The sequence below is a fragment of the Aminivibrio pyruvatiphilus genome (genome assembly GCF_004366815.1).
In the GTDB taxonomy this organism is placed as follows: domain Bacteria; phylum Synergistota; class Synergistia; order Synergistales; family Aminobacteriaceae; genus Aminivibrio; species Aminivibrio pyruvatiphilus.
In genome coordinates, this window is sequence record NZ_SORI01000004.1 from 113,727 (window position 1) to 171,397 (window position 57,671).

Consider the following 57,671-nt stretch of genomic DNA (forward strand, 5'->3'; position numbering starts at 1 on the left):
TTTCCAGGTATGGCAATCCTGAAAAGCTGTGATATAATGTTCGCCGTTGCATGCGGAGAAGTGGCCGAGTGGTCGAAGGCGGGCGCTTGGAGAGCGTCTGAACCGCGAGGTTCCGTGGGTTCGAATCCCTCCTTCTCCGCCATTAATCATGCCTTAATACTGGAAACAGAAGAGAAAAACGGTATACACGCTGTGCGCCAAAAGCGTACAGCCCCCAAGGTGTTACAAGCTGGTGTTCCATTCATCGAGCGGCGGGGGAATATTTATTATTTCCGCTGGGTCATACCTCAAACGGAGCGATTCCTATGGAACAAATCGGAAATCCGGCTCTCCCTCAAAACCCCCTATCTCAAACTCGCGCGAAAAAGAGGAGAATACCTTCGCGCCGGACTGATTTTTCTGCCCATGGATCTCACTCCTGAAGAAAGAGCTCAAAGAGCCAAATGGCTTCATGAGGAAGCCCTGCTTCTTACCGACAAGTACAACCCTTCCTGGGACGACTCCGTCGAATCGGTTGCCCTGGCCCGTGACCACTCCCTTCATCTGACTCCCGACGAAGAGACGGAAAAGGAAGCGATCAACGAGGTGTACGGTGACACAAAGCAGCACAATAACTTTTGGGAGCTTTTCGAGGGAAAAAGAAGAATCATCCCCGTCACCTCCGAAAAATCACCTGAAACGGAATTCTCCCAGCGAGAGATCGACTTAATGGTGGAGCTTCTCATCGCTAATGACTGGGCTTTTCTTGAAAAAAAACTCCTGGCATCCGACCACCGTACAGTCGAAGGGTACAATCTCGGAATATCCATGGAGGTTGAGGACCTGACCCTTTATCTCCTCGTCCGGAAGAAAAATTTCCGGAATATCCTCAAGGTCAGAGCTTTTACCGACCTTTTCAACGTCCGGAAACTTATCCCCCACACAAACAGGCATTTCCCGCCGATCGCCCAAAAATTCGTATCCGGCGCACTGGCGAATTGCGACCGTGCTCTGATGGAACTCAACGGGGTTCTTCCGCCGGAATCCGTACAAATTGCCTACAGATCCGAACATCCGGTAGTGCCGCCGGCAGTTTCGGTGAATAATACTACACCCCGTCCCACTGCAGGACCGGACTATGAAGACCCGGAAATCGCAACGCTCGTACAGGAAATTATTGCCGAGAAGACTACATCAAAGGCCCGGAAGGAAGTTCGCTGGACCGAAAAGACCCGAGGAGAGTTTGAGTCGAAATTCAAATTCATTCTTCGCTATTTCGGCCAAGGCAGAAAAGTTTCCGAAATAACCAAGGAAAATCTCACCGAACTCATGGATATTTTCAATACTCGGCTGTCTGCCCGGCAGGTACAAAAGATGGAGGATCTCGATCCCCACGAACTTCTCCGCGGGAAAATACCAGTGGGAAAGATTGCCAACGCCACGGTGGAAAAATGGACCACCGCGCTGAATATGATCCTGAAGAGGGGCCACGATTTCTATCCCGGTGCTTTGAAAGTCCCCTATTCCATAGTAAAGAAAGAAGTGGTGCTTCCGGACAAGGAACAGAAAATTGTCCGTCTCACCTACTCTCCTGATGACCTGCAGAAACTTTTCGGCCAAAATTTCGTTGCAGATTCGCTCAAGGGGGGAAAAGCCATCGGGACGCCGGCCTACTTTCTCTTCGGGGCCTTGACGGGCGCCCGGGCGGAAGAACTCGGGCAGGTATGCCGGGACGATATCATAACTGTCGATGATATCCTTTGCCTGCAGATCGACGGAGATGCCGAATTGGGAACAAGGGTGAAGAACAAAGCTTCCAAAAGAACGATTCCGGTACCGGAATCCCTGGTTCGGATCATGCAGTTCCTGATGGCAAATAAGAAAAAAAAGGACAATATCTGGGGATTCGCGAAGAGCCAAGGAAAAAAAGCCTCCTTTTCACGGAACGCCGCCAGGTGGTGGAATACCTATGTCAGAAAAAAACTGGGCGAAGGTGCGGTCCAAACATTCCAGAACGGGCAAACGGGCGTCAAGGTGTTTCATTCCTTCCGCCACACCATCGCCAGCGTCGGAAAATCAATCGGGATAGAAAAGGTCTACACGTCTGAAATTCTCGGACACGATCCCAGTGATGGCATGAAAAACACCACCACTCACTATGAGTCCAAGTTTGCGCCTTCTGAACTGGCACCCAAACTGAAAGCGATTAACGACGCGCTGGAAGTGGACTGGGAGGCAGTGGCCGACAAAATCCTCGCTGAAATGGTCAAGCGGCGCAACATCTCCTGAAAAACTAATCAAAGCCGGAAACCCAAACGGAGGGAAAGAGATCTCACTCTTTCCCTCCGTTTTTTTTCTTTAGTACGAATCTGTAAAGAGAAAATACCGTTCCTTCAGACCCATGTGTTTCGAATTGAGAGCCATGATTTCCGGGATGACAGCCACCGATTATCCCAAACAAACCGATATCCCTTTCTCTGGGAGCAACTGTCTCAGATAACGGTCGGTGAATCGACCCTTCTTTTTTCCCCCCTTCAACTATTTCTGCTTAACCTTCTTTTTCCCATGGACCTGTCTCCGGAAAGGCGGCTCAATTCCGCCGGAGAGATGGCTCCGTCAGAACCGGAACTCTGGCTCTCGGAGATCGTTTTCATTTCTTTGTTGATTTTTTGTTTAGCCCTATGCAAACCGCTATGTTAAATGCGAATACCAAAATTTCTCTTTGGAGGCGGTAAGCGTGGGAAGCAAAAAAGTGCGTATAGTAATCACCGGAGACAGCAAGATGAAGGCCCTGGAAGAAGCAAGGAAATGGGTTCTGCAGCTTGAAAAGGAAATACTGGAGCAACGGCGCAACTGCCGGACGCGGGGTCTGATCCTTCTCGGAACCGTTCTTCTCGGCGCTATTTCCGACGAGGATGTGAAGTTCCAGATTTACGAACAGTTCATTGAAATCGACGCCCTGCAGAAAAGCAAAAATTCAACGGTGGAGTCGAAAAAGGCGGCAAAGGAAAAGGCAGGAAAAACTGTCATTGCTCTGGCGAAAGCGCTTTCGGAAAAACTGAAAAAAGAGGCGGCGCCTGCCGGCCAGGATGCCTCTCAGGGCGGCACGGTTCCCCCGTCAGAGACAAATCAATCATAATCATGTGGAAACCCTACGTGAGGTTTTCGTCCTTCTGTTCCGGGGTGCGGGCGGTACATTCGGCATCCGCTCATGCTTCCTACCTCACGAGGGAAAAGGAATGTCTTCTTTGGGGTATGGAAAGCAGAGATAGAGAAATATCCGACCGCAGGGAAGCCGCCAATCGATGGAAAGAAATAGCAGAAATGGAAACGGGGCTCTCCCCTCTCGACACTCCTGCGGGGAGAGCCCGCCATGATGCCTGCGTCCAGGTGCGCCTGTTTCTGCCCCTGCCAAATCTGGTCTTCGACGGCATGGCGAAGGCAGAAATCAGGGATGCACTCACCACTCTCGTCCGGGAACTCGAACTGGATTCCACGGACGTGATGTGGTCCCTCCATAAAGGAGTATCCGGTGGTTCCGAAAAGAATCAACGGGAGCAGAATCTTCATCTCCATGTTTCCTATAGACCGCGAAATTGCGAAGGAGAAAAACACAGGATTTCCATCCGCAGGGAAGTGGTTTCCCTGCGGGAGGCCTTGGGCGGATGGCTCCAGGAGAGAGGGTACCCAATCGACTGGAAGTCCGTCTCGAAGCCCGGAAAACGGCGGCATATTTCCCCGGAGAAAATCGCCATGGCCGAACGGGGAGAACCGCTCCACTCTCCGGAAGAGCAACTTCAGGCGGACCTGACCCTGGGAAAACGGCTTGTGTCGAAGCTGACCCGGGAAGAAGCACGACGAATTCTTCTCGAACTCCTTCGTTCGAAAGAAGCCGCCTTTTCCCGACTCGAAGAAGAAATAGCGTTACAGGGCTGGTCGATTTCCAGAATACGAAGGGGAAAACGGGATACCTGGATTCTGAATGACGAGTTTAGAAAAGAGCTCGCTCTTCGCAGGATCCTGAACTACAGAGAAGAAGACGTCCATCGTCTTCTTTTGGCTCTTCAATCAAGAGACACGGAGAAAAATCCTTCAAAAGAGCCCTCCGGAATACTTCCGCAGCAGTCAGAAGATACGGCTGAACCGGATAAGAACGGATCGGAAGAGACCACTCCAGAAATCTCACGAAATTAAACCGGCGGCCTTTTCCAGCGGTGCTTGCCGAAAAAAAGGGAACGCTCGTTTCATACCCTAGAAATAATCCCGCGAAAATTTCGTAGTATTCCAGTTCTTCCCCTATCTTCCCGAACCGCAAAGCGAAATGAAAAGCCTTGCAGGGAGTGCTCCCTGTGTTCCGATCACCTTTTTCCGGTGCAGCTCGTGTGTTCCTTGAAGTCCGCTGGTCCTTTCCTGCGATTCGCTTTTTGTCTTCTGCCCCTGCAAGGCTCAAGGGTGCGTTGGCTGGCGCCAACACTCCCTTTCGGCAGGGGGCCTTCGCCCCCTTGCATCCCCCGAAAGCAAAGGCGGAAAGGGGGGTCAGTCTTTCTCTTCCGGGGTCGCTCCATTGTCCAGAGCCCATTCCAGAAGCCAGCGGATCGCCTGCGCCCGGGACTGGAACCTTTGTTCGAAACGAAAATCGTCGAGTCTTTCCAGTAATTCCTGGTCAATAACGAAAGTCAATAAAGGACTTGTACGCTGTCCCATTGCATGTACCTTCCTCTCATTTCCGTAAGGATTTTTCCCCATTTTCTGGAAGTCACAAAGGCAAGAGTGTTGCTAACGCTCTGTTGCATATTAAAAGTTTATCATAGAAGAAATAACGACACTATTTACACATAAAGCCCTATAAGCTATAATGGTTCCGTAAGCAGGAGAACAAGCTTGAAAGGAGTGAAGTTTTGTGTCCAACATGGTGATTCTCAAGTCATGGATTGAGGGCACCCGTCCCCTCCTGTGGAACGCGTTTTCGGTCAGCATGCTGACGGGGGAGAAAAAGCGAAAAACCGGTTCTGCCGGCAATAATCCGGATGAGTGGAAGCAGACAGTTCTGGCCACTCCGGAACGCCGGCTTTTCGTAAAGGGCAGCTATCTTTTCAGCTGCCTGCGCGATGCAGCACGGTTTACGCGGGAAGGAAAAGGGACACTGCAGAGAAGCGTGGCGGCCACGCTGCAGATTTTGGACGAAGAAATTCTGGTGGACCGCTTTATTCCCGAGGAAATGTTTGTTACTCCCGAAGCGTTTCATAATGCCAAGGATAAGGATGTCTATATTGATGTTTGCGGAGTCCGGAATCCCACAACCCGTGGGAAAAACGTCCGCTACAGGGTTGCCTGTTCCAGCGGGTGGAAATGCAGTTTTTCCCTTGTCTTCGATAATACCCTGGTGTCCAAAATCGCCATGCGCTCCATCATCCACGACGCTGGAAATCTTGTAGGACTGGGAGACAGCCGGTCCATAGGATCAGGACGGTTTCGGGTTGAAAAAATCGAAGAATCTGTGTACATTTCCGATGCCGAAAAGACGTCCGCCTAGAACGATATGGCTGGAGCTACGGAAAATTGTATGGATTCGCTGCAACGGAAAATGCTCTCACTGCGGAAAGGAACTTTCCCTCTTTCGCTGCCATATCGATCATATTCACTCGGGGAAAAACGGAACAAACAAAATCCGCAACCTGAGAGTACTTTGCCCCAAATGCCATACCCTGCGCCTTGACAAACGGCATCGGGGGTTAGTCGGAAAAGGTCTCCGGCTTGGAATCATCGACGAGAACTGGAGATCGAAAACCTGGGAATAATCGAAGCTGAAGCGAGCTTCTCATTCTACCGGGTCTCGCTTTTGAGATTCCGGAACTCGGCAGAACTCGCCCCGACATCCCATGGACTCGGCGACAAATGGCTAGGCCGGGCGCGCATCGTCTCGGATTGGCATGGTTGACCCGGAACTGGATTTTCAGTTCCGGGTTTTATGTTTGAAAATTAAAGAAGTGCTTCTAAAAAACAGTCTCGTCTTCCCTCTTCACTGCCGCTCATTGATTAAGGAACCTCTAAAAGTCTCGGGCACATTGCCCTTCAACCCTGTAAAATAGCGCTATGGGAACTGTTTCTTACTCCAGACCATACGGGGAGATGAGGCCCGATGAACCGCCAGAAAACGCTTGCGAACGCCTCCAGCTTAGAAAAATACAAGAAACCCACGAAGCGGGAAAAGTTCCTCGCCGAAATGGAACGGGTCGTTCCCTGGAAGGAACTCATCGAATCCTTCTACCCAAAGGCGGGAAAAGGCCGTCCTCCGGTAGGTCTGGAACGGATGCTCCGGATTCATTTCCTGCAGAGCTGCTTTCACTCAGTGAGGATCGCTGCCGAAGAAGCCCTCTACGACATGGAATCTCTGAGACGCTTCGTCGGGATCGACCTCGGAAACGAGCCTGTCCCCGACGAGACTACCATCTGCAAATTCCGCCATCTTCTCGAGACCCACGACCTCGGGGAACGGATCTTTCAGGAAGTCAACGCCCACTTCGAGGAGAAGGGACTGAAGCTCTCGGAGGGGACCATCATGAACGCCACCATCATCAACGCCCCTTCCTCAACGAAGAACCAGGACAAGAAGCGGGATCCCGACATGCACTCCACGAAGAAGGGAAACCAGTACTACTTCGGCATGAAGATCCATGTCGGAGTGGACAGGGAAAGCAGAACTGTCCACAGCCTCGTCACCACCCCCGCCAACGTCCACGGCTCAAAGATGGTGGACGACATCCTTCACGGTGAAGAAAACGCCGTCTTCGGTGACTCGGCCTACATGGGCAAGACGGACGAAATCGCGAAAAAGGCGCCCCAAGCACTGGACCTGACCCAGACCAGAGGAACGAAAAACAGGAAACTCACCGAAGAAGAGAAAGAAAGGAATCGCCTGCTCTCGAAAACCAGAAGCCGGGGAGAGCACATCTTCCTCATCGCGAAAAGGATCTTCGGCTTTTCGAAGGTCAGGTACAAGGGCCTGGCGAAGAACACCAACTTCGCCTTCGTGTTCTTTGCCCTGTCGAACCTGTAGTACATGGTTCGAAGGGGCCTGCTGGGGTCGACAGGGGCGTAGTGTATCCAAAAACAGGCAAAATACCATAAAAAACCAGAAATAGCGATAAAAGATGCAAAAGGCTGACCATATCGCTTGAATATCGGGCAAAAAGAACACAGGAAACGGATTCGGCCGTCAAGGATCAACTGTTGGACGCTGGATCAGTTCTTGTTCAGAGGTTCCTTAAGATTTTCATCCTGATGGCTTCCATGGCTCGTGATCTGGCGCAGGAATAATACTGGGAGGGAAACGAAGATTTCTCGGTATTGCATCTACTCATAATAGCATCGTTTTTTGGCAATCAACTTGTCTATAAAAATCAAAAATAGTTACGATTAAAAAACTTGACTTTTCGTGTTGGTTTGAATAATAATTATTTAGGAAAAAATAATTTGGGCAGAAGATTCATTGAATAAAACTAATACAAGTCATACGAAAAGCTATTTTTCATACCTTAATAGTATCAATAAACTAAAGGGGGTATTAGAAAATGAAAAAAATAGCAATTTGTCTTTTGTTAGTATTTATCATAGGTCTATCTGCTCCAAAGTTGGCTTTTTCTACTGATTCAAGCCCCGTCACAACCAATAATTCAGTACGAACTATTACTCTTGAAGATGTAATTAAGTTTATAAGAATAGCTAAGGAAACAGCTAAATTAGTCGAAGAATATGGCCCACCAATCTATAATAAAGGCAAAGCAATCACTGGAAGTGTTTATGAAAAGACAAAAGAAGTTGCTGGAAGTGCTTATGATAAGACAAAAGAAATTGCGGGATATACATATGACAAGACGAAAGAATTTGCTGGAGATGCCTATGATATAACAAAAGAAATGGCAGGTTACACATATAATAAGACGAAAGAATTAGTTGGAGCTACTTATAATATAACAAAAGATGTTGCAGGGTATACATATGATAAAACAGCGGAATATACAGAGAAGGCATATGATAAAACAGCGGACGCTTGTAAATCAGTTGTTGATTGGTTATTTGGTGATTAAATAAAAGCTGAATATTACGTTCCGTGGGCCGCTTTTCTCCATTTGCGGACCCATCTGTGTCGTTTTCCTTGAACCTTGAACCTCAAAAAAATCCAAATTTCACTATACTTTAAATCACTCATCTCAAACGGTTTCTATTATGACACCGAGGGCTTTCGATTTGCCGAGTGAAGCGCAGATGGATTCAGGTTTTTCGCCATTGCGAAAACGTTGAACGGCCAGAATTCTCTGCTGCTCATCCTTATTTTTAACGGGTTCCACCTCGGTAATATTAGGATACTCATGAAGATGAGGCGAAATCAAAACTATCGCAAGAAAAACTTTTGTAAACGATGTCCTGGCACAAAAATCAGTCTACGATGTCTTGGCATTCAACAGCTAACCAATTAGTAGAAAGAACTAACACCAATTTACGTAGATAGATACACTTCAATAGCCTCAACAATTTAAAGGAGGTGTGTAAAAATGAAAAAAGTGGCAATTTGTATTGTGTTTGTTTTTCTTTTGCTTATTCCAGTTTCCTCAGAATCATTTGATTTTGGTAACAAAAATGATACCGAAAGCACTGGTTCATTAACGAATACTTTAAAAGATGAGGCTTTAAAAGCATTGATGCAAATTCTTGTAAATAAGGCATTTGAAAATGCTCCAGCAATCTACGAAAAAAGCAAGGAAATAGCAGTAGACGCATATGATAAAACGGTCGAATATGGAGCAAAAGCATATGACGAGACTGCGGAATATGTTGAAAGTGCATATGATAAGACAGCGAATGCTTGTAAGTCTGTTGTTGATTGGCTATTTAGCGATTAAATAAAACTTTCGGTAGGTTTTAATATTTTGGTAGTGTCAAGATTCTTTCGCACATTTTTTTCTCAGACCCAAGATTTACAGTCCCCCGGAAGGGGGACTTTTCTCTCCATCATACGATCAGAGGGAGATGTATGAGAAACCTCTGAACAAGAACTGGACCAGCGTCCAACAGTTGAACAATGAAGAAATTCCGGCCTAACACCCCCAGGTTCCTTTGGGAAACCATGAACTATTGCGGGAAAGTGGGTGTCCCTTTACAACGGGGAAATGGATGTTCCTCGACATTTGTAAAAATTGACTACCTCCTGAGATAAATTCCGTCTTTCTACGTTAATTCGATCTTACAGGAGTTCGCCGTTGTCGGCTCCGTGAAGGTGCGCCAGTACCTCAGTTTGAACCGTGTTTTCCACCTCGGCAAACTGAAATGATTGCTTCGGCAATTTTGTCCGCATCTTGTTCGGTATTTTCTTTTCCAAAAGAAATCCTGATTGTACCCTTTGCATATGAAGCCGGAATGGCAACGGCTTTTATCACATGAGAGATTTCGTTTTCAGAGGCGTTACAGGCTGAGCCGGTAGAAATGCATACTCCCTTCAAATCTAGGCGATGAAGCAACCGCTCACCATCTTCGTTCTTAATCGAGATACTGATATGTCCAGGCAGCCTTTTTGAGGAGCCATTCAGCAAATAATCAATACCTGATGAAGCGAGCCGACGCAAAAAAATGGATGCGATTTTTTCCAGGTGGCTTGTATTCTCATCCATCATGGACACATTGTTTTTCAGTGCAACCGCCATTCCAACAATAGCGGCTATGTTTTCTGTCCCTGCGCGCAGTTTTCTCTCCTGTGCGCCTCCTGAAGAGTAGGATTGAATCTCTATTCCATCCCTGATATAGAGGAAACCGACTCCCTTGGGACCATTGAACTTGTGAGCCGAAGCAGATAACAAATCGACTCCCAGATTGCAGACATTAACCGGAATATGACCAACAGCTTGTACAGCGTCGGTATGGAATAGAGCTCCGTAATCGTGAGCAATCCTCGCTAAAGGAGCAATATCTTGCAAAGAACCGATTTCATTGTTCGCTAATATTAAAGAAACCAGAGCTGTTTTATCGGAGATCGACCTCTTGAGAATATCCATAGATACCGATCCGGTCCGGTCGACGGGGAGATAAACAATTTCCATCCCTATTTTTTCTAAGAATTCGCACGAATGCAAGATAGCGTGATGCTCCACTGCTGATGTAATAATACGTTTTTTTTCATTTTTCCGTGCGAACGAAACACCTTTTAGCGCCCAGTTGTTGCTTTCCGTCCCACCCGAAGTAAAAAAAACCTCCTCGTCTTTTGCACCGATGCATTCAGCGATAGCTGCACGAGCATCACGAAGGGCCTGACGAGGGACTCGGGAAAAAGAGTATGCGCTCGATGCATTCCCATACTCATCATTAAGAAAAGGTACCATGGCCTGATATGCTTGATTATCGAGGCGGGTCGTCGCAGCATTATCAGCATAAATCAAAGCAGCACACCCTCATTCATCATACTGAATATCCGGTATGTCTCGTTTACCGGAAACATCATATTCTTTGGGATCCACGATGCAAAGCTGCGTTCGGATTATCTGCCGCATAGACTTCGCAGGTTCCAGGCAGTATTTCACGAACTCTTCTTTCGAAATATCGCTTTTCTTTCCCACGTGTGGGAAGAGCAATTTTAGAAAAGCCGTACAAAGCCTTTTAATGGCCGTTAAATCCCTCTTGTCTGCCTTTCTTGGTACCGAAATGCACTGATCTACGACTGCCGAATACACAAGTTCATTTCGTAATGCGTGCAATACCTCGGCAAAATATTCCGTGTTTAGTGCCCAGCCATGAGCGATAATATCCTGATTAAGTCTTGGGATTTTCCAGCCGGGAATAAAACCGTGAAATCGATCAAGAGTTGCTGATTCTTGAAAAATGGGATTGATTTCTGCCACCATGTTTTTGTTTACGTCAAATCGTTCCGCATCGATATTTCCTAACACGATAACGCCTGCATTTGCTACCACTTGAGCATCAAAACCCTTTATTTCTCCGAACTCCATATAATGTTTAAGGGCAGCCTGTATTTGACTGGGCTGATCGAACTTGATCGACTGGCTTTCATCAAACCCGACATAATCAAATCGAGACAAAAGGCCGCTCATTTTTTTTTGATTGTCATATACCAGGGCCGCTCTGGATACCGTACCGCCTGAAACCAGCCAGCCGCGCTTGCTGATCTTTTCGTATACGTAACTTTTCCCAGTACCCTTAGGAGCTAACTCGATCAAATTAATACGGTTTTCTACAAAAGGAAGCAAACGCTGTAGGAAAAAAAGTTTCTTGGACTCGCTCGGGGCTCCTGTAACATCGTCAACATAACCTTTTGGATTGTAATCCACTGCGGATAAAAGAACATCAATCCATTCCTGAATTGAAAACTCTTTGCGAGCTTTCCGATAATAATCCAAATCAACAGTATACGGGCAAAAGGGCTTATAATTGACAAGTCGTATGCATCCCTTGGGTGGCTTCTTCGAATAATCCAAGTTCCACATGAAATCGAGCACACCCCAGTTTTCATTTTCACGCAACAAAACATCTTGCCACTCCTTGACGACGTCGCTCTCAACGACGCCGCTCGCACCAGTTCGAGACCCGCCGAAATCAGGCAGTTCAAAAACAGTCTTTCCGTCCTTTATATCCACCATCACCCGTATGCGCGCTAGAAAACGAACCTTTTCTCCATTTACCATTGCATATTTGAATTGTTCGAAATCCTCACGACCAGGGATATATTTTTTTATATACCGGAGAACGCTATCGAAATCGATAACTCCGGATTCATCAGAAAACTTCATAACAAGCCAGTCTCTCATATACGAAGGAAGGCTTAAATTCGAAAAGAATTCCGTTTTTTTGGGATCTTTTAGCACGATCATTTCAGAGAAGATACTTTTTATCTTATCTTCCAGCAAGAGAGATGCACCTCGATTTCGACAATATCATAAAAACAAAGAACAACCCTGCTCTTTGAATTCTTGTATCTTTATCTTCAAATCCCCTTCCGGACACCCGATATATTCAGCCAGGCAAGAAACGCAAAACATATCTCCTGGCAAATCCCCGACAAGCTTGCAAGACAATGCAACTTCGTCTTTGCCCAATTTTTTTTCGCATTCAGAGCACTTACGTTTTATTTTTGAAGACATAAATTACTCCCCTAACACATCATCCTCAGCGATTCCTCTTGTTCCCACTTCAAAACTACAGTTTTCTTCAAGCATTTTCCCGTCTGCTTCAAAACGTAAAAGATGCTTTCCTTGCTTCATTTCCGAGAAATGAATTTGCCACTCTCGTCCGCTTTCGACAGGACTGCAGTCAGCGCGCTTTTCTCCGGAAAAGGCAGATAGAACAGAAATCTTCTTTGAAAACTTTACCCGCAAAGAAACTGAATCTTTTTCACGATAAACAAACGTTGCCAAAAGAGTTGGCTTAGGGGCAAGGGGGACTTTCCTCCTGAGGACAACGACAGGTACGAGTATTTCTTCTGGGGTAGCGCCGCCATGAACCTCGCCAACACTTTCATGGTCATTGTCACTTTTCCCCGCAGCATTGCCGGACTGTGTAAAGTGCTCATGATTCTTGAACACAATGAAATTCTTTCCGTCCCGCTCAATGTGGGACATTTCTGGAAGGATTTCTTTCGAGAGCGGAGCCTCTGAGGATTCGCAGTAGCGTCCATATCCTTTAACAGCCATATCTGCGTGTGGTGTGAAGCCGGGAAGCTTATGAAAAGCAAGTGCCGCTAACCGACTTGTTCCGTGATCTGCACTAATCAGCACATAATCATGTTCCCTAAGACTATTAAGGGCAATATCTGCCACTTTTTCTATCTGATCCAGCTGATGGGCTACACAGGAAAAATAATTATTATCGTCGGGGACGCCAGAATGCGCCAGCTTATCTAAGGCATCCAGCTTCTTAAAAGGTGCGTCAATTTCTGTCCATTGCTGATTATAGGATGTTTCCGTCGGCGCACGGGCACAAACAGGTCTTGCTTCAACAGAAAAGTCATTGCCTTTATTTCTTAGGCATGAAAGTAATAACGACAACCATTCGACACCCATGGCATCAATCCAGAGAAAAAAGGAATCAAATTTCTCATATTTCTTCAGTACTGAGTAACGTTTCTCAAAACACTCCAAATCAATGGTCCTAACCATTTCGGATGCTTCCAGAGGCAGCACATTCATTAGTTTGTGTTTCCTGTACCAATGAAGATACGTCGATAACTCAGACGACAGACATTTATCGGAGGCGGTCATATAGTCCCAGAATAATGGGTAGCGTTCACGAAGAGGTGATGCAACCGCCTCGAAGTCTATTCCCTTTTTCAAGTATTTGTTGATCGTTTGTATCGCATACGTTTTTTCAGCATGTGTTTTGTAGGAGAGCAAGGATAGTCGTGTTTCCAGTGAGGATACCTTTTCTAATTGAGAAAAAAAGTATTCGTCCTTTTCTTCAATTTTTAAAGCAGAAACGGCTTTTGCCCTCTCTTCGATCCATTCGCTCTTCTCGATGCAGTCGAAAATGGAATACAATATTGAATCAAGGATGCCCTCTGGACTTTTTGCACGTTTTACCGCATATCCGCAGTAGTTTTCGGACGGATTGAACCTATACCAAAGCCAAATCAGCCAGCGTTTATAGGGTGACAGAATTTCCCATCGTGAAAGAAGTGAGATCGGCTCAAAAACAAGCACATTCAAGCTTTTTTTTATGATTTCGGCCAAAGATTTTCCATAATGAAGATCTTGCGACAAGGAAGTCCATTCTTCGGCCGTTCCCCATTCACGTCTCAAAGTGCCGCCATCATCCAGGGAGGCAGTGATATAGTCAAAAACATCAGAAATGATCTTTATATTAATTAAAGATGATGATATTTGCTCCGTATTCCTCCAGAGATTTGTAACGAGCCTGCAGCTTTTTCTCTGGCCGTTTATCATGCCTGACCATTTATAAAACCATGTCTGAACACCCTGCATGATATCGGTTCCACAAAGAGCCTCTCCAAATTCCTGGGAATAAACATTCAAGGAAAAAGGCTCGAGGGAATGATCAGAATGAACTCGGCTTGAGGGAAGGCTCAGCTCCCAAATGCAATCCCTCTGGCGTTCATCATCGTAAGGAATTACTCTATCCCATAAATCCCGGCAACATGGCAAAGGGATGATAACTCTCGTCCTGGATGAGGCAGCCTGCTGGCTATACCAGAGGGACGGGATATTCGCTTTTTGTGGTTGGACCTCACGTGCAATGGTCAGACGTAAATATTCTCCGAGAGAAAGAAGCAAAATATGTTTTTCCCGATGCTCTTCTATCTTTTTGAAAATTTTACTGAAATTTGGGAGCACATCCGGCGCAGAGCAGAAATCGGCCAACTCCAGCGTCACGTCGCAAGCATTTTCAAGAGCGGTCTCCAACTCTTTGTATTGTGACCAATCATCGACAAAAATAAGCCGTACCGGAAATCGGGATTCTACCTTTTTTTCATCCGCGAGCCGCTGAAGAATCTCTTGCAGCGTCACATGCGCTCCCTCCCTGCTTGCTATTCTACAAAGTAATAGCCGAGTTCTGGATGTTCATCCAAAAGAGCCGATAATTTATTTTTAAGCGTGTTCTCGCTCATTGAAGCAATCTTTTCCTGGACATCCTGCAAATACTGCATTTTCAGCTCCTTTTTTCTAAATTCACTCAAAATATTCGTGATCTCGGGAGCTTTTAGAGCCCATCCGTATGCATCGACTCCCAATTGATTTCGAATATCTGCAAGAAGACGATCCCGGTTTATTGAGAAAAGGTCTTTAAATTCTGAACCTACCTTGGCAAAAAAACGATTTTGAACATACTCCGGATTCTGCAGATAGGAGATGGCCGTGTTCTTGAAAAATGAAAGCGTTTTTTTCAGCACTCCCCCGTCGACAGGTTGTATTTCCTGAATCGATTTCAAAATCCTGAAATGCTCAAGATCATTTTCAGGAACAACCCACTGAATCGGCGTGGCATATTTTTTGCACCACTCCGAAATCGATTCAGTTCCGGAAATCTCTTTCCAGATTGACAGTAATTCCTCTTTATTGCGTGATATTTCTATCTTGCCCAACTGTCTGTCGATCGTATCGGAAAAATGAGCTTCGGGGCTATCGTAGGGAACAGGCTTCAAGCTGGAAATAATCTCCTCCAGCTCTTTCTCCTGACATGAGATTCCCCTCTTCCTTAAGTATTCCTCCAGCATTAATTTGGAAGAAGTAACAAATTGCCATGCAGCTTTCGAATGAGTTTTCAAGACCTGAAGAATACCAGGTCTTTGATCTGATGGCGGAAGGAAAATGCCCTTGCTGATTTTGGACAATAAACGCAAAGCTTCTGTCCAATCTTTCTCGAATGTCTCGATCACGATACCAGGGACTATCATTGAACGGAAATAGTTCGATAGCTGCTCACCAATCAGGGAAATACTTCTGCAAGAAGTACCCATCGCCGAATTCACTACGAAAACCAGTTCATATTCCCAACATAGTTCATCGAGTTTTGTTTTTACATCTTCCTCAGACCAGGTATACACGGCACTTTGAAGCACCTGTTTGATGCGTGAGATAAGATCGCCCGAAGAAACGTCCATCTGCTCCATCAAAACGCGCAGCGGAGGTGAAGCTTCGGCTACAAAAAACCTGAAAGCCTCAGAAAGTTTCTTTTTGTCAGCGAAAGCCTCAGTCATATTCTTGCGCAGAGGTCCCATTCCATTAAACAAAGCGACGGTATTTTCCATTATTTCGGTAGAACTTTCAGCCCCGTTTATGAACGCTCCTATGTTTTCGACTATCTCGCAGGCCTTTTTCTTTGCTTCGACACTACCGAAGCTCTCCTCTCGGAGGTATTTCATCACCCAGAAGGGAAGTCCTGTTGTCACGAGTTTTTCGCGCATGTACTTTCGAGCCTGCTCCTCGCTGACCACATCAGCGTCCGTAAGGGCAAAAATACACTGAATATACTCTTTAAAATTCTGCCATGCCTTCGAACCACATGAAAGCGTATTGCCGATCATCTGCCCTTTGCAAATCTTCAAAATCATCGAAGCCATGGTCTGTTCGGTCAAAATATGGGTATTATTTGTCTCATCAATCCAGTAAAACTGTCCATTCACATAGAACCTCAACACCGCCCCAAGAATGCCTGCACAGGCCAAAGAGTTAAAATAACCGAAAGGCTCTTTCTGGAGGTCACTCCACATCTGGTCTAGATGAACCCGCGTACCTTTGGAAAGCGTATCGTTAATATAACGGGACAGCTGGGAAACAGTTCGAGCTACGACATTGCTCCCTTCGTATCTCACAAGCTCATCTATAGATGCTGCTTCATAGACCTTAGCCGTTTGTAAGGGTTGGAGAATATTGTTTAATTGTGAACTGGTAGCTTTGCCGGAAATTCCGCTCAAGGCCGCACTTTCAGTAGCTCCCTTAAAAGCGGTTGAGGTACTAACGATACGCTCAGGTGCGGCCGAAAAAATGCGGAATATGACACCATCTTTCAGCTGTCGTGAAAGATCATCTTTTCCCCATGCAGAGAAGACCCTATCTTTATAAAAAGCGGTAATTTTATTGCTTACAGCAGACTGTACCCACGCGAGCAGCATTTGCTCCGCTTCATTTTCATATTTGTCCGCGCTCCCCTTTTTCCCCTCTTCGGCAGCCAGCTCTTTATGCGTTATTTTTTCATGCCACCGGTTCAGAAAATCATCGGTCAGCGGCTCTTTTAAAACGCATGTAACAAGATGATTGGTTTCATCTTCTGCAGCCATGCTTTTTAGCTTGTCGTGAAGAGTTTGATATTCGCTGGATTCTTTCAGAACAATCACAAGAACTCCGACAGCATATGGTGATTTTTTTAACTCATCCAGCAAATCCGCATGACGACGATTGATAGAGTTCGTCTCCGAAGAGCAGGCGCAGACGGTAACTCTTCTGCTTGTTGCGTCATCGTCAGCCCAAATACGTCCTTCTAGGGCATCTGCAATTTCACCCTTCTTTTTGAAAAGTTCATACCGTGTATATTTCCTTTGAATCTGCTCCAATCGGATGGAGAAAACATCGGCATTTCCACTGTATGGTAGTTCCAGGCGCACGTCTCCGCTGGAGCTTTTGTCGAGACGAAGCAACCCGTTCTCCTGAAAGAGTTCGAGATATTTGTCCAAATCTTCTTTCGTAAGCTGACCGCTAAAACAGAGATACAGGCATTTTTGGGTAGGTGAAACCCTGCCGTTGTTCAACCTGCTGTAAAGATGCGTTGTCCTGGTGGTGGACATGACTGCTATCAAGAGCATAATCGCTTTAAAAACATGTTGGCCTGTCTCATTTCCCGCATAATCTCTCTTCTCTATATAGTGCTGATAACACTTTCGGGCATCCGAACTGAGGTCTTTCACGTCACTATCCCGTGTAAAGAAATAGTCCCAGAGGAAATCGGGAGTCAACCATCTCCAATCATCCGGGCCATATTTATTGATAAAGTGGATGAACCCCACGTTTTCGTCCGCCTCGCTGAGATCTTTCATGAATCGAAAAAGTGTTCTCTGTGAAGCCCCGAAATTCTGCGCCACTATAGCAAGCATTGAAAGCGTCATTGGATGCAACGGGCATAACTGGGAAAGCCGGTCTTGTTTCCTTTCCATCTCCAAATTATCGAATTCATGAACATCGTTTTTTAAGCTTTGCATCAGTTTTGCCTTGATTTCTTTCCACTGTTCCTCCATTCCGGGACGAATCCAGATGGAATTGCCTATAAGATCGTAAGCTGCACTTTCACTGATATGAAACTCAAGTTCGTGATAACGGTGCATTATACGCTGATACGTTTGCTCTCCCATATTCTCTACCCAGCCCGGATCACGGTGCACTATCAGACACATATAAAACGGCTGTTGTTTGCAGTACTCGGATAAACGCTGCAAGACGTTGTCATCTCCGCAGTCTCGAAGAAAACCTGTAAACTCGTCCCAAATGAAAACAATTCCGGTATCCGTTAGTTTGTTCCCGGCGATTATGTCCTTTAGCCATTCCTGGAACTGATCCACGCTGTTGAAGAGCCCCCAGCCCTTCTCCTTGATGATCATAGCCACTCTGTCGGTTGCTTTTAAATCGTTCCCCATGATCTCTGATTTAAGCTCTTCGAGAGAGCCGAATTCCTCAAAGAGACCGAATTCCTGGTCATGGAAAACATGCTCCCAGTTGATAGACCGGTCATTCAACTTGTCCTTCACTGAACGGACCAGGGAACTGCTCCCGTAATAAACCTTCTCCCCAAACTTCTGGCGCAGTTTTTCGCAAATAGCGGCCTCCATCTCCATCATAAGATGAACGCCGTTTTTTATGCCCGTGCATCCACTCTTCCAGACAACAAGAAACTCTCCTCTTTCTCGTATGGAGACAAACTTGTTACGGTAAGGCAAAAGAATTTCTTTTGAAAGAAAGGGCTTAATATCTTCTATAGGGTCTTCAAAGAGGTGTTTGAGCACTATAGCCGCATAGCTTTTTCCGGTACCGTAGGCACCGTGAATCCAGAACGATCGCCGGGCATCCTTCGTCTCTTCTTTAATCGACTGGCAAATCTTGTCCAAAGCGATCTTCATATCCTCATGGACAATATATTCCTGCCAAAGATTTGGATTGCGTTCCTCGGCATCCAGATCGACAACTGATTCATAGTAAGGACTCAGTTCAATGTACGAACTGTACTTCGGCATCTCCATACACCTCTATTCGATAGCGAGATCTATGATATCCAGCGATGATACCTCCGTGGACAGCCTTACGTTGTCAAGGTCTGCCACAAATGAAACCCGGATAAACTTCTCGAAATGAAGAGCCAATTCCTGCAAGATTTCTTTGAAAGCAGCGGGGTTTATAGCGAATATGGAAACGGGATCCATTCCTGCGCTTTCATCGCTTGACCTGGCCTGCTCGAGCTGGGCCAGGGAAAAAGCATGCCGACCGGTCTTTTCGGCCCAAAGATACAGGGCGTACAGAACAGCAAGAGCATCCGGCGTTTCCCACCCCTGCTTAATGAACTTGTAACTGTTTCCGATAGCAATGGGAATACCCTGCTTGAGAACGCTGCCTACCGGGCTGTGGCGCAGGGTTTCCAGCAGAGAGGTGATTGCGTTGTCCCGCGTCGAATGTGAATAGTCGTCCCCGAGCATAGATACCAAGTCACCTTTTTCATAGGTCTCTCCTGCAGGGACCTTGAGCATGTACCACCGAATAATCGTTGAAGCATAGGCCAGATTCGACCAAATCACGGCCCACGTCAGCGGGTTGTAAGCTCCTAAAGTTTTGAGTCTCTCGAAAAGAGGCGTAGGGTTTCCGGATTTCTCTCCCTTATTTGCTGGAGTAATCAATCCGCTTTCTTTTAGCCAGACTTTTAGTGCGTCGTATTGTCGATTCCCAAGGTGTCCCGTCGAAAAACAGTCGCTTCCAAGTTCGAAGTAGTGCTCCAGCCAGATTCTTCGAAACCCAAATGTCTGATATCGGTTCATTCCTTTCAAATTCATCCCGTTGCCCCCCAATGTCGTCGAAAGGGATTTCGCCACAAGACACCCTTTCCCTCCGGTGAATACAATGCAATTCCCGCAGTGTACGCACCGATCCTCCCGAACGAAGATACGGCCGCTATCTAAAATGGTGAATGCCCCTGTAGGGCACTGCACGACGCAAGCCTTGCAGCCGATGCAGTATGCAACCTTGTTCGCAACACCTCTTAAATAGCTTAGAATGTAACGATCCATTTGCTTGTACGGAGCATATTTCACGGTAAACGCATCGGAATTATCTACCGTGAAAGAAAATTCCCTTCGCTGAATTAACTGAACACCTCTGTTACCAGAGACCTCAATTATTGGACCTAAAAGAGGAGCAACATCAAACCAATTTTGTTTTGGAGAGGTAGTGAATTGAAATATCAAATTGTCATTTATAATATTTTCTAATACCCTATTGCCCCCATTGGGTAAATTACGTCCACCCATACGAGTTCGCCAACCATTAGATTCAATATATAATTGCCTTCTATTGGCATTAACACCTTGATTCTCAGCATATCGCTCTACTTTCCCCAATAGCGTTTTAACTTCATTGTGAAATAAGGAATTACTAAGGCTATCACGCCATTTTGAGGACAATGGGCAAACAGTACACCCTACTCGATTAAATCCCAAATAATAAAGATGATTTAATAAGATATTGTTTTTCAATAAATATACAAAGGCTTCGGCCGAATTCCACTTTAAAATTGGACTGCAATTCACTTGGCTAATATTCTTCGCCCCAACGCTGACATCACCGTATTGTGACCGCGCCGCACTTTCTTCCGCACGCACACCGTCAAAGACAACGGCCTTCACATTGTAGTCTCCTGTTATCTCACGAAGTTTCAGAAGCGTGGGCACCGACTTATGAACTGCACAACACCAACGCATGCGCCTTCCAGGAGGCCCGAACTCGTCCCATGTCCTTTCGGGCGTCATATGTGATGCCGCCTCGTAAAACCTTAGATTGCTCCAATGTTTCTTTGCCCTCTCAATTGCATCTATGGTACCTTGTAGTTCCATTCCGGTATTACTGAAAATAACCTGAAAACAGTCGGGAGGGAGAGCCTTGTCCACCAAATCCAGAACTAAAAGTGAATCCTTCCCCCCGCTGAAAGCCACCACAAAGGAATATCCTTGACCGCTGAACTCTTCATATTGTCTGCGTATAAAAAAAACGGCTTTTTGTTCCAGGCCCTTAATGAGCCCCTCGTTTACACTCCATAGAAGGTCCAAATCTATCGCCTTCAAGCAAAGATCCTTTTTAAAAACTTCAATTCGCGGCTTGGTGTAGAACCCCCCGCCTTTTGCCTCAGCGACACATTCTCCATTCAGGATATATCGCCTGATTCCTTCCGCCCACAAAAGAGGGGCGGTTGTATCAGGATAGTTCCAGTATTCTTGCATACCGAAGAAATCAAGCTCTTCTTTGAAAACTGGCCGAATTTCTTTCTCAAGTTTACTCGTTACAGATAATTTAAAAATTCCATACTGACTGGTCCATTCATAGCCGTACATAAAACAACCCCTATCCAAGCGTTTTAAGAATCTGTTCGCACTGAGAGCGGGAACGCCACGGACGATACTGATGCAACACCTGATGGCAGTTCGGACAAACCGTTATAAAATCTTTTCCCGAGAAACGCATTTCAGGTCTCATGTCTTGCGGTAGGACGAGAAGATGAGGATCAAGGAACCGAGCAGTTTCCCTGAGGTGAAAAGCTGTTTGTGGATTCAAACCACATATCGAACAGCTATTGCAAGTTTTGGAAAAGCGAAAACCATGACGATTCTCTAAGAAGCTATGTAAATTGAATAGAATAACCCCCTCAGGAAACTCAACGGTCGAGGGGAAATAAGAAAAACCTATAGATTTAACGAAATCAGAATTTCTTTTAATAGATTGAGCAATTTCTGAGATTAATATTTTATTCTTGCCAATCTCATTATATACCGTATAGAATATTTCGCCTACATGAATTGGTTTCTTCTTTTTCTGCAACCCCCATTCAAAAGTAAGAAGTTGTCTCCGTACACCTGAAGGATTCCTAAAGGTCTCATCCCGCTCAGAAAGCGGAATGAGAGGAAGACTATTCAGTAGTTTGCTCAACTCGATAATCGCTTCATTCTCCACGGAAAAGTTCTTTGTATCCATGGAAAAAAGGACGTCCAATCCCAAAATGACTTCGTCTCGCGTCCAAGGAGGGTTCATTGTTTATACTCCTGCGTTCAGGAGGACTGTTCTCATGTCCTTGGACCAGGCAAATCGGAAATCGTCCAGTGCCTTGTGCATGCTGCCGACAAGTTCGTTTCCCTCCAACACCCCGTTTTGCTTCAAGAATTGGCGCAAATCTTCAGCACTGACACGTTTGCGGGGCTCCCGTCGTTCTTGAAGCAAAGCTGAAACAACATCGGCAAAGGTCGCTATTTCGGATTGCAAAGGAACGAGTGCGGCGTGCAGAGTATCTGTTCTCTGTCCAGAAAGGGCGGGTATAGAACGATATCCGATATCCTGATGGAATCGGAGAACCTCTTGGAGCAAAAGCGCAGTCCATTCAAGGCGAAATGGCAGTTCAGGAAGGCTCGAGTACCATTCCTTCCTAATGTCGCGAAGAATGATAAACTTGTTGCCATCGAAAATCCTTGAAAGGCACCCGGAAATATGCTTTATCCACTGTTCATTTATTTGTAGGAACTCGTCAAGCAAGTAATGATTTCTATCATACTGTAAAAAAGTGCCTTCTCTCCCGATACCCATTACAGTTTGCTTAAAATTCGGTACATTGAAGCCAAGGCGCTTTAAAAACTCGTCGCACTCTTCACCGGAAACGATATTTTTCGCCATACGAGCGAAATGGATTGCAAGGCCTTTCATTGTCTTCGGATAACTCGGTTCTTTATACCAGATATGGGTCCCATTGGAAAAGACAAAAGAATGGCCACGATATTGCTCTTTTGAAAAAAAATGCTTTGCCAGCAAGTATACAGATACTATGTCATCAAAGCCGTTATCGTTCAAGGGAATCATTAACTCCACTCGAACTGCATTGTATAAGAGACGCGCTGAAACATATCCGTCGAAACGCTCGAAAAGCCGCTCAAGAATTCGGTGCAACCCGTCTGCAATCTTGTCCGCGTCTACAATTGCAGAACGATGGACATACTTCTCTCTTCCAATCTCTACGATTAGAATTTCAGAAGCGATTAATTCCGATGCGACCGCCCGTGTGCATTGCAGATTAGAACAAATTTCTTGCAGAGAAGCCCCCTGAACACCATAGCCCTTAATAAAATCCAAAATATGTTCCGAAAGGTGATATGATGCAGTTGTATCGTTCAAGATATCATCCCGATTCCTTGAAAGAGAAACCTCCGAATTGGATGAACATGTACGCATCCCCAACGAAAACTTTGGGCGCACGTAGATTTGCACTTCCTGGATGGGAATGCCTGTATGAAGACAAATGCTCTGCGCGCTGCGGACAACATTACGGACATCGGGATCAGCGTTCACGAAGAAACCATCAGCAAATTCCTTTGAAAAACGGAAAGCGTTTTTGTTTCGGGAAATTAAGGGGCACTCTCCTCGAACAATAGGAGTGTCAGCAAGTTTTCCGATACGTTCCGGGCTTTTTTGGATTGCTGCACTGCATACACAAAGCAGGACATCAGACCAAGATTCGACCGGGAAAGACCTGTTGCTTACCACAGAGCGGACAGGGGCAACCTCACTCAAAATCTCTTCGGAGGCGAGATCCATCACCACAAGACCAGCATTTTTCTGTACGAACGCATCTTTTGGGGCCAAGATAAACTGCACTTCTTTTGAAGAAGGTTCGTTTGGGAAACGCTTTTTAATGCTGTTTAAAATTTCTAGGCGCTCTTTCAAAGGGTAGATATTTTTTCTATTCATGTATTGCAAGATGGAAATATTCCTTATTTGTTCCAGAGTCGTAATTCCATCTATTTTAAAAGCATCGAGAAGGGGACGGTATTTATCTTCCTGCAGCAGAGTCTCTAGAGACTGAGACACCATTTTCTCCCTGCATTCCGCTGTTGAAAGAGAATCTGCTGAAAGAGTTCCCCTTTTAGCACTATCATACCTCGATTCAAGTTCGCTTCCTTCCTCCGAGCAAAACTTTTCATACAGCCGTAAAGCATCAATAATCGCAAACTGCTCTAAAGTGGGCATTGACCTGAATTCGGGGGATGAGATCACTTCTCTAACTTTATTTTTCATCAAAGAAGGCGACAGATGGATAAAATCAAATTCAATCTTCATAAAACGAGGAATTGAATAGAGATGCTTCATCACTTGGTTAGGATCGGACAGTTTTTTACTGAAAAGCCATTTTTTAAAGCGTGATTCATTAGTATTTGCTGAAACGCCAAGTGACATAAGATCCACCTCATTATTCAGAGAAATACAAATTAGATCAAAGACGTGAACATACCACCATCACATAAAAGATGTTTCAAATTAGTACACTCGGACCCTTTGAATAAGAAAAAGAAGAATCGAGAGCATCTCTTTTATAGTATTGAAAACTCGACCTGCATATTTTTAATAAACCTAAAAATCTCCATTTATCAGCCTGCATAGATAGATTCCATAAATATTTTCATCTTTCTATACTGCTCTAACCCTATTTGTTGAAGATAATTTACTGCTGTTTTTCAGTAGAAGCAACCTATCCTTATTTTTTACAGCTTTTCTCTGGGATTACTAGCTCTGTTTTATAAAAAACGAGCGGTTTCCGTTTTTTCGACCCATACTCAAATATCCTATGATTTCCAGATCAGCAGCATACACTTCTGATTTTTGAGAGAAGAAAAATGGTGTTTCACCTTGCCCCTTCCTTGATCGATCTCCTTGAGTCCGCACATTTCCATGGAGCATAAGCCAGCCAAGCAACATGACTACAAAAAACAGGATTATGAGAGTGACACGTTTCAGAATTTTCACATTCGCTTTCTTTCTTGTTTCATCGTCCCGAGCAGTTTCGTCTCCGTTTCCTTCAGAGAAAACATGGTCTGGAGGCGTGGAAACCAACTGGACCCTTTCATCAGAATCTTCTCCACCAGGTCTGAATGCCGGGCGATCATGCTGGGCATGCTCTTGAAAGCTGTTGCTGTCATCCTTATTTTCATCCATTTTCTCTTGCAATCCAGTCTCTGGTGCCGGCCTTTTCGATTCTGCGGCATAATAAAAATGAGCTTCTTCATCGGCAATATTATGCTTTTCTCCTAAAGTCACTTCTATTTCCTTATGTTGACTGCCATAAGGCATGGGAACTATCTCATCGTATTTCTCCTCATCAGAAAAATGTTGATAAGGGTTAACATCGCTTCCAGAAACTGGATAGCCTGCTTTTTTGTTTTCAAAACTTGCTTTGGGCATATCTTGATAATATTCCTCGGTAAAAGAAATTGGGGAGTTCTCTGGATTTTTTTTCTCTTCAGGTCTTCTTAGTATTGGAGTCATCTGAATCATCTTGATGTTTTGGAAAAACTCCACTCCCGCTCCGGCGGCTTTTTCGGCCAGCGCCCTGGCCTGGCCGACCCTGATGGCCCGGAATCTTTCAACTCCCGTTCCGGCGGGGATGAGGTGACCGATGATCACGTTCTCCTTCAGGCCCTCGAGGGGATCGATTTCCCCCTTGACCGCCGCCCCGGCCAGGACCTGGGCCGTCTGCTGGAAGGACGCCGCGCTGAGGAAGCTGTCCGTGGCGAGGGCCGCCTTGGTGATGCCGTGAACAAAGGGCTTCACCTTCGGCCCCTCCCGGAGTTTCCGGACGAAGGTCACCCGCTGGATGATCTTCTTTTCGTCCTTCCGGGGAGCGCCAATGGGACGGACCACCACTTCCAGGAGATCCGGACAGTCGGCGAGGGCGTCGATCACGGCCTGGTTCACTTCGGTGCCGGCTTCAGCCAGGACATGTCCTTTCCTGTCGGTCACTGATTCGAGCAATACCTTGCCGTAGATCTTGGCCGACAGGAGATCCCTGAGAAAACGGTCTCTCGAGAAAATGGAGCCGTCTATCTCTATGGCGGAAACGGAACCGTCGAGAATTCCTTTAATGATGGAAGCATCCACCAGCTGCGGAATGTCCGCAATGGCATCCCCGTCCCGGTCGATGGCCTGGGTCAGGGGCTTGCCCCACTTGTCCTTGAGGCTCTCCTCGAGCTTGTCGGGTATGTTGACCCGCTCCACCGTATGCCACAGGACGATGGACGGGACATTGAGCTCCCTGCACCGGGCGGCGTCCTTCGCCGTGAAGACCCTGTCGGCCTTCGCGATGAGTTCGTCGTCCACGATGATGTTTTCAGCGAGATAAACGCCGTCGGCGAGCTTTTCAAGAATCTCGCCGTCACGGACGAGCAGGGGCGTCGGGTCGTCGGCGGTGATGATGCCGAGCTGCCCGAGGGTCAGGTGGGTCCCGGCGGAAATTTCCTTGCCGTCGGAGGAGGTGAAGGGAGTGATGAGGTCCATGCCCTCCATCTGCTTCCTGAAAGCGGCCTCGCCCACGATGAGGGTGACGGGAACGCCTTCCTCGTCGTCCACCACCACGGAGGAGATCATCATGCCGGGCCTGAGTATGGTCCGGATGGCTTCCTCGTCCAGGGGGACACCGATATACCTGGTCACCGCTTCGTTGAGCTTCTGGGAAGCCACGTCCCGGAGGATCCGGCCCGAGAAGATCCGGACCGCTTCGGTGATGTTGTCCTCGTTTTCCTTTACTATCTGGGCCATCTCGGCGTCGATGTCGTCGGTCCACACGAGGTCGCCGGCCACGAAGGAGGTGTCTCCCTCCTCGGTGATCTTGACCCGGTTCACCGGCGCCACTTTCCGCAGGATGACCTCGATGTGCTTGTTGTTGATGGACACGCCCTGGGATCGGTAGACTTCCTGGATCTCGTCCACGAGGGCCCGCTGAACGGCCTCGATCCCCTCCACCTCGAGCATCTGCTGGGGGTCCACGTTGCCCTCGGTGATCTTGTCGCTCTTCCTGACCTCATCCCCTTCCTTGATCAGAAGGTTCTGGCTGATGGGGATGTTGTAGGTAGTCTTTTCCTCGCTCTCGCCGTTTCCGGAGGTGATGATGACCTTCCGCTTGCCTTCCATGACCCGGACTTCGGAAACCCTGCCGTCCACGCCGGCGAGGTAGGCCACTTTCTTTGGACGGCGGACTTCAAAGAGCTGCTCGATCCGGGGAAGACCCTGGGTGATGTCCTCACCGGTAAGACGGACACCGCCCGTATGGAAGGTCCGCATGGTGAGCTGGGTTCCCGGCTCGCCGATGGACTGGGCGGCAACGACGCCCACCGCCTCGCCCATGGGGACTTCCTTCCTGGTGGCCAGGTCCATGCCGTAGCACACCTGGCACACGCCGTGCCGGAGGCCGCAGGTCAGGGGGCTCCGGACCCACACGGATTCGATTCCCGCCTTTTCTATCTTTTCCGCCGTCTCGACGGAGATGCATTCACCCTTCGACGCTATCACGGTGCCGGTCGCGGGGTCGGCGATGTCGTCCAGGGCGGTGCGGCCGTAGATCCTCTCCGAAAGGGGGATCATGACCTTCCCGTCCTGCTTCAGGGGCTCGATGCAGATGCCGTGGTCCGTGCCGCAGTCATGGTCCGTGATGATGAGATCCTGGGCCACGTCCACGAGCCGCCTGGTGAGGTATCCCGACTTGGCCGTCCGGAGGGCGGTATCGGCAATTACCCTCCTGGTAGTAGCAGCTACAATAAAGTACTCAAACATGTTCATCCCCTCGCGGAAGTTCGCCGTGATGGGATAGTCGATGATCCGTCCCGACGGGTCGGACATGAGGCCCCGGATGCCGGCCATCTGGCCCATCTGGCTCCGGCTTCCCCTGGCGCCGCTGTCGCTCATCATGCGGATGGGGTTGACCCGATCCATGTGGTCCACGATGCTGTCGGCTATGGACCTTGATTTCTCCGACCAGAGGCTTTCCTTCTGGAAAAGATATTCGTCCTGGGTGAGGATGCTCATGTTGTACTCGGACTTGAGCTCCTCATCCTCTTCCATGGCCTGCCTCGTGAGTTCCATCTTCTCCGGCGGGATGATGATGGACTGCACGCCGAAGCTGATGCCGCTCCGGGTGGCCCACCGGTAGCCCAGCATCTTGATGTCGTCGAGCATCTTCACCATGGCCACCCGGTTCACCATGTCGTAGGCCCGGTCGAGGATGGCGCCGAGGTCCTTCTTTCCGAGCTGTCGGTTGACGAACCGCAGTCCCTCGGGAAGGATGCTGTTGAAGATGACCCGGCCGGGGGAGGTGATGATCCAGTTCCCTTCCCCTCCCCACTCGGGGCTGTTTTTCAGCTTGACCCGGCCGTCCACCTTCACCGCGCCGTGGTTGAACGCCACGAGCACGTCGTCAAGGTCGGTGAAATGGGGCAATTCTTCCCCTGCCGTTTCGTCCTTCATGTCCGTCAGGTAGTAGATGCCCAGGACGATGTCCTGGGTGGGCGTCATGACGGGGCGGCCGCTCGCCGGGGAGAGCAGGTTGTTCGCCGAGAGCATGAGCAGCCTCGCCTCCGCCTGGGCCTCGATGGACAGGGGCACATGAACGGCCATCTGGTCTCCGTCGAAGTCGGCGTTGAAGGCGGTGCATACCATGGGGTGCAGGCGGATGGCCTTGCCCTCCATGAGCACGGGTTCGAAGGCCTGGATGCCGAGCCTGTGGAGCGTGGGGGCCCGGTTCAGCATGACGGGGTGGTCCTTGATGATCTCTTCGAGGATGCCCCAGATCTCTTCCCGGCCACGCTCGATGATACGCTTGGCGCTCTTCACGTTGGGGGCGAGGCCCCGCTCCACGAGCTGGCGGATGACGAAGGGCTTGAAAAGCTCGAGGGCCATCTGCTTCGGCAGGCCGCACTGGTAGATCTTGAGCTGGGGGCCGATGACGATGACCGAGCGGCCGGAATAGTCGACCCGCTTTCCGAGGGGGTTCTGCCGGAAGCGCCCCTTCTTGCCCCGGAGCAGGTCGGTGAGGCTCTTGAGGGGCCGGTTTCCGGCGCCCAGCACGGCCTTGCCCATGCGGCCGTTGTCGATGAGGGCGTCAACGGCTTCCTGGAGCATGCGCTTTTCGTTGCGGATGATGATCTCCGGAGCCTTGAGATCCTGAAAAATCATAAGCCGATTGTTCCGGTTGATGACCCTCCGGTACAGGTCGTTGAAGTCCGACGTGGCGAACCGGCCGCCATCGAGCTGCACCATGGGGCGCAGGTCGGGCGGGATGACCGGCAGCACTTCGAGGATCATGGACTTGGCCGCGGATTTGCTCTTCCGGAAGTCCTCCGCCACCTGGAGGCGCTTGATGAGCTTCCGTTTCTTCTGGCCGGTGCTTTCGGAGACTTCTTCCCGGAGGGCCGCGCCGAGCTGGTCGAGATCGATCTGCTCCAGCAGGGCCTGGACGCCCTCGGCTCCGATGCCCGCCCGGAATTTCTTGTCGTAGGCGGCGCAGAGGTCATACTCCCTCTCGAGGATGATGTCGGCGGGAGCGTAGGGGGAGATGCCCTCCTCGATGACAACGTAGCAGGGGTCCTCCACGGTGATGACTTCCTGCTGGGCGGTGAACCTCCCGGGGAATTTCTGGCTGTAGAGCCGGAACTCGCTCTCGGAGAGGACGTCGCCCTTTGCAAAGGGAAGGTGGACGGCGGCGATGACCACGAAGGCCTCCTGGTTTCCGGCCATGGCCCGTTCGATTTCAAAGGTGTCGCCGTGGCGCTTCCGGTGACGCTCAACTTCAGACGCTGATACCACGGCACCTACAGCGCAGGAAGGGTCATCGGGAATGGTGACGAAGGTGAAGGCGGTCTCCACCTTGAAGCTCTCGTCGCCGTACTCCGTCTTGAACCGGGAGACCTGCCCCGCGGAGAGAAGGTCGTCCTCGTTCACGGGGACGTCGTCCACGGTGACGATGCGGAAGGCTTCCTCGGCCTTGAACTTGGGATCGTAGTGGCTGTGGATGCGGACCTCGCTCTCGGAGAGCACGTCGTTCTTCCGGGCAAGGTCGATCCGCCGTCCCTCAATGACCACCTTGTAGGCGGCCTCCCGCCGGCGGGTGGGGGCGAAGTAGACCACATTCACCAGGTCCTTGATGGTGCAGCCCAGCAGCAGGCTGAGCCTGCTCGGGATGCCCTGGAGGTACCAGACGTGCACCACCGGCGCGGCAAGCTCGATATGGCCCATGCGCTCCCGGCGGACCCGGTTGTCGGTGACTTCCACGCCGCAGCGGTCGCAGATGATCCCCTTGAACTTGGGGCTGCTGCGCTTGTATTTTCCGCAGGCGCACTCATAGCTCTTGATGGGGCCGAAGATGCGCTCGCAGAAGAGTCCGTCCTTTTCAGGCCGGAGGGTCCGGTAATTGATGGTCTCGGGCTTCTTCACCTCTCCGCTGGAGAGTTCCCGTATTCTTTCCGGGCTTGCGAGCTTGACCCGCACCCCGAGTATTTCCCTTCGGGCCAACGGTCTTCATCCCCTATTTTTGTAGGTTCAACATACTCAACAAGAGCTCCTCCAAATTCCACATCTTCGCTTTAAAAATAAGGACTCAAATTTTCGGAGAGTATTCAAGCTATTGCATTGGATCGCTCGAGCAATATCACGAGCGGGATTCGATGGTTACCGTACAACGAGAATGTTCTGTCGGTCATTAACCCTCCGAAAAATAATGTATGCATTTTGTATTTGTGGCACTCATTGGATTGTGTAAGAAAAGAATCCTCGCTATTGCAGGATTCTTATGAATTGAATGGACTCTCGGCTCTCACATAAGTAAGTATACCTTAATTCTCGAAATTTTAGGAGTGTTGGTCTTCTGAATAATTCTAAATTCACCCTAAACAGAGTCTTCATTCCTTTAAAGACAGGTCAGGACAAATCAATCGACAAACTTCCCAGCGGTTCTTTTTGCGTCCACGGAGTCTTTTTCAGCATCTGAATTAATCTGAACACTATACGAAAAATCGGTCTTGCTTCTTGAACGTTGGTGTTCCGTAATGTAGAATAAAACCGTTGCGGGGGGCGGATGTGGTGTTACAAAGTGGTGTTACAAAACGGCACAACGGGTTTTTGAAGAATGCAGTGTTTGCAACGACTTATAAAAAGAGAGGAAAATGGTAATGAATCCCTCCTTCTCCGCCATTTATTTCGCCTTTATAATGGATCAAACGGAGGAAAAGTGACTAAACACTTTTCCTCCGTTTGTTTTTGAGCAGCGTATACCGGGAATAGGTGCTGCGGTACAGTCAACCCTGTCCTTTCGGTTGTTTCTTTCCCTGCTTTTCGATATCCTGTACACGGTATTTCCGGCAAATTTTTCCGGGAGGTTGATCTCATGCCAAAAAAGGACCATGCAAATCGCGCAATTGTTTTCTCTGCGTTTTTTCTTCTCTGCCTTTCGGCTGTGTCCGCATGGGCTTCCGTTTCCCAGGGGCTCGCCGAGCGGCTTGACCTTTTCCGTGACCGGAACTGGGTGTACAACAACGTAGGCAAGCCGGATTCCGTTGACTGGAATACGACCTTCAAGGCAGAGCTTGAAATGTACAGAATCTCAGGTTCATCGTATTTTGACTGGTATTTTGTGTCATATGGCCTTGACGGAACAATCGATGTTTTGGGGCAAATTTACAAGAAGGGGTACATGTCGGGATATGAGGTCTGTGACGAGCTTGAATCCCGGGGAGGTTTCCCCGCCGGCACGACAGGGCTTGGGAAGATATTCAGGATACAGCACACACGAACGGGAAAATCCATCCGGGTTGCCGTACAGGACAATAAAAAGCTCGGACAAACGGTGGTGTACATGCTGACGCAGGATGCCTGGGAGAGGGTCAACTGATCAATGTAATCATGAACTCCCTGTTTTCCGGCAGGAGTTCATCACAGGTTCCGCCCAGGGAAACGCACATCTCCGCGAGCATGGGAAAAATGCCGAAATCCTTTGTGGGCCGGGGTAATCGTCTTTATTGATGAACACCCTTTCCCCGGAACTCAAATGTTGTATTATTACCCGTAGGAAAGTTTATTCCGGTCCCTGCGGAGACGGTGCGGTTTCGGGAGCAAGGCGACGGGTTTCATTCTGAAAGGAGTGCGTTTTATGCGTAAGGTTGTGCTGTGCGTTCTTCTTGGTGCCCTTTTCTTCATTCCGGCCTTCTTCTCCGGCTGCGCGGCAGCGGCGCCGGAAGTGACTCTCCGCTTTGCAGGGCAGTTTCCTGAGGGGCATACCGCTACCACCCTCATGCGGCAGGTAGCGGAGGAAGTGCTGGCAAAAACGGGGGGACGCGTGGAGATCCGGGTCTTTCCCGACAACGAGCTTGGGGATTATACCCTGGTGTACGAGGAACTGATCCGCGGGTCCATCGATATGGCCGCGATTACGGTGCCGAGCCAGTTTGACCCGAGGCTGGAGATCGCCTACATCAACTGTATCGTCCGGACCTTTGACGGGGCAAGGAGGCTTTTTGCCCCTGACGGATGGCTTTTTCACAAGATGGACGAGCTTCATACCCGCCTTGGGGTGAAGCTTCTCGGATTTCAGATGGAAGGGTTCATCGGCATCGGCAGCACGAAGCCGGTGAATGAACCCCTGAATCCGGAGGTCAAGAAAGGTATTTTGCTGCGCATCCCGAACATGGAGGTTTTCAAGCTCGGTGCGGAGGCCATGGGCTACCGGACGATCACCATCCCCTGGGACGAGGTTCGGGGATCCCTCCAGAACGGTTTTGCCGAGGGGGTCAACGGCATGACGCCCACGGCGGCGTACACCATGCTGAAAGGCGTGCTGAAATACTGGTACGATCTCCGGTATTCCATGGAGAATCTGAATTACATGATCAGCCTGAAGACGTGGGAAAATCTGAAGGAAGAAGACCGCGCGGTCATTGCCGAAGCCTGTTCGAAGATAACCGCCCTGAGCATTTATCTGGCTGAAAAGGACCAGGAAAAGCACCTCGGCCTTCTGAGGGAGGCCGGCGTGGAAGTTCATACCTATTCCAGGGAAGAGCTGGCGCCTGTTTTCTCAAAGGTTTCGGCGACGTGGGAGCGGCTGGCCGATAAATTGTCGGCTGAGCTTATCGAAGAGTTTATCAGGGAATACGCCGAGAAGTGATTCCCGCTCCATGGAAGAAACAACAAGGGCGGAACCCGTTGCCGGGTTCCGCCCTTGTTGTTTCTTCGATTTCAGGGCCCCTAAATGACTATTTCCAGGGAGATTCCGGAAGGTCCATGTCCAGTTTTATGGTGAGGGAGTTGCCTCCGCTCTTCAGAGTTCCGCTGAGCTTTTCGTAGCCGAAGATTCCGCCCGCGTCCACTGCGACGTTGAAGACTTCCTTGTCCGAGCCGAGAACGCCCCCTGTTTCGATCCCGACGAAGGTGAAGCGGGATTCCACGTCCCAGGTGAATTCGTGCTTTTCGCCGAAAACGGGCCGGACCTCGTTGTCCACCGTTTTTGTCTCGAGCAGTACTGCGCCGTTCTTTTTCAGGAGAATCTTCATGTCGGGAGTGTCGAGAAGCGAATCGGCTGCGGTGAAGTCGCCGCCGACGAGGGTCAGGACGGCCTTGACCCCGTTGATCACGGCATCGAGGAACACGACAGCCTTTTCTGCTTCTGCAGCTTCTTCCGAATCCGGCCAGAGGGCGGCAAAAGCCTTCAGCGTTTCGGAGACCGCTGCCATGTCTTCTTTGTTTTTGGATGATTTGAGCCCTTCGAAGGCTGTTTTGCAGACAGAGAGGTGGGCCTGGCGAAGTTCCTGAAGTTTTGTGCCCTGGACTTCAGCCGCTTCCGCCACCGCACCGTCTCCGAATGCCCCGAGCCCGGCCTTTTCAAGCCTGGCGGTGAGGGTTTCGACAGAGGAGGCAAACAGCCCCCTTGCCCCTGCAAAGTCCTTCTTTTCCGCAAGGGCGGCAGCTTCTCCGGCGATTTTCTCCCATTCGGAAGTCACGAGCCTGGAAAATGTTTTTTCGAAACTTTGGGCCACTTCTTCCTTTCCGGCCGGGTAGTCCGTCCAGGAGAGGTCCAGGTCGGACAGCCTCGCCCCAAGGGCTTCAAGAGATTCGGCAGCCTCTATGCCTGCGGAGACGCCCGCGGCTTCGTTCTTTGCAATGGCGAGAATGCGGTCAGAGAGGGTCTTCTTTGCTGCGTCAGGCATTTCCGGATGCCGTGAAAGAGCGCCCCGGATGGCATCGCTGTCAGCGTTCCCGTCCCCGGCAAGGGTTTCGGCAAGGCGCATATACTGGTCTTCCAGAGCGGTTGAGAGGGTCTTGCGTGTGCTTTCAGGAAGATCTTCCCTCTTCAGAAGGGCCTGGAGTTTCCCAATCCCATCTTCGGGGGTCAGGGCGGAGGCCTCCTGAACCCATGCGGCTCCCCTGTCGGTCCACCTGGCGGAAATCATGTCCTTCCAGGCTGCGCTCCGGTCGGCGATGAGTTTTTTCAGCTCCTCCGATGTGTTGGGGTTGTCTGAAAGCTTTGCGGCAGAGGCAACGAAAGCCTCCGCTTCTTCGATGTCAGCGTCAGGTCCGGCCATGTCAGCCCAGAAGGAGAAGAGCTCGGCAGCCTTCTGCTCTCCTTCGGTCTTCCACTGTTCGGGAAGCTTTGGCAGAAAATCAAGCCAGCTCTCCAGGAGGCTGTAGGCTTCGCCCGCATTTCCGGCTGTATCTGCGGTGCTGCCTGCCGTTTTTCCGAGAAGGGCCTGTCCCGCTTCGAAGTACCACCGGAGGGACTGGATCCTGTCATAGTTGGCCTGGTTCACGGTCCGGAAGGGGGAATTTGCAAGGTACTTCTCCACTTTTCCCGATGCGTCCAGGTACTGCCCGGACTTCACATCAGGCATTTTGGCGGTGTCAAGGTCCCGGATCAGCGGCAGAAGGCTGTCGAACTGCGCCTGTTCGTGGGCTTTAAGAATGCTGCTCCGGAAGGCTTCCTTGTCCGCTCCCCCCCGCAGGGCCGAGGGAATGAGAGGGATGGGATCGGGAAAGACGTAGCTCTTCCCGAAAGAATCCACTATCTTGAGGGCATCCTCGTGTCTGGAAGCCGCCATGAGCTTCCGGGCCTCGCTTTTTGTGCCGCTCCACCTGTAGTGGCTCATGCCCCAGGTGGCCGCCGTTGATACGACGAGAAGGGCTGCTACCGCGAGGACGGCGGACCTGATCTTTTTGCGTTCGTGCTCCTGGCTGCTCATCATTTTGTAGAGTTCCTCCATTGGTTTTATGACATTCTGGGGCTCATATTCTTTCGGAAGGGTTTTCTGGTCCGGCCATTTGCCGATGGAAATTACCCTGAAAGCCTTGAGATCTCCGCCGCTGCCGGAAAGAAAGGCTGACAGGGCGGAAGACTTCTGCCGGTCTTTGCCCAGGACTTCTATCATTTTCTCTGTAAGCTGTTCGACGGAAACGTCGGGGACGGTGTCCCCCCTGGTGAACAGGAAGACTACCGGTATTTTCCGGCCGCCGCTCCACCGGGAAGAATGGTTTTCGAGAAGAAAGGAGAGGGCTTCCTGAAATGTCCCGTTTTCCCGGAGAATTCTCTCCGGATTTTTCATCAGGTCGTCGGCCGGGAGGAAAAAGAGCACGCCGTCCGCGGATTTCAATTCGGGAAGGAACTTGTGGTCCTGCCAGTCGCGCCTTTTTTTTGATCCGCCCTCCGGCACGTCGATAAAGCTGACGTCCATATCAAGGGGAATCACAGAATAGGCGATGAGATCCTTTTTTGCCTTCTCTTTCACCGGGACCTGCTGCTTGAAGAGTGTCCGGATGATCCGACCGACTTCCCCGGAAGCTTCCGGGGTGTTCAGAGATACGGGCTTGCCCTGACCGAGATTGGTGACGAGATTAAAATAAGAACTCAAAAAGACGGTTTTTCCGGCGCCGGATGCGCCCATGATCGCAATCCTGTACTTTTTTTTGGCCATCCCCTATTCCCTCCATACAGTTGTCTATGCAAAGTCCTATACCGACAGCATCCGCCATGACGCAGGGAACAACGGGGAAGAGTCGGAAGGATCCCTCTTCTTCCCCCAAAAAGAATACCATAGATTCGGGAATATCAGCAATTTTTCTGATACCATCGGTTCCCTCCTTTCCACTGAAAGCTTGTTGGCTGCATGAATTGATGCTATATTACAAAAGGTTTAAAAAGCGGAGACGGGAAGCATCATGGGAAATTTTTCGCTTCAAAATAAAGGAGGATCGGAAAATTGAAACGTACGCGTTGGCCTCTATCCTGGGCGGTCATTCTTCTTCTGTTTTTTCTCACGGTGCCTGCGGCGGCCTCCTATGACGCGACACTCCGGACGGCCAGGGAATTTTTGTGGAAGACAGTCACTTCCGGGGGCGTCAGTTGCGGTTCTGTGGCTGTCATGGACGGTGGGAAAATAATCTTTTCCGATGGTTTCGGTGCCGCCGACAGGGCGGAGGGGAGAAACGCCGACGGCAGGACCAGGTTCAACATCGGCTCGACGAGCAAAATGTTCGCCGCCGCCGCGATCCTCATTCTGGCGGATGAAAACTGGCTGAATCTCGACGACCCGGTTGTACGGCATCTGCCTGAATTTGTCATGAAGGATCCGCGGTACAGGGACATCACCATACGGATGCTTTTCAACCATTCATCCGGGCTTCCCGGTTCAACCTTCGTTTTCGGGTACAAGGCCGACGAAGACCCCCAGGCAATATTGATCGAAACTCTCAAAGAGAGCACCCTGAAGCACGATCCCGGCGCCATGGGCATCTACTGCAACGACGGGTTCACCCTGGCCGAGATGGTAGCGGAACGGGTTTCCGGAAAGCCGTTCCTCGATTTTTTAAAAGAGAAGGTTTTTGACCCCCTGGGCATGAAAGATACGGGTGCAAGCCTGGGGATTACCGGAGGAAGGCTTGCGGAATTCTACGGCGACGACGGAAAAAAATACCCCCGCGAAGTAATCACGGTCCTTGGCGCCGGAGGCCTGTCCTCTACCGTGGAGGATTTGTGCCGTTTCGCGGGCGCCTTTATCCCCGGCGGAAAATCTTTCCTTTCTCCCAAAATGCTGGAAGAGATACTCCGTCCCCAGCCGACACCCTTTGCGGCTTCACTGAAGGGACAGACCATCCTCGAAGCCTTCGGCTGGGATTATGCCCTTCTCCCCGATTATCAGGAACTGGGCTTCCAGATGGTGGGCAAAAGCGGAGGGACTACGTTCTATTCCACCAATCTCCAGATTCTTCCTTCCCGGGGTCTTGCGGCAGCTGTCATTTTCTCCGGCCACGGCCCCGCCCAGCAGGCGACTTCGAAAATTCTGGAGGCCCTTCTGAGGGACAAAAACCTCCCGGTGCCGGGCACACCGCGGGTCATGGCTCCTGGTAGGGCTGAACCGGTTCCCGCAGAACTTCTGGCCTTTGAAGGATATTACGTGGACGCTTCCAGGGCGGCGCTTTTCGCCTTCGAAGCGGAAAAGGGGCTGCTCAACATCAGGCCCCTTCCGGGACAGGCCTCAGGGGCCTCCCCCGCTCCCCTTGTCCTCGAATATAGCGGCGGGTATTTTCATGATTTTGAAAGAAAGGAGAAATACTATTTCACTGAGGCCGGAAATGAAATCTTCCTGGTTATGGCGGATCTTCCCCTGTACGGAACGGATATTCCCTCCTTCCAGAAGATCTCTGTCCCGGACAGGCCCAATCACCTTGCCGTCGATATGGACGGCACCGTCTGGCTGCTGCGAAACGCTTCCCCGTTTCTCCAGTCTCCGGATTTTTTGCTCGTCCGGTCATCCAGGATAGCCGAACTGCCGGGGTACATCGATTTCTTCGGAATCAAGAAAGTGGAATCCGCGGACTATGCGGCCATTGCGGCAACCGGGTTCCGGGACCAGTCATCCCTGCACCTGTTCAGGAAGGGGAATGAAATCAGGGCGAAGGTGCTGCAGTTTGTCTTCTCGAGGGAAGATACCGCACCGGCGGCCAGGTGTGAAAAAGTGGTCATAGGGGCGGAAGGGGAAAATGAATGGAGGCGGGTTGAACAGGGGGCAATTTTCTCTTTCACGAAGCCCGCCGATGGCAGGATTATCGTTATTGCAGAAAAAGAGGATCATCCCCTGCTTTTTGACAGCATCACCGACGGGGGGGAAATCTTTGTTCCGGAAGGAAGCTACCTGTTTTTTGCCGGCCGGTCCGGTGATGTTTTTGAAATCAGCTTCAGATAGGCGCCGAATCTTTTTCTGAATCAGGCCATTGTCCTATAAATGTGTAAGTGTTGCATTGAATGACGGTTTTCGTCACAAAAAAGCAGCGGCTTCCTGCCGGCAGGAAGCCGCCGTTTTTTCTGCTGGAACTCCAGGGGAGACTTATTTCTCGAGCTTTACGGCCGTCCCGTACCCGATCACTTCCGCCGCTCCGGAGGAAACGCTGGTCGTGGAGAGCCTGAACCCGAGCACCATATCCGCTCCGGTTTTCACCGCCTGTTCGGCAATTCGTTCCATCACCAGGGCTACAGACTGGTCGATCATGGCCCGGTACTGGTTCAGCTCGCCGCCGATGGTCCAGTTTTTCAGGTTGGAAGAGAGGTCCTGGACGATGGACTTCGAGAGGCAGCAGGACGCAGTCACGCAGCCAAGGTATTCGTATTGCCTTCCGGGAAGACTGTCCACGGTCAGCACCGGAACGTTGATTTTCGGCATTTTTCCTTCTCCTGTTCCTTTATCTCGATTCATGGTCATCTTCTCCTTCTGAAGAAAAAGAAGAACATGGCAAATACTGCAAGGATTCCCGCAAGAATGACCAGGAAACGGGGCAGGAATCCCAGGTTTTTGAAGGTGTCGTAGAAAAACTTGCCCAGAAGGGGAATTTTCCTGCACAACACGGCAAACTCGAGCCTGTCCTTTTCTTTCAGGTCCTCGAAAGCATATCCGTCGGCAAGGCATTCGACGCTCTGCCTGGCGAGGTTTTTCCCCACCGCCCCGGTGCCTTCCGTGGCGTATATGTCCCAGAGGGCGATTCCGGGCTTTCCGGCCTTGCGGAAAATATTGACGAGTTCGGCCCGGTCTTCCGGCGGAACAAGGACAGCCTCGTGGGCCTTGCCCGAGTTGACCGAGCGGAAGTCGGTGATCTGCAGCAGGTCGATGATTTCGTCCCGGGACCATGCGCTCCAGAATTCCGGGCCGTAGCTCTTCAGGAAAACAGCGGCTGCCGCAGGATAGAGTTCCATGCTTTCGGCGATGTGTGCGGCGGCTCTTCTGTTCCCCAGCAGGAAAATCGTCCTATTCATGTCAGGCTTCAGGACCTGCCATATTTTCCCGAAGAGCCCCTTCTGCCCCGCAACAGTTGCCAAAGCGTCAGGAGATATTCCCCGGACCGGTGCCCCCTCCAGCACAAGGGTCAGCAGGCCTGCGGCGGCATCCCTGTTGTCTGCGAGGTCGGGAAGAGTAAGGAGGTTTTCGTTGAGCAGGTGCCAGTCGATCTCTCCCCTGCCCCACTCCTCGGAAGAAAGGTAATTCTGCACACCGATCTTGCTGACCGCCTGCAGAAAATCCCGCCCGTAGGTTTTGTACAGTTCCGGAAGCTTCGGACCGAGACTTTTCGCGAGGAGCCGAAGTTCGCTCCGGTCCGGCGCTGAAACGAGCATGGATTCAAAAACCTGGACCTGACCCTGGGCCAGCAGCTGGCCGAAAACGTCCCAGAGGATGCTCATTTTCTGGAGCACCGGCTCGAATTCCGCCCCTTCGCTGATCTGCCCGGAAACGTACTCTCTGACCTCTTCGGAAAAGGACAGGATATGGGCACTCTGGATCATGGAGTCCGCTTCGGACCGGCAGATCCGTTCCCAGTTTTTCAGCAGCGACCCGATGTTCCGGTCCACTTCGTCCCGCATGGAAGGGCCTGCTCCGTTTTCACTCTTCCACCACAGCGTCTCCGCGCTGATTTCCGCCTTGTACTCCTCGAAGAAGGATTTTCGCATCTCCTCTTCAAGGCGGTCACGGGCTCCAGCCATGTCATACACTTCAAAGGCAAGAAGCGCCCATCCGATGACCGGCACCAGCTTCGCGAGCACCTTTCCAGCTATTTTTATGACGAGAAACTTCATTATCCTCGTTATGATCCTTCTTCCGAGAAGGACCAGCGCCACGCCCACAAGTCCCTTCAGGGGAACGGCCCCTTCGGAAAGGCCGTTCTTCCTTCCTGACGAGCCGTAGGACATGGCCGCCCTGTCGGTGTTCGGGATGGGAATTGTGTTGTAGACCGGAAGGCGCTGCCTGAGGATGCCGAGAAAGGGTTTCCGTATCCGTTCCATTGATTCCTTCAGGTGGATCTGTGCCTCTTCTTCCAGGCTTTTCAGTATCTCCCTCTGGAATTCCTCGCTGACGGAGGAAAGCCGGGGCTGGAGATCGGCGAAGAATAGCTCCACGAGTTTCCTGAGATCGTCATGGCTGCCCGCTCCCGCCTTAGTCTGCTTCCACCAGACGCTGAACGTCCCTTCCTCCTGGGGAAGCCTGGTTTCTTCCAGAGCCTTCTCCACGTTCCTGTAATTCGCCTCGACAATCTTCGTCAGCCTGTTGTTGGCCCACTGGTCGAGGGCGTTCTTGATCCGGGAACGTTCATCGTCCACAATGCTCGGTAGTTTTTCTATCTCGGCCTCGGCTGTTTTTGCGGCAACCTCGATTTCGAGCAGCATTTTGGCAAACAGCCTTTCGGCGTCCTCCCGAGAAGGAGCCGCAAAAGAGGAGGCAGGAACAAAACAGAGAAAAAGGACGAGGAAGTGCAGTATGATTTTCGGGAAAAATAGCTTCATGGTCAGTTGTACCTCCCGGGTCTATGGCGAGGATTGTATTGGATTCCTTCAAGGACCGCACAAACCTGAAACAACCAGGAAAACCCTCGAAATTCCGCAGTTCCGGCAGAATGTCCTGATCGGGTGCCTTGAACAAAGGATGGGTCCCAGTGACCGATTACGGTCAGCATGATAGCATGAAGGCGGATTTTTTTCTCCCCGGCACATGGCCCGGGATCTATTGAAAAGCCAGGAATCGGGGGAAATTGAAGAAAAGCGAAGAAGAAACAGATTACGTGAAAAAAGCCGAGTTTAAAAAAACTGGTGCCGGGGGGGGGACTCGAACCCCCACGTGGTCGCCCACGGCGGATTTTGAGTCCGCTGCGTCTACCATTCCGCCACCCCGGCCGGCACTGGTAATTTTTACCATACTCTATGATGGATGTCCAGCGGGGGACAGAGCAGGCTTCGCGTCATTTTTTCCGGCAAAGGAAAAGCAGCGGCAGAAGAAAGAAAGGGAAAAGGCGGGTTCCTGTACTGCATCCGGCCCCTATGCCGTAAAACCATCCGTCACCGTAATCGTCATCCCAGTCTTCATCCCACCTGATCCGGGCGGCGGAGAAAACCGCCGAAACCCGCTGACCGTCAATTGTCCTCGTAATCCTAAGGTCTGCCCGCGTTCGGCCTGTGATTTCCATGTAATACCGTACATTGTCAATGGAGATTTCAAAGGAGCGGAAATTGTACCATTGATTGACCCACTCCGACTGACGATAGTCTTCCCTGATATTGGGAGAGGGAGACACGGAAAAAGTTCCATCCGCCAGGAATCTTCTGATTCTCTCGTCGAAATCACGGCCCCACCGGTCATAGGAGTATCCGGAGTCGATGGTGATTCTTCCGCTGTCCCTGAGAACAGCCTGTTGTCCGTTGATGGTTACGTTGACGCTTCCCGAATATTCCCATACGCCCCCCAGGGGGTAACGGCTGTAGGCTCCGGATGGACAGGCAGAAAGGAAAAGAAGGAGGAAGACCGGAGCCGGCAACAGGCATGCGAAACGTTTCATTGTTCTCAGCCCCTTTTGAAGTTCCGGGGATGAAGAAATCCTCCATCCCCGGAAATATCAGCCTTTCAGTTGCTCTCGGTGACGGAACCGTCGCTCCATGTCACCTGGATCTTGAACTGCTTCTGGCCCCTCCTGCGGAGAAAGCCGTCGTCTTCCACGAAGAGCATGAGGTTGCTGTTCGGCGGTACGTCGAAGGATACTGTACCGTCCGCCCGGTTCAGAAGGCCCCTGCCCTGAGCTGTTATGCCCAGAAGGGAGAACCCGTTGCCCGGTATGGTGTCCCAGACGGCCATGCCGGTTGACGAACTGCCCTGGAGGGTCATGCTTTCAACCTTCCCTTTTCCCGTGATCTGCAGCTCGAAAACCCAGTCCTTGTTTCCGCTTTTTCCGGGGCGCTCTCCCTTGCCGACATAGTCGCTGCTCGAAGCCTGCCGTGGAGGGGAAAGTCTGAGCTCGCGGCTTTCCTTTTGAACAGGCCTGCCGGGTCCCCTCTGGGGGCGTCCCGATGAAGGTGACTGAAGCTGCCGGGAGAGAACCCTTCCGTCATCATAGGTCAGCGTTACCGCTGCTCTGGTTTCCGCTTCTGAAAAGGCGTTGTTGTCCTCATACCAGAGATGGAAGACCGAGGGACCGGACACCGGGATGGATACGGATCCGTCTGCCCTGTTGAGAATGGCGCCGTCGGTGCCTGTGAGCACCACAAGCCATTTGCCGTTTCCGGGTATGGTATCCCATTCACCTGACACTCCTGAAGTGGTGTGAATATTTACCGCCACTATGGTTCCTGTTGTTTCCACCTTGAGCTCAGCCTCAATGTCCGGTTTGCCGTTGCCTGCCCGCTGTTCATTTCTTCCCGTCAGGTCACGGTTTCCGGGGCCGAGGAGCACCGCGCTCCCCGCGAAGGCGTCTCCGGCAGGCCCTGCCTGTTTTTCGTCCACTGCCCGCTTCACCACGGAACCGTCGGAGAAAGTGAGGCTCACTTCAAAGGTTGATCTTCCCCTTTTTATGGAGCCGTTGTCGGTCAGGCGGAGATCAAGGGCAGTCCTTCCCTTCAGGTCGGCTTCGATGCTTCCGTCCTTGCGGTTCAGTACTTTTTCGGAGGATGTGACTGCCACGAGCCAGGCACTGTTTCCGGGAAGAGTGTCCCATTCGGCAGCATCTCCCTTGATGCTCCTCACGGTTACGCCGGTCAGTTTTCCGCTGCCCTGGACCACGACCCGGATAGCCTCGTCAGGAACACCGTCCCCGGCCAGCTTTTCGTAATCGCCGGTGAGATCCCGTTTTGCCTCGTCACTCCACCTGGCCGACAGGATTTTAACCTGGGCAGTCTGTTCGGGCTCTTCCTTTACTGAGGGGGGAATTTCCACTGTCGCCGAATTTTCGGATCCGTCGACAAAAAGGGCGGTGAGGGTGAATTTTCCTCCCCTGGCGAGGGAGCCGTCGTCGTGGACCGTGAGGACAAAGGAGGCGCCAAGGAGGAAGGGAGTGATGGGAAGACCTCTGCTGCTGTCCGTCAGCAGCTTTCCGGCACCGTCCTGAACGTGGATGCCCGGAATGTTGTTTCCGGGGGTGGTGTCCCATGTCGATTTCCCGTCTCCGGAACGGAGCGAGAAATTCGCCAGGGCGCCGATGCCCGTGATTGAAACGGAGAACACTGCGTCCGGATTGCCGTCGGGGGCGGCGCTTTCTCCAGGACCGAGGATATCGCCGGGGCCGAAGCCGGAAAAGGAGAAGCTCTGGATTTCTCCCATGGCGGCGAGTGCGGGGGCTGCGAAGAGAAGAGAAACGGCAGCCGCGGCAATGAGCAGAAATTGGATTTTCAGGTATTTTTTCACGGAAATCATCTCCTTTGCTGATGAGTTTAGCTATGAATTATTCTAATTATACCATATTGATAGGTTTTATTATTCCGGTGTGAATTCCCTCTTCCATCAGGGGGGGAGTGTATAATGAGGGCATTCAATATCAGGAGGGTCAAACGGATGAATAAACTTTTCATACGGCAGTATGTTCCTTCAGGGGATTCCGGGGCTTCCTGCGCTCCCTGCGCAGAAACAAACAGCTACCTTGTTTCCATGATCGAAAATCTTTCGCCCAAGCTGGCGAACCTGAATATACAGCCGGTTCTCCAGGTCATGGAGATCCATGCCATAACGGAGAGAAACGCGGGAAAGCTGAATTACATCTCTTTCTTCTCTCCGGAAATGGGAATCCCCGAGGAAAAAAGCATCGAGGAGGTTCTTGGAGTACCTGTAAGCTATGAAGAGTGTGAAGGGTGCCTGCTCCCCGACGGTACACCCTTCAAGACCAGGACCCTGGGAGTCGAGGGCAGGGAATACCAGGCTCTGCCTCCGGGAGTGCTTACCGATGGGCTGATCCGGGTTGTCTTCTCCTCTCTGGGAGGGTGCTCGGGCGGAAGCTGCGACAGCTGCGCAGGCTGCGGACAGGGCTGAGACGGGAGGGACTTCCATGGGAGATGTCTGGATCACCACAAAAGGCGGAGACAAGGGAGAAACGTCCATAGGGAACGGCGAACGAATACCGAAGGACCATCCGAGAGTCGAAACCTACGGCACTCTCGATGAATGTCAGGCACACATAGGAATGGCCCGGTCGCTGTGCGAGTACCCCGAGATCTGCGAAAGGCTGTGCATGCTCGAACAGGAACTGGGAAAGCTCATGGGCTACATAGCCCTCTTTCCCGGACTGTCCTGCCCCGATATCCTCATGCTGGAGGAAATTACCGAAAAAGTGGCGGAAGTGACGGGAAAGAATTTCCGCTTTGTCCGCCCGGGCGATTCAACGCCCGGGGCTTCACTGCACGTGGCCCGGACCGTGGCGCGACGGGCCGAGCGCACGGCGGTGGGGCTTTTCCGGACGGGAGAACTCGCCGAAGACGCCTACAGGTACGTCAATAGGCTCTCGGACGTCATCTACGCGCTCTCCCTCTGGTATGACCACCTTGAACGGGAGAAAAAGGGCAAACCTACAACCTGTCCATAAAGTTGTTTCAGGCACTTTTGCAAGTACTTCTCATGCAGTATAATGAGTACATTGTGCTGTAAGGGGAGGTCAATGCGTGTGGAAAAGAATCCATTGTCGCCGGCATTTAACCAGGGACTGCGACAGATAGTGTATGAAAAACTGAGGGAGGCCATCGTCAACGGCGCGATCCGGCCGGGGTCGAAGCTTTCGGAGATCGAACTGGCCGAACAGATGGCCGTATCCAGGACTCCGGTGCGGGAGGCGATCCGCCAGCTGGCGCAGACTGGGCTTGTGACCCTGACGCCCAGGCGGGGAGCTTTTGTTACCCTGCCGAGCATGAAGGATGCGGCGGACCTGTACGAGCTGAGAACGGAACTGGAAATTCTCGCTGTTGAAAATATGTGTGCCCAGCCTCCGAAGGACGAACTTCAGAAATACCGGAAGATCTTCGAGGACATGACAGACGCGACACCGGCCGAAACATACGTCAGTGAAGACAGGGCCTTTCATCTCATGATTTACCAGGCCTGCACAAATCATTTCCTTGCACTGATGCTGAACAATATCTCCGACCTGATCAACCTCTGCAGACCCTTCTCCGTCGAACGGTCCCCCATCACCCAGTTCACCTGGGGGCATCTTGCAATCATCGATGCCGTTCTTTCCGGGGACAGGCTGAAAGCGAGAGAGGAAACAAGGGCCCACATAACAACAAGCAAGGACAGTCTTCTGGAATTCCTGAAGAACCACAGGGCTGAACTTTCCAGGGAATACCACTACGGAGAATGACCTTATCGTATTTGCTTTACAAGACAATCGGGGCTTTTCTGACTCCTCCGGGAATATTTGTCACCGCTGCTCTTCTCGGAGGCCTGTATTTTTGCCGCAAAAGCGAAAGGAAGGGGATGTCCCCCTCTTCTTTCGCTTTTTTCTTCGCCCTTTTTCTGTATGTCTTCTCCATTCCGCTGACGGCCCGCTTGCTCCTCATGCCGCTGGAAGAGCCCTATCCTCTCGAAATAGCCGGAGCTGAAGGAAAGGCACCAGTGGTGCTCGTGCTGGCGGGGGGAATCTGGTCCGCTGACGGAAGCGACACCGTCTTCAGCATGAGCCCGGAAACCCTGCAGCGATTTGTTGCGGGGGCCTCGGCCGCCCGGAAACTTGGGGCTCCACTTCTCTATTCGGGGGGGTACCCGGAAAAGGCAGCAGACGGGCGAATAGAGGAAATGGTCCGGCGGACGGCGGAGATAATAGGTTTTAGGGGTGAGCTGCTGGTTGAGGGACGGTCAAGAACGACCTGGGAGAATTTTCTTCTTTCATCGGAAATAATCCGGGAGAGGGGATTTGACGAGGTCATTCTGGTGACGTCAGGATTTCATCTTCGCAGGTCCATGAACTCGGCGGCCAGATTTCTCGGGCCCGAGCCGGTGCGCCCCCTTTCCTCGGGCCGCCTCGAAGGGGCCGGAGAGCTCATCGCCACCGACGTGCTTCCTTCACCTTCAGGGTTGAGGAATACATCCCTGGCTCTTCGGGAGCTCGCGGGCATCCTCGCCTACGAACTTTTCGGCAGCCTGAAAGGCCGTTAGGCTACGAGTCCCCTCCTTCACTGAACCGCCTCCAGAATTTCCTCAGGCGGGAGGCCATTTCTCCCTCCATCCCCAGAGTTCCCGGGAAATAGAACCTGCGCTGCCTGTCCATGTACTGCTGGGGCACCCAGTGCCGCGGGTCGTCATGAGGATAGATATAGCCGGAGCCGTCGGGCCTGAGATGGAAGGGGACTTCCTGGAGGTCTCCCTTTTCGATGGCTTTGGAGGCACTGTCGACGGCAAGGTAGGCGCTGTTGCTCTTCGGAGCCGCCGCCAGGTAGATGACCGCCTCGGCGAGGATGATCCTGGCTTCGGGCATGCCTGTCATTTCAACGGCCTGGACTGCGGCAGCGGTAACGGGAAGGGCATTCGGGTCGGCGAGGCCTACGTCTTCAGCGGCGGAAATAAGAAGCCGCCTGCAGATAAACCGGAGGTTTTCCCCTCCGGCCAGCAGACGGGCCAGCCAGTAAAGGGCCGCATCGGGGTCGGACCCCCGAATGCTTTTTATCAGGGCGGAAACTACGGCGAAATGGTCCTCCGAAGCCTTATCGAACCTGACCGCCGCCAGGGGAAGGGCGGACAGCACCCCTTCTTCCGTGAGGAGGGCGCCCCCCCGGGCCCCGACGGAAGCTGCGATGAATTCAAGCCGGGTGAGGGCCTGGCGGGCGTCTCCCCCTGCCATGGCGGCAATCCGCCGCAGAGCCTTTTCCTCGGCCTCGATTTCAAGGTTTCCCAGGCCCCGTTCCCGGTCGGCAAGAGCCCGTTTCAACAGCGCGGCAAGGTCGTCTTCCGAAAGGGGGCTGAGCTGGAAAACCACCATCCTGGAAAGAAGGGTCTTGTTAATTTCGAACCATGGGTTTTCCGTGGTGGTGCCCACAAGGATGAGGTCGCCCTTCTCCACCGACGGCAGGAGGGCGTTCTGCTGGCTCTTGTTGAAGTGGTATATCTCGTCCACAAAGGCAATGGCGGCGTGCCCCGCTCTCATGGCCTTGAGGTTGGACGCTTCGGCCACAAGGTCGCGGAGTTCCGACACTTTCGCGGAGACAGCGTTGATCTCCAGGATGTCTCTTCCAGTTTCCGAAGCCATGAGCCTGACAAGGGTCGTCTTTCCGACCCCCGGGGGACCGTAGAGAATGCAGCTCGGTGTCCGGCCGGCATCGAGGAGTTTCCTGAGGGGGGCTCCGGAACCGAGAAGATGCCCCTGGCCCGTGAACTCGTCAAGGGTTTTCGGACGCATCCGTTCCGCCAGAGGGACTTCCCACCGGCTTGTTCCCGGAGAGCTCATGCCCTCCCTCCTCCCGCAGATGCCGAAAGGATTTCCCACTCTACGCCGTCCGGGGATGCTTGTTTTTCAACAAGGGAGGCAAAGGGGAAACGGGTTCCCAGAACGTATTCCGCCACGGTTTTCAAAGGCTGGTCAAGCCAGGCCGGGGAAAGGCCGGGCAATTTTTTCCACTGATCCGGAGACAGATGAGCTGACTGGTCGTCAAGCTGAAAGAAGAGCATTCCCTCCTCCGCCTTTTCCAGGAGGCGGGGAAGAACGTCCGGTGTTCCCGACGAAAGCACCGCCCCCTTCCTTCGTCCGGAGAGGAGGGTGTCCAGCCCCTTTTGGGAGGCGAGAAAGGCATACTCCCAGGGAACCAGGGCTTTAGGGTTTTTGAGGGATTCGACGAATTGGAAGAGCCTGTCGAAGGAAACATCCGCCCAGTGCTTCCACTCCGCTTCAGGACGCTGGACAAGCACGGCCCGCATTCCAGCGCGCCGGGCTCCGACGAGATCATAGACAAAATCCCCCACCATGACACAATTCTTCGAAGGCACATGTATCTGTTCCGCCGCAGACCAGAGGGCTTCGGGAGCCGGCTTCACGGGGGGTTCGTCACGGCTCCGGACCACCGGGGGAAGGGGGAGGCCGGCCCTTTCGGCGGCAAGGGTAATGGAGTCCATGCAGTTTCTGGAAACGACGCACCAGGGGATATCTTCCCCTTCGAGCCATTCGACAAGCTCCCGGGCACCCTCGACGGCCACCGCCGATTCTGCGCCCGCCATTTCCACGTCATAGATGTCTTTCCTGAGCTGTTCTCCGAGAGGAGGCGGAAGGGTTTCCACCGCCTCGAAAAGGGGGACGAATTTTCCGTCGAAATATTTGGCCCGTATGGGTGCAAAGTTCAGCCGTGTTTCGGCAAGGACACCGTCCCAGTCGAGGATGAACCCTTCAGAAAAGGCCGGGTGCCAGAACGGCGCGGTGATGCCTTCAGACATGAGTGCGCCTCCTTTTTTGCACAAGACAGGGGCGAGGTTGCTGCTCCCCGCCCCTGTATCTGCCTCCCCCGCAATGTCGTGTCATGAACGTCTTGACCCGGTCCTTAACGTTTGGGGCCTGTTGAGCCTCAGTTCCGTCAATGCCGGAGCATCTCCTTCACCGGCTCAAACTGTCAGCCCCGCAAGGCTCGAGTGTTGGCTCAAGACAAATATCACGATCACGGGCATCGCAGGGTATTGTCTTCTTTCTTCACGCATATTATACCATATAAAAAAGGAGGGACGCCTTTAGGGACGCCCCTCCGGAAGTATACCCCCAACCGGCGTTTATTCGAGATCGGTCAGGCCGTCCTGGAAAATAAAGTAGTAGAATACCGCTACGAACAGGATGCCGCCGACCATGTTCCCGAGAGTCACCGGGATGAGGTTGGTGAAGAACCCGCCGAGAGAAACGCTCGCCATTGCCTGTTCCGAAAGCCCGGAGGCGCTGACCGCTGCGGGAGTTCCCTTGAGAAGAAGGCCGAGGGACATGAAGTACATGTTGGCGACAGAGTGCTCAAAACCGGCTGCAACGAAGGTCATGATGGGGAAGAAGATCGCCCAGACCTTGCCGATGATGTCAGTGGCTGCCATGGCCATCCAGACCGCGAGGACCACGATCCAGTTGCAGAGGATCCCGCGGAAGAATCCCTGGACCACCGGGAGGGACATCTTGCCGGCCGCTACCTGGAGCGCCCTTCCGCCGACCGCGTTGTCGGCGAGTCCGGAGAAATAAATCAGGACTGCGATGAGGATGCTGCCGATAAGGTTGGCCGTATAAACCCATCCCCAGTTTCTGAGGATTTTTTTCAGAGGAGTGCAGCCGGCAAGATAGCCCAGGGGCATCATGCAGTTCCCCGTGAAGAGTTCCGAACCGCTGATGACCACCATCATGAGCCCGACGCTGAACACGGCGCCGGACATAAAGCGGGTGAACCCGCTTCCGAAGTGCTGGGTCATGTCGTGGGACACCACCGTCATCAGCCATCCTGCGAAAGCGATATACGCCCCCGCGAGGATTCCCATGAGCATCATCTGGCGGACCGAAAGATTCACCTTGACCTTTGATACCGCGCATGCCGCTTTTGCCAGTTCTGCAGGCGTTTTCATTCTCTTCCCTTCCTCCCGTCGCTGGTTGTGTTTTTGTTGAACGTGTTACGACCGGGAATCCGGAATGTTCGTCCCGGATTCCCGGTAAAACTCATTCCAGTGCTATGATTTTTCCACCCTGACGGCGCTGACTTTGAACCCCGGGGTCTTGGAGACCGGATCTATACGGGACGAGGTCAGGCTGTTGGCCGGCGTCTCGCTGAAATGGAAGGGGAGGAAGACCATCCCCGCCGGAACCCTGTCAGTTACCTTGACAGCACCGGCAACGGATCCCCTTCGGGAAGACACCCTGATCATGTCTCCGTCGGTGCAGCCGAGGGCCCGGGCATCTGCTGGATTGACCTCAATGGCCATTTCCCGGACAAAGTCACCGGTGGAGCTCCGCCGGGTCATGCTTCCGGAGTGGTAATGGTACAGGACACGGCCGGTGGTGGCGAGGAACGGATATTCCTCGTCGGGCCACTCATGGGGAGCCTGCCATTCGCAGGGCGAGAAGTCCGCCTTGCCTCTCGGGAAACCGGTAGTATAGAGAACCGCCGTACCGGGATGGTCGCATGCGGGGCAAGGCCAGCTGAGCGGGCCGCCTTCAAGGCGTCCGTAGGAAATGCCGGCGTAGCTGGGCGTGATCTTTGTGATGGCTTCGAAGATGGTCTCGGGGGACGTCATATCGCTCCACGGAGCTCCCATCCGCTTGCCCACGGCCAGAAGAATTTCCCAGTCGGGCCGGGCCTCTCCCGGAGAATCCACAGCTTTCCGCACCCTCTGGACTGCCCTGCAGGTGTTGGTGAAGGTTCCGTCCTTCTCCCCCCAGCTGGAGGCAGGAAGCACCACGTGGGCCAGTTCTGCGGTTTCGGTGAGGAAAATATCCTGGACAACAAGGAAATCAAGATTCTTCAGGGCATGCCGGACATGCTCCGAGTCCGGTTCCGTTACCATGGAGTTTTCTCCCATGATGTACAGGCCTTTGATCTTGCCTTTTCCGGCTGCCTCCATCATCTCGACCACGGAAAGACCGGGAGTTTCGGGGATATCGACGCCCCAGACATCCTTCGCCTTTTGTCTTGTCGCAGGAAGGGCGACCTTCTGGTATCCGGGGATAACTTCGGGAAGACAGCCCATGTCGCAGGCTCCCTGGACGTTGTTCTGACCCCTGAGAGGGTTCACTCCCGTGCCGGGACGGCCGAGCATTCCGCAGAGAAGGGCGAGGTTTGCCACGGACCGGACATTGTTCGTTCCCGTCACGTGCTGGGTGATTCCCATGGTGTAGAAAATGGCGGAATTGGGCCCCCTGGCGTATGCCCGTGCAGCATCCTCGATGAGTTCAGGAGCGACGCCGGTGATTTCGGAGACGTAATCCGGCGTATACCGGGCCACGGTCTCCCGGAGCTTCTCGAAATTGTTCACGTTCTTTTCGACGAATTCCGCGGCATGGAGGTTCTCCCGGATGATCACATGCATCAGTCCGTTGAGGAGGGCCACATCCGAACCGCTCTTCTGCCGGATATACACGTCGGCGTATTTCGCCATTTCGATCTTCCGGGGATCGCACACGATAAGGGTGCATTTCCCCTTCCGTTTCTGCTCCTTGATGAAGGAACCGATGACAGGATGGTTTTCTGTGGTGTTCGAGCCGATGATGAGAATGGTGTCGGCCGACTTGATGGATTCGAAGTCATTGGTCATTGCGCCGCTTCCGAGGGTCTCGCCGAGACCCGCAACTGTGGCGCTGTGTCACAGATGGGCACAATGGTCGACGTTATTGGTGCCCATCACCTCCCTTGCAAGGCGCTGCATGAGATAGTTCTCTTCGTTGGTGCAGCGGGCCGACGAGAAGAAGCCGAGAGCGTCTCCTCCGTGCTCCTGCCTGATGCTGCCGAGCTTCTCCGCCACCAGGGAGAGAGCCTCGTCCCAGGACGCCTTCCTGAAAGTGTCCCCTTCGCGGATAAGCGGTGTCGTAAGCCTGTCCTCACTGTTGACGAACTGCCAGGCAAATCGTCCCTTGACGCAGGACCTGCCCTTGTTCAGGGCCGTGGGGCTCGAGTAGTTGGTTGTAACGTTGGCGATTTTTCCGGTCTTCCTGTTGACGTTGATTTCCACTTCACAGCCGACGCCGCAGTAGGAGCAGACGGTCTTCACCTTTTCGATGTCCCAGGGCCGTCCCATGCCGAGAGATGTCTTCTCGGAGAGGGCGCCGACCGGGCAGACCTGTACGCACTGGCCGCAGAAGACGCAGTCGGAATCTTCGATGGGAGATCCCACCGGAGGCTGGATGGATGTCTTGATTCCCCGTCCCTGGAAGTCGATGGCGTGATACTGGGCATGCTCTTCGCAGGCCCGCACGCACCGCCCGCAGAGTATGCACTTGTTGAGGTCCCTCACGTAGAAGGGGTTGGCATCCTCATAGACATGGGCGGTGTTCGTGTCGCCGGGGTCGGCGTAACGGGATTCCTTGATGCCAAGTTCATAGGCCACGTCCTGCAGTTCGCACTTTCCGTTGCTCGGGCAGGAGAAGCAGTCCAGGGGATGGCGTACAAGAATGAGCTCGAGCACCGCTTTCCGGGCCTCGATAACCTTCGGGGTATTTGTGAAAACCACCATGCCCGGCGTAAGGGGTGTAGTACAGGCAGGAAGAAGCTTCGGGTTCTTCTCCGCTTCGACGAGACAGATCCTGCATGCACCGAAGGGGGAAACCGCAGGATGGTCGCAAAGGGTGGGTATATGGATACCGTTCGCCTTCGCCGCCTGCAGGATGGTCATCCCGGGTTCGGCACTTATCTCTTTGCCGTTGATGATCGCTTGTATGGCGTCCATTTTCAGATCATCTCCTTCTTGCTTAACCTTTGGAAATAGCGCCGACGGGGCAGTTGGCCATGCAGGCGCCGCACTTGATGCATTTTTCCTGGTCAATGAGGTGGGGCTCCTTCACTTTGCCGGAAATGCAGTTCACCGGGCAGTTCCGGGCGCACTTGGTGCAGCCGATGCACTTCTCCGGGGCGATGGTGTAGCGAAGAAGGTTCTGGCAGGCTCCGGCGGGGCACCTTTTTTCGTTGATGTGGGCCTCGTACTCGTCCCGGAAGTACTTCAGCGTAGTCAGCACCGGGTTGGGAGCAGTGCCGCCAAGGGCGCACAGGGACGTGGCCTTGATCTGCTCGCCGAGGTACTGCAGGGTGTCGAGGTCTTCCGGTTTCCCGTTGCCTTCGGTGATCCTGGTAAGAATATCGAGCATCTTCTTGGTTCCTTCCCGGCAGGGAACGCACTTTCCGCAGGATTCCCTCTGGGTGAACTCAAGGAAGAATTTCGCCGTATCCACCATGCAGTTCGCTTCGTCGAGGACGACAAGACCGCCGGAGCCCATGATGGCTCCCGCCGCGGTGAGGGACTCGTAGTCCACCGGAAGGTCCAGGTGCTCTTCCACGAGGCATCCCCCGGAAGGGCCGCCGATCTGAACCGCCTTGAACTTTTTGTCCCCTATGATGCCGCCGCCGATCTCGTAGACGATTTCCCTGATGGTGATGCCCATGGGGACTTCCACCAGGCCGGTGTTCTTCACTTTTCCCGTGAGGGCGAACACCTTCGTGCCCTTGGACTTTTCAGTTCCCATGGCGGCGAAACATTCCGCCCCCTGGAGCATGATCCTCGGAACGTTGGCCCAGGTTTCCACGTTGTTGATGTTCGTGGGCTTTCCCCAGAGCCCTTTAACGGCGGGGAAAGGAGGCCGGGGACGGGGCATTCCCCTCTGTCCCTCTATGGAGGCCATAAGGGCCGTTTCTTCTCCGCACACGAAGGCGCCCGCGCCTTCCTTGATATGCAGGTCGAAGCTGAAGTCGGTCCCCAGAACGTTCGCTCCCAGGAGGCCGTACTCCGTGGCCTGCTTTATGGCCGTCTGGAGCCTCTTGATGGCCAGGGGATATTCGGCCCGGCAGTAAATGTACCCCTCGTCCGCACCCATGGCGAAGGCGCCGATCATCATACCCTCGATGACGGCATGGGGATCGCCCTCGAGAATGGAACGGTCCATGAATGCGCCGGGGTCTCCCTCGTCGGCATTGCAGATGACATATTTCTTTGTGCCCGGAGAAGCGGCACAGAAGCTCCATTTCAGGCCGGTGGGAAATCCGCCGCCCCCCCGTCCACGAAGGCCGGATTTTTTCATTTCATCGACCACATCGGCGGGAGACATTTCGGTGAGGCACTTGCCCAGGGCCTGGTATCCGTCCCTGGAGATGTATTCGTCAATGTTGTCGGGGTTGATGTACCCGCAGTTGCTGAGAACGATCCGGTGCTGCTTTCCGTAAAAGGGGATTTCCTTGTAGTGGCAGACTTTCTGGGCGGAGATGGGTTCCCGGTAAAGAAGGCGGTTGACGATACGCCCTTTGTAGAGGTGCTCCTCCACGATTTCGGAGACATCTTCGGGCTTCACCTGGGAGTAGAAGGTCCCCTCGGGATACACGACGACGATGGGGCCGAACTCGCACATTCCGTGGCAGCCTGTAGCGATGACAAGGACTTCCTTGTCGAGATTCTTTTTTTCCAGTTCTTCCCTGAAGGCGTCAAGAACTTTGGGCGCACCTCCCGAAGCGCATCCGGTTCCGTGGCAGATGAGAACGTGTGCGCGGTACAAAGCCATGGTTTTCTCCCTCCCCGCTTCAGTCGGCTCTGCCGAAGAGCTTGTCCTGAACAATGCGGCCGTTCACCACGTGTTCAGATATGATCCTGGCCACATCCGCAGGTGCCACAAGGCAGTAGGTTATCCTCGGCTCGCCGGGACGAATCACGTCAAGAAGCGGTTCATTCTGGCACATGCCGATGCAGCCCGTTGTTTCAACTGCCACGTTGTGCAGGTTTCTCGTCTCGAGTTCCTTCAGGACGGCGTTCATTATTTCCCGCGCCCCTGCCGCGATGCCGCATGTGCCCATTCCGATGATGATCTTGACCTTGTCATCCTCGGACCGGGCGGACGTAAGGTCTCCGGTTTTTTCCTTGAGCTTCCGGAGGTCGTCCAGGCTGCGAATCTTTTTGTCGGTCATTCATTTCACCCCTGTGATCAGAATGTATTTTCCAGGTTATGCGTACAGTTCATCAATGTTCGTTTCGATAAATTCCCTGACACCCAGGGCGAGCGCAGGTTCAAGAAAGGGGTTTCCTCCCCCGAGGGCTTCCCTGAGCTCCATGCTGTCCACCGTGAATTCTTTCCCGTTCCGCCGGTGGGTATATTTCCATGCAATATCCGGATTTCCAATAAAAAGGGTCACGAGGGTCGAAGGAACGTCGCCAAGAGGGGGCAAATCAATGGACGACTTCAGGAAGGTGGCTGTCACTTCCGTCCCCCTGCCGGGTTCCGATACGATGGAAAAGGTTCCTCCGCACAGTTCAGCAAGCTGCTTGAGAAATGGAAGACCAAGTCCCACTCTTCGTTCCGTTCTCGTTGTATAGAAGGGGTTCACCACGGTTTTCACGGTTTCTTCCGTCATGCCCCGCCCGTTGTCCTTCACGGATAAAAGGAGCCTTCCGCCGGAATCGTCTATTTCAACCGATATTTCACCGGCTCCGGCGTTCACCCCGTTTTCCGCAATGTCGAGGATATGGTGGGACAGGTCTTCGAGCATAATCAGGAATAATCGTCGAGAAATGCCTGAAGTTTCGCCGGATCGTCCGTAAGCCTTCCGTGGGTGTCCTCGTCAATCATGACGACGGGGGCCAGACCGCAGCATCCAAGACAGGCAACCGGTTCGAGGGTAAAGCGGAGATCTTCGGTGGTGCCGTTTTCCTGAACGCCCAGCATGGACATGAGTCTGTCCATGATCTTGGCGCTTCCCCGGACATGGCACGCTGTTCCCCTGCACACCCTGATGACGTGACGCCCCCTGGGCTTAAGATGGAACTGGGCGTAGAACGTGGCCACTCCGTAAAGTTCCGCCAGAGGCACAGACAGTTCTTCGGAAATAGCCTCCATTGCCTCGCGGGAAAGGTAACCTATCTGCTTTTGCGTCTCCTGCAGAACGGGTATGACACCGCCCGGTTTTCCCTTCCACGGCGCCGTAATGTCCCGCACCAAAGACCGCGCGTCCTGCTGTGTTCCGACAACCATTGCCCGACCTCCACTCATATGTGAAATTTATAACATTATACATACAAAAAACGTATTTCACCTATTTTTCCGTTCAGGTATATCCTGAATGGTAAAAAATTTCACCGGGAGAAACGCAATTTTTTATTTATGTTTAAAAAAAGTGACAAAAAAATAACCTATTGCACACGCACAGGATACCACTACGGCTTTTTTCCGACAAATTTTGATTAGAGAAAGCCGCAATTAAAAAATGTTCATCCTGAATAATCCCCTGGGTGGTATCAGTCCGTCAACGGCAGGAAAGTGCCCTCGGAAATGATTTTCAGAGCTTCCGCAATACGTTCTTCCCTGGAAAGGACTCCCCAGTCGTCCCTGCTCTCCGCTTTGACCATGGCCTCTTCGCAAGGATCCGCAATGTCAAGGGCATCGGCAAGAACCAGCATTTTTTCCGCCGTTTCCCCGGGAAAGAGAGATGCCGTGAGTCCAAGGAGGATAGTTCCCCTGGTGAGCCATTTGATCAGTTCGTTTTCTGAAGACCAGATATCCTCAAAGAGAAGGGCAAAATTGTACTCTTCCTCTGCTTCTTCCGATTCGTCTTCAGGCTCGTCGATATATCCCAGTATATAAAAAGGAATGTCAGGCCCGGCGGCAAAAGCTTCCCAGAGGGCCCGGTAGGATGTGCGTCCTGCGCCTGCCAGCCGGAAAGACGCGATGGCCTTGCTGTGAGCCATGGCAGGATTCGCTTCTTCTTCCCGGAGGGCCTCCTCGAGGACTTCCGTATCTTTCCCCATTTCGAGGAGCACGCGGTAGAGAAGGGTCCTGCCCAGGGTTTCTCTATCGGGGTCATAACGGTCAATCTCCCGTGCAATGACAAGGGCTTCCTCGTTCTTTCCCTCGGAAAAAAGAGCGAAGCCGAGGCGCTGCATTACCGCAATATACAACATTCCCGAGTCGTCATCGAGGAGGCTTTCGCCCGAGACGAGGCGTATATTCTCCACGTCATCCGCAAGGGCGCTTCTGGCTTTCTCAAGAATGGTGATTTTTTCCTGCGAATATTCAATGGTATCAGCCAACAGGATGAGGGCTTCCACGTTATTTTCATCGAGACCAAGCACTTCCCTCGAGAGGCGCTCCATTTCCCCGGGGTCGTCCGTGGAATAGGCCTCTTCGAGCAGTTCTTCGATGCGCTCCATAGTGTCCATTGTATGTTTTCCTCCGTTTGTCGGGGGGATAATAACCGAATGGAAGTGTATCCCATGGCATGGAGAGAGTCAAATACCCTCTCCTGCCCCTTATCGACTGTCACAGGCGCTGTCTTTTAGAATGAGCCTGAAGGTTACTGCCGGAACGGTAATTTCCCCTGTCGGGAGAGGCCGCTTTGTGCTAAAGTCCATTTCACAAATTTATGGAATGGAGGAGATGAATATGCGAAGCAAAAGCATGATGGCACTCTTTCTGTTTTCAGTTCTGCTTCTCGGGGCGCCTTCTTTCGGCGAGGCTTCCACCCCGGCAGGGAGAATAGAGGATTCCATCAGGATTCTCAGGGAAATGGCACAGCAGAAGGATGCAGAAACCATGGGCGAGCTTCTTGAACAGGCGAAAGGAGTCGCCGTGTTCCCGTCGGTCATCAAGGCGGGGCTCGTTTTCGGCGGCCAGTACGGAGAAGGTCTCGTCCTCAGAAGAGATCCCGCGACAAAAAAATGGTACGGCCCTTCCTTCGCCACTGTTGCCGGGGCCTCCTGGGGCCTGCAGATAGGAGCGCAGTCCATAGCCCTTGTGCTGGTCATTACCAACGACAGGGGACTGGACGGCTTCAAGGGAAACAACGTCAAGCTCGGCGGGGATCTGGCTGTGGCAGCCGGTCCTGTAGGAAGGCGGGGGGAGCTGGGAACGGACTACAGGCTGAGGGCGTCGATCTACAGCTATTCCATGACGAAAGGGCTTTTTGCGGGACTTTCCCTGGAGGGGGCGGCCATTACCGTGGACAGGAACGCAAACCAGGTTTACTGGGGATCGCCGGTCACCGCAGCCCAGGCGCTCAATAAAAACGCATCAGGCCCCAGGGTCAAACCCCTGCTTGCCGAAATTGAACGGATTATCCGGACTGCGAAAAAATAACAGAACGGGCCCGCCGGTTCTTCCGGCGGGCCCGTTCTGTCCGGTAAGGCAGTCTTACAGGATCAGCTTGCTCCCGCCGCCCTGCTTACCCCCCATGCGGTTGAGCTGCTGGAGGAC

40 protein-coding genes, 2 tRNA genes and 1 pseudogene (1 of these 43 only partly in view) are annotated in these 57,671 nt (G+C 52.0%); 18 read left to right on the top strand and 25 right to left on the bottom strand.

Annotation, left to right across the window (positions count from 1 at the left end):
* The first annotated feature begins 54 nt into the window (after nt 1-54).
* The 5 genes and pseudogenes from C8D99_RS04720 (at nt 55) to C8D99_RS04735 (ending at nt 4,173) form a co-directional block, all read left to right on the top strand.
* A tRNA-Ser gene (locus C8D99_RS04720) sits at nt 55-142 on the top strand.
* 77 nt (nt 143-219) lie between these two features.
* Nucleotides 220-363: pseudogene (locus C8D99_RS15735) on the top strand (DUF6538 domain-containing protein); the annotation flags it as partial.
* 42 nt (nt 364-405) lie between these two features.
* Nucleotides 406-2,268: a site-specific integrase gene (locus tag C8D99_RS04725; RefSeq protein ID WP_133956930.1), complete on the top strand. Its 1,863-nt coding sequence runs from the start codon at nt 406-408 to the stop codon at nt 2,266-2,268.
* A 448-nt stretch (nt 2,269-2,716) separates the two neighbouring features.
* A complete protein-coding gene (locus C8D99_RS04730) occupies nt 2,717-3,118 on the top strand; it encodes a hypothetical protein (RefSeq protein WP_133956932.1) in 402 nt (133 codons plus the stop codon).
* Nucleotides 3,119-3,234: 116 nt separating this feature from the next.
* The gene (locus C8D99_RS04735) at nt 3,235-4,173 is read left to right on the top strand and encodes a hypothetical protein (RefSeq protein WP_133956934.1); all 939 of its coding nucleotides are present in this window, start codon (nt 3,235-3,237) and stop codon (nt 4,171-4,173) included.
* Between the two features lie 342 nt (nt 4,174-4,515).
* Here C8D99_RS04735 and C8D99_RS15140 read toward each other — a convergent pair whose 3' ends face one another.
* Complete coding sequence (locus C8D99_RS15140; RefSeq protein WP_166670003.1) at nt 4,516-4,683, bottom strand: ribbon-helix-helix domain-containing protein; 168 nt, start codon at nt 4,681-4,683, stop codon at nt 4,516-4,518.
* A gap of 196 nt (nt 4,684-4,879) precedes the next feature.
* On the opposite strand from C8D99_RS15140, the gene C8D99_RS04740 reads away from it, so the two are divergent.
* The 5 genes from C8D99_RS04740 to C8D99_RS04760 all read left to right on the top strand — a co-directional run bounded on the left by C8D99_RS04740 (nt 4,880) and on the right by C8D99_RS04760 (nt 8,879).
* Nucleotides 4,880-5,512 carry a hypothetical protein gene (locus tag C8D99_RS04740; protein ID WP_208321081.1) on the top strand — a complete coding sequence of 211 codons (633 nt, stop codon included), beginning with the start codon at nt 4,880-4,882 and terminating at the stop codon, nt 5,510-5,512.
* Nucleotides 5,490-5,777 carry an HNH endonuclease gene (locus C8D99_RS15740; RefSeq protein ID WP_133957042.1) on the top strand — a complete coding sequence of 96 codons (288 nt, stop codon included), beginning with the start codon at nt 5,490-5,492 and terminating at the stop codon, nt 5,775-5,777. Before C8D99_RS04740 ends, C8D99_RS15740 begins: the two co-directional genes overlap by 23 nt.
* Nucleotides 5,778-6,118: 341 nt before the next feature.
* Complete coding sequence (locus C8D99_RS04750; protein ID WP_133956936.1) at nt 6,119-7,036, top strand: IS5 family transposase; 918 nt, start codon at nt 6,119-6,121, stop codon at nt 7,034-7,036.
* A gap of 514 nt (nt 7,037-7,550) precedes the next feature.
* Nucleotides 7,551-8,066, top strand: a complete 516-nt coding sequence (locus C8D99_RS04755; protein ID WP_133956938.1) for a hypothetical protein — start codon at nt 7,551-7,553, stop codon at nt 8,064-8,066.
* A 465-nt stretch (nt 8,067-8,531) separates the two neighbouring features.
* On the top strand, nt 8,532-8,879 hold the full coding sequence (locus tag C8D99_RS04760) for a hypothetical protein (RefSeq protein WP_133956940.1): 348 nt from the start codon (nt 8,532-8,534) through the stop codon (nt 8,877-8,879).
* A gap of 387 nt (nt 8,880-9,266) precedes the next feature.
* Here C8D99_RS04760 and C8D99_RS04765 read toward each other — a convergent pair whose 3' ends face one another.
* The 8 genes from C8D99_RS04765 to rpoC all read right to left on the bottom strand — a co-directional run bounded on the left by C8D99_RS04765 (nt 9,267) and on the right by rpoC (nt 30,050).
* Nucleotides 9,267-10,406: a cysteine desulfurase family protein gene (locus C8D99_RS04765; protein WP_133956941.1), complete on the bottom strand. Its 1,140-nt coding sequence runs from the start codon at nt 10,404-10,406 to the stop codon at nt 9,267-9,269.
* A gap of 12 nt (nt 10,407-10,418) precedes the next feature.
* Nucleotides 10,419-11,888, bottom strand: coding sequence for a BREX system Lon protease-like protein BrxL (gene brxL, locus C8D99_RS04770; protein ID WP_274542665.1), 1,470 nt, complete (start codon nt 11,886-11,888; stop codon nt 10,419-10,421).
* Between the two features lie 237 nt (nt 11,889-12,125).
* Nucleotides 12,126-14,501 carry a BREX-4 system phosphatase PglZ gene (gene pglZ, locus C8D99_RS04775; RefSeq protein WP_166670004.1) on the bottom strand — a complete coding sequence of 792 codons (2,376 nt, stop codon included), beginning with the start codon at nt 14,499-14,501 and terminating at the stop codon, nt 12,126-12,128.
* 20 nt (nt 14,502-14,521) lie between these two features.
* Nucleotides 14,522-18,712 carry a hypothetical protein gene (locus C8D99_RS04780; protein ID WP_133956945.1) on the bottom strand — a complete coding sequence of 1,397 codons (4,191 nt, stop codon included), beginning with the start codon at nt 18,710-18,712 and terminating at the stop codon, nt 14,522-14,524.
* A 12-nt stretch (nt 18,713-18,724) separates the two neighbouring features.
* A complete protein-coding gene (locus C8D99_RS04785; RefSeq protein ID WP_133956947.1) occupies nt 18,725-21,070 on the bottom strand; it encodes a phosphoadenosine phosphosulfate reductase domain-containing protein in 2,346 nt (781 codons plus the stop codon).
* 10 nt (nt 21,071-21,080) lie between these two features.
* On the bottom strand, nt 21,081-21,707 hold the full coding sequence (locus C8D99_RS04790) for a hypothetical protein (protein WP_208321082.1): 627 nt from the start codon (nt 21,705-21,707) through the stop codon (nt 21,081-21,083).
* Nucleotides 21,708-21,767: 60 nt separating this feature from the next.
* Complete coding sequence (locus tag C8D99_RS04795; RefSeq protein WP_133956951.1) at nt 21,768-23,951, bottom strand: hypothetical protein; 2,184 nt, start codon at nt 23,949-23,951, stop codon at nt 21,768-21,770.
* Between the two features lie 327 nt (nt 23,952-24,278).
* Nucleotides 24,279-30,050: a DNA-directed RNA polymerase subunit beta' gene (rpoC, locus tag C8D99_RS04800; protein WP_133956953.1), complete on the bottom strand. Its 5,772-nt coding sequence runs from the start codon at nt 30,048-30,050 to the stop codon at nt 24,279-24,281.
* A 1,009-nt stretch (nt 30,051-31,059) separates the two neighbouring features.
* Here rpoC and C8D99_RS04805 point away from each other — a divergent pair.
* Entirely contained in the window at nt 31,060-31,425 is a 366-nt protein-coding gene (locus C8D99_RS04805; RefSeq protein ID WP_208321083.1) for a hypothetical protein, read from the top strand.
* 258 nt (nt 31,426-31,683) lie between these two features.
* Complete coding sequence (dctP, locus tag C8D99_RS04810) at nt 31,684-32,694, top strand: TRAP transporter substrate-binding protein DctP (RefSeq protein ID WP_133956957.1); 1,011 nt, start codon at nt 31,684-31,686, stop codon at nt 32,692-32,694.
* An 88-nt stretch (nt 32,695-32,782) separates the two neighbouring features.
* Here dctP and C8D99_RS04815 read toward each other — a convergent pair whose 3' ends face one another.
* Nucleotides 32,783-35,491, bottom strand: coding sequence for a hypothetical protein (locus C8D99_RS04815; protein ID WP_133956959.1), 2,709 nt, complete (start codon nt 35,489-35,491; stop codon nt 32,783-32,785).
* A 285-nt stretch (nt 35,492-35,776) separates the two neighbouring features.
* Between C8D99_RS04815 and C8D99_RS04820 the strand changes: the two genes are divergently transcribed.
* The gene (locus C8D99_RS04820) at nt 35,777-37,759 is read left to right on the top strand and encodes a serine hydrolase domain-containing protein (RefSeq protein WP_133956961.1); all 1,983 of its coding nucleotides are present in this window, start codon (nt 35,777-35,779) and stop codon (nt 37,757-37,759) included.
* A gap of 141 nt (nt 37,760-37,900) precedes the next feature.
* On the opposite strand, the gene C8D99_RS15145 is transcribed toward C8D99_RS04820, so the two are convergent.
* From C8D99_RS15145 to C8D99_RS04840, 5 genes are all read right to left on the bottom strand, one after another.
* Entirely contained in the window at nt 37,901-38,233 is a 333-nt protein-coding gene (locus tag C8D99_RS15145) for a YbjQ family protein (RefSeq protein WP_166670005.1), read from the bottom strand.
* 35 nt (nt 38,234-38,268) lie between these two features.
* Entirely contained in the window at nt 38,269-40,341 is a 2,073-nt protein-coding gene (locus C8D99_RS15150) for a hypothetical protein (protein WP_166670006.1), read from the bottom strand.
* 301 nt (nt 40,342-40,642) lie between these two features.
* Nucleotides 40,643-40,728 (bottom strand) — tRNA-Leu (locus C8D99_RS04830).
* Between the two features lie 65 nt (nt 40,729-40,793).
* Nucleotides 40,794-41,387: a hypothetical protein gene (locus C8D99_RS04835; RefSeq protein WP_133956965.1), complete on the bottom strand. Its 594-nt coding sequence runs from the start codon at nt 41,385-41,387 to the stop codon at nt 40,794-40,796.
* Nucleotides 41,388-41,452: 65 nt separating this feature from the next.
* Entirely contained in the window at nt 41,453-43,222 is a 1,770-nt protein-coding gene (locus C8D99_RS04840; RefSeq protein ID WP_133956967.1) for a hypothetical protein, read from the bottom strand.
* A 147-nt stretch (nt 43,223-43,369) separates the two neighbouring features.
* Here C8D99_RS04840 and C8D99_RS04845 point away from each other — a divergent pair, with 147 nt between their 5' ends.
* The 4 genes from C8D99_RS04845 to C8D99_RS04860 all read left to right on the top strand — a co-directional run bounded on the left by C8D99_RS04845 (nt 43,370) and on the right by C8D99_RS04860 (nt 45,955).
* Nucleotides 43,370-43,840, top strand: coding sequence for a DUF2703 domain-containing protein (locus C8D99_RS04845; RefSeq protein WP_166670007.1), 471 nt, complete (start codon nt 43,370-43,372; stop codon nt 43,838-43,840).
* A 16-nt stretch (nt 43,841-43,856) separates the two neighbouring features.
* Nucleotides 43,857-44,390 carry a cob(I)yrinic acid a,c-diamide adenosyltransferase gene (locus C8D99_RS04850; protein WP_133956971.1) on the top strand — a complete coding sequence of 178 codons (534 nt, stop codon included), beginning with the start codon at nt 43,857-43,859 and terminating at the stop codon, nt 44,388-44,390.
* Between the two features lie 78 nt (nt 44,391-44,468).
* Entirely contained in the window at nt 44,469-45,161 is a 693-nt protein-coding gene (locus tag C8D99_RS04855) for a GntR family transcriptional regulator (RefSeq protein ID WP_133956973.1), read from the top strand.
* Nucleotides 45,162-45,277: 116 nt separating this feature from the next.
* Nucleotides 45,278-45,955 (top strand): YdcF family protein, encoded by a 678-nt coding sequence (locus C8D99_RS04860; RefSeq protein WP_166670008.1) that lies wholly within the window; start codon nt 45,278-45,280, stop codon nt 45,953-45,955.
* A gap of 1 nt (nt 45,956) precedes the next feature.
* Here the strand turns inward: C8D99_RS04860 and C8D99_RS04865 are convergent, their stop codons facing one another.
* From C8D99_RS04865 to C8D99_RS04905, 9 genes are all read right to left on the bottom strand, one after another.
* Nucleotides 45,957-47,240 (bottom strand): replication-associated recombination protein A, encoded by a 1,284-nt coding sequence (locus C8D99_RS04865; protein WP_133956977.1) that lies wholly within the window; start codon nt 47,238-47,240, stop codon nt 45,957-45,959.
* On the bottom strand, nt 47,237-48,217 hold the full coding sequence (locus tag C8D99_RS04870; protein WP_133956979.1) for an HAD family hydrolase: 981 nt from the start codon (nt 48,215-48,217) through the stop codon (nt 47,237-47,239). The genes C8D99_RS04865 and C8D99_RS04870 overlap by 4 nt, the downstream gene beginning before the upstream one ends.
* 327 nt (nt 48,218-48,544) lie before the next feature.
* Nucleotides 48,545-49,366 (bottom strand): formate/nitrite transporter family protein, encoded by an 822-nt coding sequence (locus tag C8D99_RS04875; protein WP_133956981.1) that lies wholly within the window; start codon nt 49,364-49,366, stop codon nt 48,545-48,547.
* Nucleotides 49,367-49,468: 102 nt separating this feature from the next.
* On the bottom strand, nt 49,469-52,177 hold the full coding sequence (gene fdhF, locus C8D99_RS15515; protein WP_133956983.1) for a formate dehydrogenase subunit alpha: 2,709 nt from the start codon (nt 52,175-52,177) through the stop codon (nt 49,469-49,471).
* 22 nt (nt 52,178-52,199) lie between these two features.
* Nucleotides 52,200-53,993, bottom strand: coding sequence for an NADH-quinone oxidoreductase subunit NuoF (gene nuoF / locus C8D99_RS04885; RefSeq protein WP_133956985.1), 1,794 nt, complete (start codon nt 53,991-53,993; stop codon nt 52,200-52,202).
* A gap of 19 nt (nt 53,994-54,012) precedes the next feature.
* Nucleotides 54,013-54,393, bottom strand: a complete 381-nt coding sequence (locus C8D99_RS04890; RefSeq protein ID WP_133956987.1) for a (2Fe-2S) ferredoxin domain-containing protein — start codon at nt 54,391-54,393, stop codon at nt 54,013-54,015.
* Between the two features lie 36 nt (nt 54,394-54,429).
* A complete protein-coding gene (locus tag C8D99_RS04895) occupies nt 54,430-54,972 on the bottom strand; it encodes an ATP-binding protein (protein ID WP_133956989.1) in 543 nt (180 codons plus the stop codon).
* Between the two features lie 2 nt (nt 54,973-54,974).
* Nucleotides 54,975-55,454: an NADH-quinone oxidoreductase subunit NuoE gene (gene nuoE, locus C8D99_RS04900; protein WP_133956991.1), complete on the bottom strand. Its 480-nt coding sequence runs from the start codon at nt 55,452-55,454 to the stop codon at nt 54,975-54,977.
* 263 nt (nt 55,455-55,717) lie between these two features.
* Nucleotides 55,718-56,638, bottom strand: coding sequence for a hypothetical protein (locus C8D99_RS04905; protein WP_133956992.1), 921 nt, complete (start codon nt 56,636-56,638; stop codon nt 55,718-55,720).
* Nucleotides 56,639-56,879: 241 nt separating this feature from the next.
* Here C8D99_RS04905 and C8D99_RS04910 point away from each other — a divergent pair, with 241 nt between their 5' ends.
* Nucleotides 56,880-57,554 (top strand): lipid-binding SYLF domain-containing protein, encoded by a 675-nt coding sequence (locus C8D99_RS04910; protein ID WP_243833836.1) that lies wholly within the window; start codon nt 56,880-56,882, stop codon nt 57,552-57,554.
* Nucleotides 57,555-57,608: 54 nt separating this feature from the next.
* On the opposite strand, the gene C8D99_RS04915 is transcribed toward C8D99_RS04910, so the two are convergent.
* A protein-coding gene (locus C8D99_RS04915) for a hypothetical protein (RefSeq protein WP_133956996.1) crosses the window boundary here: on the bottom strand, nt 57,609-57,671 show its final stretch. It continues 378 nt past the right edge of the window; only the last 63 of its 441 coding nucleotides appear in the window; its start codon lies off the right edge, out of view; its stop codon occupies nt 57,609-57,611.

Excerpts from the sequence above, each read along its gene's own strand:
- C8D99_RS04905 (WP_133956992.1), bottom strand. The coding sequence starts at position 56,638 with ATGGACACTATGGAGCGCATCGAAGAACTGCTCGAAGAGGCCTATTCC.
- C8D99_RS04790 (WP_208321082.1), bottom strand. The coding sequence starts at position 21,707 with ATGGATACAAAGAACTTTTCCGTGGAGAATGAAGCGATTATCGAGTTG.
- C8D99_RS04870 (WP_133956979.1), bottom strand. The coding sequence starts at position 48,217 with ATGTCTGAAGGCATCACCGCGCCGTTCTGGCACCCGGCCTTTTCTGAA.
- C8D99_RS04845 (WP_166670007.1), top strand. The coding sequence starts at position 43,370 with ATGAATAAACTTTTCATACGGCAGTATGTTCCTTCAGGGGATTCCGGG.
- C8D99_RS15145 (WP_166670005.1), bottom strand. The coding sequence starts at position 38,233 with ATGCCGAAAATCAACGTTCCGGTGCTGACCGTGGACAGTCTTCCCGGA.
- C8D99_RS04735 (WP_133956934.1), top strand. The coding sequence starts at position 3,235 with ATGGAAAGCAGAGATAGAGAAATATCCGACCGCAGGGAAGCCGCCAAT.
- nuoE (WP_133956991.1), bottom strand. The coding sequence starts at position 55,454 with ATGGTTGTCGGAACACAGCAGGACGCGCGGTCTTTGGTGCGGGACATT.
- C8D99_RS15150 (WP_166670006.1), bottom strand. The coding sequence starts at position 40,341 with ATGAAGCTATTTTTCCCGAAAATCATACTGCACTTCCTCGTCCTTTTT.
- C8D99_RS04755 (WP_133956938.1), top strand. The coding sequence starts at position 7,551 with ATGAAAAAAATAGCAATTTGTCTTTTGTTAGTATTTATCATAGGTCTA.
- C8D99_RS04760 (WP_133956940.1), top strand. The coding sequence starts at position 8,532 with ATGAAAAAAGTGGCAATTTGTATTGTGTTTGTTTTTCTTTTGCTTATT.
- C8D99_RS04910 (WP_243833836.1), top strand. The coding sequence starts at position 56,880 with ATGGCACTCTTTCTGTTTTCAGTTCTGCTTCTCGGGGCGCCTTCTTTC.
- C8D99_RS04785 (WP_133956947.1), bottom strand. The coding sequence starts at position 21,070 with ATGTACGGCTATGAATGGACCAGTCAGTATGGAATTTTTAAATTATCT.
- C8D99_RS04890 (WP_133956987.1), bottom strand. The coding sequence starts at position 54,393 with ATGACCGACAAAAAGATTCGCAGCCTGGACGACCTCCGGAAGCTCAAG.
- C8D99_RS04865 (WP_133956977.1), bottom strand. The coding sequence starts at position 47,240 with ATGAGCTCTCCGGGAACAAGCCGGTGGGAAGTCCCTCTGGCGGAACGG.
- C8D99_RS04750 (WP_133956936.1), top strand. The coding sequence starts at position 6,119 with ATGAACCGCCAGAAAACGCTTGCGAACGCCTCCAGCTTAGAAAAATAC.
- C8D99_RS04850 (WP_133956971.1), top strand. The coding sequence starts at position 43,857 with ATGGGAGATGTCTGGATCACCACAAAAGGCGGAGACAAGGGAGAAACG.
- dctP (WP_133956957.1), top strand. The coding sequence starts at position 31,684 with ATGCGTAAGGTTGTGCTGTGCGTTCTTCTTGGTGCCCTTTTCTTCATT.
- C8D99_RS04895 (WP_133956989.1), bottom strand. The coding sequence starts at position 54,972 with ATGCTCGAAGACCTGTCCCACCATATCCTCGACATTGCGGAAAACGGG.
- C8D99_RS04835 (WP_133956965.1), bottom strand. The coding sequence starts at position 41,387 with ATGAAACGTTTCGCATGCCTGTTGCCGGCTCCGGTCTTCCTCCTTCTT.
- C8D99_RS04860 (WP_166670008.1), top strand. The coding sequence starts at position 45,278 with ATGTCCCCCTCTTCTTTCGCTTTTTTCTTCGCCCTTTTTCTGTATGTC.
- C8D99_RS04875 (WP_133956981.1), bottom strand. The coding sequence starts at position 49,366 with ATGAAAACGCCTGCAGAACTGGCAAAAGCGGCATGCGCGGTATCAAAG.
- C8D99_RS04815 (WP_133956959.1), bottom strand. The coding sequence starts at position 35,491 with ATGGCCAAAAAAAAGTACAGGATTGCGATCATGGGCGCATCCGGCGCC.
- C8D99_RS04780 (WP_133956945.1), bottom strand. The coding sequence starts at position 18,712 with ATGCCGAAGTACAGTTCGTACATTGAACTGAGTCCTTACTATGAATCA.
- C8D99_RS15740 (WP_133957042.1), top strand. The coding sequence starts at position 5,490 with ATGCCGAAAAGACGTCCGCCTAGAACGATATGGCTGGAGCTACGGAAA.
- C8D99_RS15140 (WP_166670003.1), bottom strand. The coding sequence starts at position 4,683 with ATGGGACAGCGTACAAGTCCTTTATTGACTTTCGTTATTGACCAGGAA.
- C8D99_RS04795 (WP_133956951.1), bottom strand. The coding sequence starts at position 23,951 with ATGTCACTTGGCGTTTCAGCAAATACTAATGAATCACGCTTTAAAAAA.
- nuoF (WP_133956985.1), bottom strand. The coding sequence starts at position 53,993 with ATGGCTTTGTACCGCGCACACGTTCTCATCTGCCACGGAACCGGATGC.
- C8D99_RS04725 (WP_133956930.1), top strand. The coding sequence starts at position 406 with ATGGATCTCACTCCTGAAGAAAGAGCTCAAAGAGCCAAATGGCTTCAT.